Genomic DNA, 56540 nt, shown 5'->3' on the forward strand with positions numbered 1-56540 from the left:
GGAGGAAAGGACATCAACGAGACTCCGTTAGTAGTGGCGAGCGAACGCGGACCAGGCCAGTGCCTCAGTATTTTTAATCAGAATCGGTTGGAAAACCGGGCCTTAGTGGGTGATAGCCCCGTATGGATTTCGAAATACTGAGGACTTGAGTAGGGCGGGACACGTGTAATCCTGTCTGAACATGGGGAGACCACTCTCCAAGCCTAAGTACTCCTTAGCGACCGATAGCGAACAAGTACCGTGAGGGAAAGGTGAAAAGCACCCCGACGAGGGGAGTGAAATAGTTCCTGAAACCGGATACCTACAAACAGTCGGAGCCCAAGGTTCGTCCTGGGTGACGGCGTACCTTTTGTATTATGGGTCAGCGACTTAATCTGACGAGCAAGCTTAAGCCGGTAGGTGTAGGCGCAGCGAAAGCGAGTCTGAACAGGGCGTTCAGTTCGTCGGATTAGACCCGAAACCGGGTGATCTAGTCATGAGCAGGTTGAAGGTAAGGTAACACTTACTGGAGGACCGAACGGGTGCCTGTTGAAAAAGGCTCCGATGACTTGTGATTAGGGGTGAAAGGCCAACCAAACTCGGAAATAGCTGGTTCTCCGCGAAATATATTTAGGTATAGCCTTGCGTGAATACTCCAGGGGGTAGAGCACTGGATGGGCTAGGGGGGTTCACAGCCTTACCAAACCTAACCAAACTCCGAATACCTGGAAGTAATGCGCAGGAGTCACACAGTGGGTGCTAACGTCCATTGTGGAGAGGGAAACAACCCAGACCAACAGCTAAGGCCCCTAATTCGTGGCTAAGTGGGAAAGGATGTGGAAATCCCAAAACAACCAGGAGGTTGGCTTAGAAGCAGCCATCCTTTAAAGAAAGCGTAACAGCTCACTGGTCTAAATAAGGGTTTCCGCGCCGAAGATGTACCGGGGCTCAAGCCACGAGCCGAAGCTTTGGGCGCAGCAATGCGCGGTAGCGGAGCGTTCCATAAGCCGTCGAAGGGACAGCCGTGAGGCATCCTGGAGGTATTGGAAGTGCGAATGCTGACATGAGTAACGACAAACACTGTGAAAGACAGTGTCGCCGAAAGTCCAAGGGTTCCTGCGTAAAGTTAATCTTCGCAGGGTTAGCCGGTCCCTAAGGCGAGGCCGAAAGGCGTAGTCGATGGGAACCACGTTAATATTCGTGGGCCAGTGGGTGGTGACGGATTGCGAAAGTTGTACGGGATTATTGGATTTCTTGTGCAACCTGGCGGTCCCAGGAAATAGCCCCCACATTAGACCGTACCCCAAACCGACACAGGTGGACTGGTAGAGTATACCAAGGCGCTTGAGAGAATGATGTTGAAGGAACTCGGCAATTTACCTCCGTAACTTCGGAAGAAGGAGGCTCTCGGCTTGGGCAACCAGGTCGGGGGGGCACAGACCAGGGGGTGGCAACTGTTTAACAAAAACACAGGGCTCTGCGAAATCGTAAGATGACGTATAGGGTCTGACGCCTGCCCGGTGCCGGAAGGTTAAGAGGAGAGGTTCACGCCTTGAATCGAAGCCCCGGTAAACGGCGGCCGTAACTATAACGGTCCTAAGGTAGCGAAATTCCTTGTCGGGTAAGTTCCGACCTGCACGAATGGCGTAATGACTTCCCCGCTGTCTCCAACATCAGCTCAGTGAAATTGAATTCCCCGTGAAGATGCGGGGTTCCTGCGGTCAGACGGAAAGACCCCGTGCACCTTTACTGCAACTTTGCACTGGTATTCGTGTTAGCATGTGTAGGATAGGTGGTAGACTTTGAAGCGTGGGCGCCAGCTCATGTGGAGTCACCCTTGAAATACCACCCTTATTGACATGGATATCTAACCGCGCTCCGTCATCCGGAGCCGGGACAGCGCATGGTGGGCAGTTTGACTGGGGCGGTCGCCTCCCAAAGAGTAACGGAGGCGCGCGATGGTTGGCTCAGACCGGTCGGAAATCGGTCGTTGAGTGCAATGGCATAAGCCAGCCTGACTGCGAGACAAACAAGTCGAGCAGAGACGAAAGTCGGTCATAGTGATCCGGTGGTCCCGAGTGGGTGGGCCATCGCTCAACGGATAAAAGGTACGCCGGGGATAACAGGCTGATACTGCCCAAGAGTCCATATCGACGGCAGTGTTTGGCACCTCGATGTCGGCTCATCACATCCTGGGGCTGGAGAAGGTCCCAAGGGTTCGGCTGTTCGCCGATTAAAGTGGTACGTGAGCTGGGTTCAAAACGTCGTGAGACAGTTTGGTCCCTATCTGCCGTGGGTGTAGGAGAATTGAGAGGATTTGCCCCTAGTACGAGAGGACCGGGGTGAACGTACCTCTGGTGGAGCTGTTGTGGCGCCAGCCGCAGTGCAGCGTAGCTATGTACGGACGGGATAACCGCTGAATGCATCTAAGCGGGAAACCCACCTCAAAACGAGTTCTCCCTCGAGAGCCGTGGAAGACGACCACGTTGATAGGCCGGGTGTGGAAGTGCAGCAATGCATGTAGCTTACCGGTACTAATAGCTCGATTGGCTTAAACACTCTCATTAGTCGATATCCATCTAGGTCGACTCATGTCCCTTCAGGGATGTGAGTTTGGCCTGCGATAAAAACCCAGTTTTGCTTCTGTCCGCTTTTCGCCGGCCTGGTGACTTTTGCGGAGTGACCAGACCCGATCCCATCCCGAACTCGGCCGTCAAACGCTCCCGCGCCAATGGTACTATGTCTCAAGACCTGGGAGAGTAGGTCGTTGCCAGGCCTGCAAAAAGCGGAATGTCCTCTTTATTATGAAAGTTCGAAAAGCCCGTCAGTTCTTGGTGAAAACCAAGGCTGGCGGGCTTTTTCGCGTTCTGGAACTGCCGCCCGCAGAGGCTGAGTGATGCAGTCTGCAGCAGGCCCAGAGGAAGTGGGGATAGGCCCGCGACGCTTGAGCGGTTCGATTTTCTGGGAGCTGTCAGCGCCGGACCTGTGATCGCCACCGGCCTGACGTTCCCCGGCCGCTTTGCGCTTACCCCCAGCATGCGCGATATAGGGGCAGGCAATCCTGAAGGCGCTGCCAGCTTCGGGTGCCGCCCATGAAACAATCGATTTTGCAGCAATGATGGGTACCGCGTTGGCGTATCGATCTATGAATGGCATGCAGACTTTCGAAGTGCTGAGGAGATCTTTGTTTGAAAGCGTCCACTGACAATGCCGTCATCGAAGGAGTTGCCAGGCTAGAGGCCTTGATTGGCAAGGTCCGAGTCTCGCCATGGCTTCTGATCGATCAACATCGCATCGACGGCTTCGCTGATGTGACCGAGGATCATCAATTTCTGCATGTCGATGTCGAAGCGGCGGCAAAGGGCCCGTTCGGCGGCACCATCGCCCATGGTTTTCTATCGCTTTCGCTGTTGAGCAAGATGGCTAAGATGGCCGTGCCTATGGAGGGCGCTTCAGCGGTTCTCAATTACGGGTTTGACCGTGTCCGCTTTCTGACGCCGGTTCCATCCGGTTCGCGCATTCGCGGACATTTCACGCTTTCGCAAGTGAGCCCGCGCGCCGCCGGACAAATCCTTCTCCAATATAAAGTGGAAGTCGAGATCGAAGGCGTCGTCAAACCGGCTCTCTCGGCTGACTGGCTGATGCTGTTTCTATACGACAGCAACGAAATGGCCTGACGACGCTCTTCTCTTGGCCTAAATATTCGCGCCGCCATCAAGCGTGAACGCCGTGCCGGTGGCGAAGCGGCTTTGTGAACTGGCGATCCAGGCGACGATGCTGGCGATGTCGTGTGCCTCGCCGAAGCGCGGGATCGCCATCAGCCCACGCTGCGCATCGGCCTGGGCGCCATCGGCGGGATTCATGTCGGTGTCGGTCGAACCGGGCTGCACGATATTGGCCGTGATACCTCGGCTTCCAAGGTCGCGCGCCAGACCTTTGGTCAGGCCAATCAGCGCTGCTTTGCTGAGACTGTAGAGGCTCAAGCCAGCACCGGGAACACGGTCAGCGAGATTGCTGCCAATGGTGATGATGCGTCCGCCTTCGGTCATATGTTTGGCTGCTGCCTGCGCGGCAACGAACACCGACTTCACATTGACCGCCAATGTCTGATCGTAGTCATCGAGTGTCAGCGCATCGATCGGCTTCGCAACGAAAATGCCGGCATTGTTGATCAGGATATCGAGCCTGCCAAACGTGGCGAAGGTCTGGTCCACGGCCGCTTGAACGGCTGCTGGATCCGCGCCATCGGCGGCAAGGGCCAGTCCGTGCCGGCCTTCCGCTTCGATCTTGGCGAGCGTGGCGCGGCCTTTGTCAGCGGCGCGGACATAGGTGAAGGCAACATCGGCGCCGTCGCGGGCCAGGCGCTCCGCGATAGCAGCCCCCATACCGCGGCTTCCGCCCGTGACGAGAGCAACCTTATCTTGCAAGGGAAGCATGTTTCATATCCATTTATGTATCGATCAATACATAATAGGTGGCACGCTTGCCAGGAGGCGTCAATAAGATTATTTATCGATCGATACAGAAAGAAGGATCATGGTGGATCGGGGCCGTCGGCGTAGTTTTGATCGCGCTGCTGCATTGCACAGCGCGATGGAGGTGTTTTGGGCCAAGGGTTACGATGGCGCCTCGCTCACGGACCTGACTTCGGCCATGGGCATCAATCCGCCCAGCATGTACGCGGCTTTCGGCAGCAAGGAAGATTTGTTTCGCGAGGCGGTCGAACTCTACAATGCCGCCGAAGGCAAGGACATCTGGTCTGGGATCGAACAAGCAACGACCGCGCGCGGCGCGGTCGAGGCGATGCTGCATGCCAGCGCGGAAAGCTACTTTCAGCCTGGCAAACCGCGGGGCTGCTTGGTGGTGCTTGGCGCGCTTAATGCAGGCGCCAACAACACCGCCATTTGCGACATGCTGCGTGACATGCGTGCGGCAAGCGTCAAGCATGTGCGCCGGCGTATCGAACGTGCCATGGCGCAAGGCGAACTGCCTGACACGACGGACGCGCGCGCGATCGCCAATTTCTACATCAGCGTCCAATATGGCATGTCGATCTTGGCGCGCGATGGCATGTCGCGGAAAATGCTGGCCACGGTCGCCGACAGCGCCATGGCCGCCTGGGACGGTCTTGTCGCCTCGACCTGAACGCGGCCAGCTGTACGGCCGCTGTGGTTTTCCACCTCCGGGCTTTTCTTTTTATGCTGGCGTGCCGTATGGATGATGTCTGGCAAGCGGCTCAACTTGATATGGACATGCGGCGGGCGAACGATGAAACGCGTTGATGTCTACAAGCTTGATCAAGGTCTCGGCTTCCTGCTGCGCCTGGCAAGCGCTCGCCTGAACAATCTGTACACGCTCAAATGCGATGGGTACGACATCACGCCACGGCAATTCGCGGTTCTGATCACTTTATATCAGCAGGGGGATCTGACCCCGACGGAACTGGCCGAGCACATCAAAGTCGATCGCAGCACTTTGAGCGAGATGCTGAGCCGGATGACCGATCGCCGTCTGATCAAGCGGATCCCTGATCCCGCGGATGGTCGCTCCTATCGCTTGACCATCTTGCCTGATGGGGTTGCCCGGGTGTCGTCCCTCGCGCCTCTCGTCGAGGTGAATCATACCGAAATTCTTTCCGTCATTCCGGCCGCGGATCGCAAAAAATTCCTCACCTATCTCGCGGCCATTGGGCAGATGCCGGACGAAGACTGAGGGCGCAGAGCTTCAGCGAAACAGAGCCGCCGCTCTGAGGTCAGCGATCGCGGCCGCTGGTAGCTGTAGGATGTCACTCAGAATTTCTTCCGTGTGTTGGCCTAACGTTGGCGAGGCGTGTCGCAGCTCCGTCGGCGAAACGGAAAAGCGATAGGCCGGGCCGTTGTAATCGAGCGTGCCCATTTCGGTATGCTCGAGCGGCCAGTAATGACTGCGGGCGCGCAACACGGGATCTTCAAGCAGGTCGTTGCCACGAAAAGCGACACCTGCCGGAACGTCCGTTTCGCGCAGGGCTTGCATCAGATCAAAACTGTCCCAATGAGCTGTGGCGGCGCCGACCACTGCGTCAATCGCATCTGCATCGGTTGCTGAGATGAGACACGCAGGGGTATCACCCAACGGCCATAATACGCTGACGAAGCGCTGTAGCGTGTTCTCATCGCGCACTTCGATGGCGATCCAATTCTCGGTTCCGAGGCAAGGATAAACGCCGTGTACCAGCGCGCGCTCATCGCGATTGCCTCGCCGCATCGGTTCGCTGCCGCTCAACTGCATCTGCAACAGCTCGGGGCTCAGTAACATGATGCCGGTCTCGATCTGCGAGAGCGTGATATATTGGCCCTTGCCCGTCCGCTCACGATGGATCAGGGCGGCAAGCAAAGCAGCTGTGCCAAAGCGCGGCGAGACCGAATCCGTATAGGCGCCCTTGGGCGCTGCCGGCGGGCGATCGGGCCAGCCCGTCATTGCGTGAAAGCCGGCAAGTGCTGCGCCCTGCGCGCCAAAGCCTGGATGCTCGGCCCACGGGCCATCGGGTCCGTAGAGCGAAGAACTGAGCATGATGAGGCGCGGATTGATACGGGACGCCCACTCATAGTCAAAGCCCCATCGCGCCATCATGCCGGGACGAAAGCTCTCGGCCAGTACATCGGCCCAGGCAATCAGCGGTTCGATGACTTCGCCAGCGCGGGGATGCGACATGTCCAGCGCCAGGCCGAGTTTGGACGAATTGAAATCGGCAAAGAAGCCGCTTTTGTTGATGCCGGGTGTCCCGCCCGCGAAAGGTCCGCCGAGCCTGATCGAGTCAGGATGTTTCGACGATTCGACTTTGACGACTGTGGCGCCGTTGTCGGCGAGCTGCTTGGTGATGATTGGGCCAGCGGCCGCCCAGGTGAAGTCGAGCACTTTCAGTCCGGCAAAAATCGGGCTGTTCATCGGCTGTGTCCTCGCTCCAACACCGTCTCCAGAATGGTGTGCGTGTCGGCACCGGGCGCTGGCGCTGGCCGCAGCGCCTGCAACGGTGTCAGGCTCATCTGTGCCCAGAGGGCTGGATAATCGACGTCGATCCCACGTATGCCATCATAAAGGCGGGCGAAGAAATTGCGCTCGCGGAAATGCGGGTATTCGAAAATCTGTCGCGGGCTGGAGACGGGCGCGAGAAGAATGCGTTGCTCGACCGCCTTCTGCATCAGTTCGGCGGCGGTCTTCGTCTCGATGAAGCGGCCAATATGATCGGTGACCGCATCATAGGCCGATTGCGGGATGTTGAACTGGCCTGGTCCATTCCAGTCGTGAGCATGGAGAATGGGCGCATCAAATCCACTGGCGATCATCCAGTCGACCAGCGCGGAGAAGGATTTCTCGCGCGCCGTGCCGCCGCCGCCGCCGACTGGGCCAAAGAAAATGAAGCCGTCGGAGCAAGGCCAGACCAGCCGGGTGTAGAATTTATTGGCGCGCTCTTTGCGCACCGCGCCGCCGCGTTCCTCGTTGAGCGCGAGAATCTGCCAGGACATGGTGGTGTTGAGCAGCGTCCAGACGATACATTCCTGGATTGAAATATCGACGCGTTGGCCCGGCCCGCCACGTAGCTTGTGATAATAGGCCATCAACGCGGCATTGGCGGCTTCGGCGCCGCCCTGCATGACGCCGACGGGCATGCCGATGCGAACCGGCGGACGGTCGATATCGCCGTTGAGAAACAGGTGGCCGCCGAGGGCTTGCAGGATCGTGTCGGTCGCTGGATAGCGTTCAAAGGGCAGGCCACGACCGAACGGCCATATCTCCGTCCAGATTAGATCGGGATTGGCTGTACGGGCCAGAGCGGCGAGTTCATCGTTTTCGTTGATGCCGACGCGCTCGAAATCAGTGACGACGATGTCAGCGCTCCTGGCGAGTGCAACAAACCGGTTGCGCCCGTCTTGCGTCGTGAGATCGATCGTGACGCTGCGCTTGCCGGTGTTGAACGCCAGCCAATAGCAACTCTCTTCCGCACCATTCGGCAGCGTAGCGAGCGGCGGCAAGCGCCGCGCCGCCTCGCCGCCTGGTGGTTCGATCTTGATGACATCGGCGCCGAGATCGGCGAGCAGCCGTCCGGTCACGGCGGCGGCGGCGTGCGCGATTTCCAGCACGCGGACACCGGCAAGTGCCGCGCCCTCTGTCGATCTTTCGGTCATGGCGTGTAACCGAAGTCCTCGCCGAGGCGCGCTTGCATGGGGATGGCGCCGGCCTCACTCCAGGGCGTGCCCTCGGGCAAGGTCAGCGAGACAGCGCGCACCATGAAGGTTTCGGGATGGTCGACCCCTTTGGGCTTGATGCCCTTGTCGCGCATGGCCGCCAGGGCATCGAGCATGATCCGGCGCGCCATGGCGATGCCGGTGTCGCTGGTGCCGAGATTTTCCTTGGTGCGATCATAGATTGGCGCGACACCGGACTGACAGGCGGAATCCTGCACCCAGAGGCCTGGCAGGCCGGAGAACCAAGTTGTCTCTTGGACGGTATGGTCGAACTGGAAGCCGTCGTCGGGACCATACTTGGTCCAGAACCTCGCATAAGGCACGTTGGGCGGCTTTGGCTTATAGCTATGCACGCTGGCATGGCCGGTTTCGCGGCCGCGATGTCCTTCCTCGAACACCTTACGTGACTTCTCATACATCGGTTGCGACGGATGATAGGAGAACATGATGCAGAGCGTGTGCTCATCGTCGATGGGCACCCAGGCGTGACCACTGAGTTCCGGGTATTGCTTCATCGGCGGCACCAGCGAATAGAAGGGCAGGAGGAACTGGTTGACGCGCCAGTAGCGGGTGCTTTCATCCAGTGTGCGCCGTGACGCGATGCTCAGGCCGAAGTCGCGTTTGACACATTCGAAGACCGGCGTGAGGTCCTTGGCGGCGATCCATTGACTGACGGTGCCGCCGGAATCGATGCGGCCGTGCAAAATCGCTGCGTGGGCGCTGTCGAGTTCGCCCTCAATGGCCTGCAGCCAATTGCATTCCTGCACGCGCATGGTGAGAACGACATTTTCCTCCGGCACCAGATTCCATTCGAGGCCTGGAAGCTCCGGCAAGTCATCCTGGTTCGGTCCCATATAGGTCCAGACCACGCCGTTGCGTTCGCGGCAGGGATAGGCCTTGAGGCGGACGCGTTCTTTCAGTCGGCTGCGTTCAGGCTCAGCCAGGAGATCCACCGGCTTGCCATCGACGTCGAATTTCCAACCGTGATAGACGCAGCGAATGCCGCAATCCTCGTTGCGCGCGAAGAGCAGCGGCGCGCCTCGGTGTGGGCAGGCGTGATCGACCAGGCCGACACGCCCGGCTGTGTCGCGAAAGGCGATGAGGTTTTCATTGAGCAGGCGCACTTGCTGCGGCGCGCCGTCGGCGGCGAGTTCCTTTGAGAGCATGAAGGGGATCCAGAACAGGCGCATGAAATCGCCCATCGGCGTGCCGGCGCTGACCCTCACCAGCTTCTCGTTGTCCTCGTGCGAGAGCATGTTCTTCTCCCCAATTGGAATTTATGGTTCGCTGCTGATGATCGCGAACGACGACATGTCGTAAGGACCGATATGGACGAGACCGTTGGCGGCACGTGGCAATTGCCGTTTTCCGGCGCGGCCGGTCACTTGCAGGATCGTCTCGCGCAAATGGCCGGCGCCATGCAGCCGGCCTTCGCCGAGGCTGCCGCCGAAGGTGTTGAGGGGAAGCTTGCCGTCTTGCTCGGCATGTCCGTCGCGGATGAATTGCCAGCCGCGATAGGGCTCGCACCAGCCAAAGCCCTCGAGCCATTCGTAGATCATCGAGGAAAAGCCGTCGTAGAGCTGGCCGTGATCGATGTCGTCGCGCTTGCGTGATCCTTCGAAAATCCGGTGCGGATGCTGCCAGCCGGCCCAGCCGGTGAGGTATGCGGCTCTCGGCTTCACGGCAGCGGGCACGAGATCGCCTTTCGTCATGACGAAGGCGACAGCGCCGCAGACCGGCATATCGCAATCTAGCCGACACAGAGGCGCGGCAATCATTGGCGCCGCCATGTAATCGTCCAGGCTGACATCTTTGTTGCGCCAGACAGCAAGCGGATTATCGCGCGCGTGGCGGCGGGCGAGGGCGACGATATCGTAAAGGACTTCGCGGCCAACGCCTGCTTGCTCGAGATAGGTTCGTGCCCGTGTGGCAAAGCGGGCGCCAGCGGCCATGGCGCCGAAGGGCACCGTGAACTGATCGGCGCCATAGGCGCGATCGGCAGCGCCTGTCGCATAGGCTACGTCACGCATGTGATAGAGCGCGCGCACGCCAAGGACATAGCGGCACTCGCTCGAAAGCAGCAGGTGCGCCGCGCTGATCGCCATATCTGTCGGAAAGGATTTGTGTAGATCGGCGGCGTAGGAGAGATTTGAAATTCCCAGCCCCTTGATGATGGTGCGAGCCGATATTTCGTCGGCGCCATCGACATGCAGCGCACCGGGATTGGTCGCGATCGGTGCGCCGACATAGCCATCGATGTCAGCGATATCGATCTCCGCGTCGGCGATGGCAGCAATGGCGGCGTCGAGAGCGAAAGCGGTGATCGATCGCTGCGATTGTCGTTCGATCGTCGAGCCGCCGACGCCGATGAATGCTATGGGGGATCCCGGCGCCGTCATGCGTCACCTTCAGCCGCGACGGGGAAGGACCAATCGCCATCGGTGTCGAAAGTGACTTGGATCGCCATGCCCGCTTGCAATCGATCTTCCAGTGCGGGGCGAACCAGAACCGTCATCACGAGACCTGCTTGTTCGGCGAGTTCGATCTCGGCGATCGTGAAAGGTGGTTTCACGCCTGGGATGGTTGGCAGTTCGACGCGCGTCCATGACAGCAGGCGGGCGCGGCCCGATAAGTGTTTCCAAGACAGAGCATCGCTGCGGCAAGAGCGACAGCGTGGCGCGGGAGGATAGCTCAACTGGCCGCAGGCAGTGCATTGCGGGAGGCGCAAGGAGCCTTGTTTCGCGGTTTGCCAGAAGGGCTCCGTCTCGGCGGTTGTGATGGGTTTAGGGCGTGCCATCAGGGCCTCCGCAACGGCGCATGAAATAGCCAAGCACGACCTTGCTCTCCCTAGATTGTTCGTATACGAAATACATTCAGGGACGGCTGACGTCAACAGCCGAAAGTGCGATTGTGAAATCCGCCGACCGCCTCGTCGAACTGGAGCTGCGAACCGCATGGGACCGCTCGCCGATATTCGTGTTGTCGAACTGGCCGCACTTGGTCCAGCGCCGTTCTGCGCGATGATGCTGTCCGACATGGGCGCTGATGTGCTGCGCATCGCGCGCAAATCTGAAACATCCAAGTCCGAAACATCTCTGGGTTTTTCGCCAGGATCATCCGATTTCATGGCGCGCGGGCGACGCACGTTGGCACTTGATCTCAAGGATGCGGTTGATCTTGAACAGCTCCGTCAGCTTCTGCGGAGTGCCGATGTTGTCATGGAGGGGTTTCGCCCCGGCGTCATGGAACGTCTTGGTATTGGTCCGGATGTTTGCCTGGCTGAAAATCCCCGCCTGATCTATGCGCGCATGACGGGTTGGGGCCAGGAGGGGCCGATGGCGCATCTGCCTGGCCACGACATCAATTATCTCGCCATGTCAGGGACGCTCGACATGATGGGAACGCCGAAGGAGCCGGTTTTTCCGCTCAATCTCCTCGGCGATTTCGGCGGCGGTGGCATGTATCTGGCGTTCGGGATCGTCTGCGCGCTGCACGAGAGAATGCGGTCTGGACGCGGCCAGGTTGTGGATGCGGCCATTGTTGACGGTGTCGCATCGCTCTCGACATTCATCCATGGGCTGGAAGCCTCAGGGCAATGGGGCGCTGGCCGTGGCGGCAATCTTCTCGATGGTGGCGCGCCTTTCTATGCCATCTATCGAACGTCAGACGATCGTCACCTTGCCGTGGGCGCGATCGAACCCAAGTTCTTCGCCAATCTGATCGGCAAGCTGAGCATAATAGATATAGCGCCCGCCGATCAGTGGAAGCGCGAGCAATGGCCCGACATGCACCGCTGCTTCCAAAAGATATTTTCGACGCGCAGCCGCGATGAATGGCAAGCGATCTTTGACGGCAGTGAAGCCTGCGTTTCGCCGGTCCTAACATTGCAAGAGGCGCAGAGCGATCCGCACAATCGGGCGCGACAGGTGTTCGTCGCCACCGGCGGCCAGCTTCAAGCGGCGCCAGCGCCACGCTTCAGTCGCAGCCAGCCTGAAATCGCCGAGGCAAGTGACGAAACAATCGAGGCTGCCATCAAGAAATGGGCTCGATCAGCGAACGTAGAGGGACGGGGAACGTAACCCATCGGTACATTAACGGAGGGAGGACAACATGATGAAAATCGGATTCAAGATCGGATTTATAGCGGGCGCAGCGGCCTTGATGATATGGCCGGCCGCGAGCGCGTCAGCGCAGCAATATCCCAACAAGGTGGTGCGCGTCATCATTCCGTTCGAGGCTGGCGGTGGAACCGATATCGTGATGCGGCCGCTGGCATCGGCGCTGCAGGCGAAATGGCGGCAGACCATCATCATCGAAAACAAGACGGGTGCTGGCGGCGTCATCGGCGCCCATAACGTCGCGGCTTCCGAGCCCGACGGCTATACGATGTTGGCGACGGTGAACCAGACGATCGTCTCCAGTCGGTTCCTCTATAAGAATCTGCCTTACAATCCTGATACGAGCTTCGTGCCGATTTCACTCGTGGCGAAAGTCGTTCAAATGGCCGTGGCGCGTCCGGACGTGCCGGCCAATGATCTGAAAGAATTCGTAGCCCTCGTGCAGAAGTCCAAGGGGCAATATTCCTACGGCTCCTATGGCGATGGCAGCCCGCCGCAACTTATCTTTGAAATGTTGAACAAGAAGGCAGGTCTCGATCTGGTGCACGCGCCGTTCAAGGGATTGTCGTCGACGGTTTCAGCCTTGCTGCGTGGCGAGGTGCAGGTATCGGTGTTCAGCTCCATGGGCGCGGCGCAACCGATCGCGGAGGGCAAGCTCAAAGCGCTCGCTCTGGCCGGCAACGAGCGCGATCCGCGCTATCCCAATGTGCCGACGACGACGGAGTTGGGCTTCCCAGAACTGCAAGCAGCGATGTGGGTGGGTGTCTTCGGGCCGGCCAAAATGCCGCCAGATATTGTCGCGAAAATCGCTGGTGACATCGACGAGATCGTCAACTCACCGACGGACACGCGGGCCAATCTGATCAAGGTCGGTTGGACGCCGGTTGGTGGCAAGCCGCAGGTGTTGGCCGATGCGGTGCGCGACGAGACCAAGACCATTGGCGATATGGTTGCCGCCGCGGGGCTGAAGCCGCAATAGGTGCGTAGTGTGATTAAGGAGACGCCTTTTGTTCCGTCTCTTTGAGTTTCACCATGGTTTGCAGTAGCAGGTTGATCGGCGTCGGAATGCCGAGCTGTCGGCCTTTGCGGACCACATAACCATTGAGGTGATCGATCTCGGTCGGTTTGCCACGAGCGAGATCCTGCGCGGTGGACGAACGCTGGCCGGCCATGTCGGTGGCGATCGCGAATGTCAGGTCGTGGATGTTGGCGGGTAAGGTGATGCCAGCGGCGTTGGCCACCGTCATGCATTCATCGATGGTATTCCGGATGGTGTCGCGCACGCCATCGATTTCGATCAGCCGGCCATAGGGCAGTTGGGAGACGGCCGACAACGCGTTGTAGGAACAATTGGCCACCAGCTTGGTCCAAAGCGCACTGATGACATCGGCGGAAACTGTTGTCGGAATTTTAGCCTCGCTCAGGACGTCAGCGATACGAGGGCTGGGCGCGCTGGCGCCAATGATCAGTTCGCCTCGGCCATAATGGCGGACGTGTCCGGGGCCCGCCATTTCGGTCGCTACGTAAACCGCCGTCGGCAAAACCGTTTGCTTGAGAACAGCGGAGAGCCGCTCGGCATTGTCGACGCCGTTCTGCAGGCAAAGGATGGTCGCATCCGGTTTCAAGTGTGGCGCAATCATCCGGCCAGTCGCTTCCGTATCTGACGACTTGACGCAGAAGAGCACCACATCGGCGTCTTCGACACCGCTGATCTCGGTGGTCGCCTGCATCGGCACGTGACCGTCGAAAAGCTTGCTTTCGAGGCGCAGGCCATGTCGGGCGATCGCTTCAACATGCGTGGGGCGTCCGATCAGACATACGTCATGGCCGGTGCGGGCCAGAAGGGCGCCAAAATAACAGCCGACCGCACCGGCTCCCACGACTGCAAATTTCATTGTTGAAACTCGGATGTTGGATGTCTCCGCACAGAATAAGCGATCCTGTGACTGTAAATCCATGTTGCTACAGCTGTTATCGGCTTGGCGTAAACTGATCCGTTTGGTTCCGGCCGGCTGAATTGACACCAAGGTGAGTCTACGGATAGCCAGCGACTATCGTAAGGAGCTGGGAATGACGGTATTGAACGGTTGGGCGCGTGATCGTTTTGTTTCAGGCGGTATGCCATTACGGGCAGTTGTAGCGACTGCGGCGCTTGCCATTTTGGCCTTGGGCGCTGCGCGGGCTGAGGATTATCCGACCAGGCCGCTCTCGATGGTGGTGCCCTTCGCTGCTGGTGGTCCGAGCGATGTGACCGGGCGGATCCTGGCGCAGCGTATGGGCGAATTGTTGGGTCAGCAGGTCATCATCGACAATGTCGGCGGCGCCGGTGGTTCCATCGCCGCGCAGCGTGTCGCGAAAGCCACTCCCGACGGATACCAGTTCCTGCTTGGAAATATCGGGACTCAGGTGTGGAGCCAATTACTGCCGAAAAAGCCGGGCTATGACTCGACGGTGGATTTTGAGCCCGTCGGCCTCGTCACCAATGGTCCCCGTGTGCTGGTGGTCTCGAAAGAAATGCCGGTTACGTCACTGCAGGAATTCATCGCCTATGTCAGGACCAATCAGGCGAAGTTGAATTACGCCTCGGCTGGTGCGGGGTCGGCCTCGCATATCGGCTGCGTGCTGCTCAACTCGGTGATGGGTGTCAAGGTCACTCATATTGCCTATCGCGGCGCCGGGCTGGCGATGCAGGATGTGGCCGGCGGTCGTGTCGATTATATGTGTGACGCTATATCGACGGGCGCGCCGCAGGTGCAGTCGGGCGCCGTCCGTGGTATCGCGCTGTTGTCGGATGCACGCACCGCTGTTTTGCCTGATCTTCCGACAGCCCAGGAACAGGGCTTGAGCGATTTTGATGTCAGCGTCTGGCAGGGGATTTTCCTGCCGAAGGGCACGCCGCAGCCGATTGTCCAGCGCCTGGCCCAGGCGATCGATGACACCCTGAATACCGCGGCCGTGAGCGAGAGGATCGAGGGGCTTGGCAACGATCACATCAAGGCGGAGCGTCGTGGACCGGCTTTTCTGGCGCGTTTCCTGCGCTCGGAGATCGCCAAGTGGGATGCGCCGATCAAGGCCAGTGGTATAAGCTCGGAATAGGCCGCGAGCCGGAATCGTGGCCGGAGGAGATATGGGCGCAAAACTTTATGACCGCCTCAGCTTGAAAACGCTCAAGTTGGTGCTGGCGATCGAGAAATTTGGCTCGCTGACGCAGGCGGCCGAGGAACTGCACACGGCTGTGTCGGCCGCGAGCCGTCGCATCCAGTTTCTTGAGAGCAGCCTCGGCCACCAGGTTATCATTCGCACCGGGCGAGGGATTTCCTTGACGCCCTTTGGCCGCGTCGTCGCCAATTATGCGCGCCGCATTGCCGCCGACATCGAGCAGCTGGAGGCGAATGTTCGCGATCTGGCGGTCGGAAACACCGAAAAAATCCGCTTCGCCGTGCCGGCGCCGGCGCTTTATCACGATCTGCCCGAACAACTCGATAAATTCCTGCGGAACTATCCGAGTGTCAGCTTGTTGCTGAAGGAGCTGAAGAGCCAGGATGTGGTCGATGGTCTCCTGGGCGGCCAGGCCGATGTTGGAATTATTCTTTCAAGCCATATCACGCCTTCGCTAGAGGTTTTACCTTATCGGCGTGATCGGCTGAGCATCGTCGTCAATCCTTCTCATCCACTTGCGAGCCAGCCGTCCGTTAAGTTGGACGAGCTGTTGGAGGAGACGTGGGTTCTGCCGCATGAAACGGCCATGGGGCAAACGCTGGTGCAAGAAGCCGCGAAGCGCGGCGTTGACCTGCTCACACGCGCCCAGTCTCGCAGTCCGGCGTCAAGCTTGCGAATCGTTCACAGCGGCCTCGGCATTACGATTTTGCCGCATGAAAGCTCGGCGGCGGAAATTGCCATGCGCGGGCTGGTGGCGGTTTCGATCACCGACGACTGGGCGCAGTTCGATCTGTGGCTTGCGACCTTGCGTTCGGCCAAACTGTCGTCTGCCGTCGTCGCGCTGCTCGCCATGCTGTCTTCGGAGCAGTCTGAGGCTTTGCAAGAACAGTGACGGCTTGTTCCCAAAAGAGGGACTAGCCTGGCGCGAGGATTCGTCCCATCTTGCGCGGGCAAGCACGCTTGCGCCTGAGGGAGGATACGTCAAGCCATGGCCTATCAGCACGAAACTCCAGTTTTGTTGCCGACATCTCTCGTCGGTTCCTATTCCGTCCCAGATTGGTTGATCGACCGGGCCAGTCTTGCCAAACGCTTTCCGCCACGCGTCCGGGCGCAGGAGTTGTGGCGTGTCGCGCCTGAATTTCTGCAACAGGCGCAGGATGACGCGACGGTGTTGGCCATTCGTGATCAGGAAGAGGCTGGTCTCGACATCATCACCGACGGCGAAGTGCGGCGCGAGAGCTATTCCAATCGTTTTGCCACCGCGCTTGAGGGGGTGGATGTTGATAATCCAGGTGTGGCGCTCGATCGTTCCGGCCATCCCAATCCGGTGCCGCGTGTTACGGGCCCAATCAGGCGCAAACATCCTGTGGGCGTGCGTGATGTTGAATTTCTGCGCGGCCATACCAAGCGCGTCACCAAGATCACCGTGCCGGGTCCCTACACCATGTCGCAGCAAGCCCAGAACGATTATTATCCAGGTGGCAAGGAGCTGGCTTTCGCCTATGCGGCGGCGGTGAATGCGGAGATCAAGGATCTCTTCGCCGCCGGTGTCGATATCGTGCAGATCGATGAGCCCTATATGCAGGCGCGGCCGCAGGCGGCGCGTGAATATGGTCTTGAGGCGATGAATGCGGCCCTCGATGGCGTCAAGGGCACCACCGCCGTGCATATCTGCTTTGGCTATGCGGCGATCATTCACGAGCGGCCGCCAGGCTATTCCTTCCTGCCGGAGTTCGAGGGTTCGCCGGTCAGTCAGATCTCGATCGAGACGGCGCAATCGAAACTCGATTGTGCGGTTCTGAAAGGGCTGCCGTCGAAGACGGTTGTTCTTGGCGTGATCGATCTGTCGGATATGGCGGTGGAAACGCCGGAGCAGGTGGCGACCCGCATCCGGGCTGCATTGCCTTATATCGCGCCCGAGCGGCTGGTGATCGCGCCAGACTGCGGCATGAAATACATTCCGCGCGATGTCGCCTATGCAAAGCTGCAAGCGATGGTGCGTGGCACGCAGATGGTGCGCGACGAATTGCGGAAATAGCTGCTGTCAATCTTGCCACAGCGCTGTGATGAACAGCGCTGCGGCGAGGAATGAGGCGATGGCGCGAACGTGGTTCCAGCGCGTCCACGGCGCGCTGTACTCCATCCAGGTGGCAGCGGGCGCGGCTTCCGGTTTGGCGATGGCGGCGAGACGATTGTTGAGCGGTACGTTGCAGGCCATCGTCACGCCGATCGAGCCGATGAGATAGGCCAGCGATCCCACAGCGAGGCAGAGTGCGCCAGGCACGCTCCAGTTGGCGAGGGCCGTGACGAGCAGCGCCAGGCAGATCACGGCGGTGCCGAAGAAGATCGTCAGAAACAGCGGGTTGATGATGACGAGATTGATCGTCTGCATGGCGAGGATGGCACTTGCGCCTGGCAGCCGGTCGAAACTTTTCATGATCGTATTGGAGAAAATGAAAAAGAGGCCGGCGATGAGGCCGGCACCGAGTGTGCCCAGGAGCAGGAGCACGAAGCGGATCGTTTCATTCATGGCTGCATTCCCATCTGCTGAACCAACCTAGCAGACGATCTCAGCGGATTCCACGATACATCCCCGGTGAGACCGTTGGGTCTGCTGCCGCAATGCGCTATGCCAAGATCGATGTCGTCGATGCAGGCGAGGAAGCCGGAGGCTGGGTATGCCGGATGTGTTGGTTCTGGGGGCGGGCATGGTCGGGGTTTCGACCGCGCTGGCGCTGCAGGCACAGGGGCAAGAGGTTATTCTGGTCGACCGCACGTCGCCCGGCCGTGAGACCAGCTATGGCAATGCCGGCCTGATCCAGGCCGAGGCGGCGGAGCCGTATGCCTTCCCGCGCGATCTGGCCAGTCTCCTGCGGACCATTTTCAAACGCGGCAATGATGTGAATTATCACCTCGATGCGCTGTCGGATCAGTGGCGGCCGCTCTGGGGCTATTTTCGCGCTTCGGCGCCGGCGCGGCATGAGGCGATCTCGCGCAGCTATGCGAAGCTGACGCGGCGCTCCACGGCCGATCATGCGCCGCTCATCGCCGCCGCTGGCGCCGAGAACCTGATTCGGCGCGATGGTTTCCGCAAGGTGTTCCGCAGCACCAGCGAATTCGAGCATGGAGCGGCGCATGCGGAGCGTGTGTCGCGCCAATACGATCTGGCGCTTCGCGTCATGAACAGCGCGGAACTTGCCGCTGCCGAGCCAGCGCTGAAGATCACCTGTGCAGGCGCCTGTCATTGGCTCGACAGCTGGAGCTGCATCGATCCTGGCGGATTGACGCAAGCCTATGCGGATCTGTTTGTCGCGCGTGGTGGCCGCGTACAAACAGCCGATGCCGGCAGCCTGCAGCAGGATGGGCGCATGTGGAGCGTCGGCGTCTCTTGGGGCCGGCTGGCGGCGCGGCATGCGGTGGTGGCGCTTGGTCCTTGGTCGCCGCTGCTGCTTGAGAAATTGGGCTACCGCATTCCGCTGCTGCGCAAGCGCGGCTACCATCGGCACTACAAAGGCGGCGACGCACTGAACCTGCCGATGCTCGATGTCGAGAATGGCACGGCGCTGTCACCGATGACGGCGGGTTTCAGGGTTTTGACCGGCGCCGAGATTGCCCGTCTCGATGCACCGCCGACGCCGGTGCAAATGGTCCGGGCTGAGAAAGCCGCGCGGGAATTGCTCAATCTTGGTGAGCCGGTCGAGGCCGAGCCCTGGTTGGGAACTCGCCCCTGCATGCCCGATATGCTGCCGCTGGTTGGCGCAGCGCCGCGTCATGAGGGCCTGTGGTTCCATTTCGGCCACGGCCACCAGGGGTTCACCCTCGGTCCCACCACGGCGGCTTTGCTCGCTGAGGAAATGCAGACGGCGCGGGCGCCGATGCCGGAACTTTCGCCGCGCCGCCTGTCTTAGGCAAATCGCGTTTCAACAGAAATGCAATTTGCCTACGGTTTGACTACGTCAAACTGCAAAACGCTATGATCCCCGTTCATGTCATCTCGACGGGCTGCGGCTTCGCTGCGTTTGCCTCCGTCTCGGTGCTGGCGTCATAGGCGTTCCACAGAACGACGACGCCGATGACGGCCGAGAGAATCGAAGCACAGAAGACGGCGATCTTGGCGGCGTCGAAATCGCTGGGGGTGGGGAAAGCCTGTCCGGCGATGAACAGCGACATGGTGAAGCCGATACCAGCCAGTGCCCCGGCGCCCCACAACTGCCGCCAGGAATATTCATCCGGTTTGACCGCGACCTTCAGCCAGACGGCCAGAGCCGCCGCGCCGACCATGCCGATCGGCTTGCCGACGACGAGGCCGAGGACAATCGCCAGCATCAAGCGCGGATGGTCGCTCCACACGCCCATGGAGAGGACGACGCCGGCATTGGCGAGGGCGAAGAGCGGCAGAACGAAATAGCTCGAGCGCGGCGCCACATGGCGCAACATCCGGTCGGCGGGGGATTCAAGCCGGTCATGGATCGCATCGAGCGCGCGCATGGCAGGCGCGGAAGGGCCATGACGGAGGGCTTCGCCGCCGCGCATGGCTTCCGCCGTGACGATGGAATTGGCCTGGGTGATCAGCGTGCGCAGATTGGGCGGCGGCCGCGTTGGGATGAACAGGGCGAGGACGACGCCAGCCAGGGTGGCGTGCAGGCCGCCGGTGTAGACGCAGATCCACAGCGCGATGCCGAGCAGGATATAGGGCGTGGTGGCATAGACGGCGGAACGGTTGAGGAAGGCCAGCGCTGCAACGACGGCGACGGCGGCGCCCAGCGCATAGAGATTGAGCGCGCCGGAATAGAAAGCGGCGACGACAATGATCGAGCCGATATCGTCGACGATGGCGGCGGCGGTGAGGAAAATGCGCAGTTCGATGGGAACGCGGTGGCCCATCATGACGATGAGCGCCACGGCGAAGGCGGTGTCGGTCGCCATCGGCACGCCCCAGCCATGCGCCCAAGGCCCTGAAGGAATGACCAGGAGATAGACCAAGGCGGGCGCGATCATGCCGCCGAGCGCGCCGGCAATCGGCATGGCCGCTGAGCGACGGCTGGCCAGATGGCCGACCGTGAATTCGCGTTTGATTTCGAGACCGACGACAAGGAAGAAGATCGTCAGCAGCGCGTCATTGACCCAATGCAGCAGCGACATGCGGAAAGCCGCATCGCCGAAGGACAGGCCCATGTAGCTGTGCCAGAACTTCTCAAAGCCTGTGGCTAGCGGCGAGTTCATCGCCAGCACGGCGGCAATCGTGCCGACCAGCAACAGGATGCCGGTCGAAGGGGCCCAGCTGGCGAAATCGAGCGCGGCTGAACGGACGCGATGGCCGAGTGAGCCCAGCATGGCGTCGGAGAAGGAGTTCTCGTCCCAGGGACCATCATAGCGGCGGTTGTTGACGAAGAATGTCGGCGTGTACATGACGCCACTGGCGTGCGAACTGGCGATGTCGGCGTCGACCCGCTGGCGGGCGCGATAGGCCGTTTCCTCGAGGTCGTCGTCCTCGAAATAGGACAGGCCGAGATCGGACGCGACGGCGCGCAGATCATCCTCGGTGAGGGTCGTCGAGCGCGTCATCAGTTTGACGTGCGCATCCCAGAAATGCTCGCTGTCACGGGTATATTCGACCAGTTCGGCGGCGCGCCGCGCGAGTTCGTTGTTGATCAGTGGGCGATGGCGAAAGACATAACGCAGCCGGTCGCCGAACTGCTCGCGAACCTCGATAATCCTCTCATTGGCGGCGCGGCAATGGGGGCAGGCGTAGCTGCCATATTCAACCAGAGTGATTTCAGCGGTGGAATCGCCCAGAATGTGATCAAACGCCTCGTCCACGGGACGGTCGAGGCGGTTGGTCGTGCTCATTTCCGACATGCGGCGAAAATCCTACTGATGAAGCCTGATCGAGGCGGAGGCCCGAGGCCCTCACATAAGGATTTTGCACGACGGCTCAAGGTTTGAATAGGGACCTCAGGTGATCGTCGAGCGCAGACGTCGTTTGTGTGCGTTTACTTCCGCCTGTTCGAGCAGCCGTTCGAGATCGGTGCGGGCGATGTCGAAGCTTTCACCCATCTGCTGCAGCGCTTCATCGATGTCGGCAGCGACGAATGTCGGGGCGGTGGGGGCCGGCGCCGGCCTGTGTGGATAGGAGCGGCGCAAGAGGCGATGAAACAGTACGCCAGCAGCAACCATCGCGACTGAGTTGATGGCCACAGGCACCAAAGGAAACAGCAGGCCCCATTTGGCGACGACAGGGCCGCCCAAGGCCGCTGTCATGGCGATCGCGCCGCCTGGTGGGTGCAATGACCTTGTCAGGGACATGATCGCCAGTGCCAGGCTGGCGGCCAGGGCCGCAGCCCATGTCGGATCATGGATCAGCCAGGCGCAGGCGAGACCGACAAACGCTGCGATCATATTGCCGCCGATCACCGGCCAAGGCTGGGCTAGGGGACTCGCTGGAATGGCAAAAACGATGACCGCGGACGCACCCACCGGCGCGATGATCAAGGGAGAGGTCTCGCCCAGGACATAACTGCCCGTAACGCCGGCCCAGGCGATGGCGATGAACATTCCGAGACAGGACAGGGCACGGTCGCGGAGGTTTGCGCCGGTCAGTATGGGGCGGAAGAAATACAAGGGATTGCCTAGATACTATGCAGGCTGCTTGCATATTGTACACGATCGTGGGGGTCAAACTAAAATACGCACGATTTAATTGTGTAAATAGACTGTAGTGCGACTCGCATGATCCGGGGAACGTGGGGACAGGATGGCCGCTGGGCGCCTGTCGGTTCAGATTCATCGCGATCCAGTGGAAATGTCAGAGCAGGGATGCCGACATTGAGTGTCGTAGCGCGCTCGACGTTTTAGCGTTTATCCGCCGTCCACTTCACAGCGCACGATCAATAACATCTCGCCATAAAGCAAATTAGAGTAATTCTAATTGTCTCCGGATGACCTTCCTTGGGCGGCGGGAAGTCCTTTTAAATCAAATATATCTGGAATGCTTCTAAGCTATTTATTTTGACAAGCTTCGGGGCCGTTCGTAAGACGCCGTTGTCGGGAAGTGCAACGTTGTTGCAGGCGCCCGACAAAATTGCGCAGGCCTTGGCGCTGCCGGTTTTTCCGCGCGTCTGTTCGAGTGTGAGACGATGCTGATCTGTGTCCCCGATGTCCTGACCAAGGAGGAAGTCGCAGACTTCCGCCGCATCATGGATGCAACGGATTGGGAAGACGGCCGCTCGACGGCAGGATCAATCTCGGCCCTGGTCAAGGACAACACTCAGCTGCCGCCTGACAGCGAGATCTCACGGGCATTGGGCGAGCGCATCATCACGGCGCTAACGCGCAGCCCGCTCTTCATCTCGGCTTCCATACCCCAGCGAATTTTTCCGCCGCTGTTCAATCGCTATGGCATCGGCAACAAATTCGGCCTGCATGTCGACAACGCGGTGCGCGGCGACAAATTGACGGGTCTGCGTATCCGCACCGATCTGTCTGTCACTTTGTTTCTCTCCGAGCCGGACGAATATGACGGCGGCGAACTGATCGTTGAAGATCAGTATGGCTCACATGAGGTGAAGCTCGCGGCCGGCAGTCTCGTGCTTTATCCAGCCTCAAGCCTGCATATGGTGACGCCGATCACGCGTGGCGTGCGCGTCGCGTCCTTCTTTTGGCTGCAGAGCATGGTGCGAGAAGACCACCAGCGCACTCTCATTTTCGACCTCGACCAGACCATCCAGGCTCTCGCCACGCGGCTTGAGCCGGGGGATGCGGAGGTCGTGCGGTTGACAGGCATTTATCACAACCTCATCCGGCAATGGGCACAAGTATGAACAGGCGGCATCTCAGTTTCGTTGTATTGGCGGCGCAGGTTTTGGCGACGCGGGCTTGGGCGCAGGAAGGGGCTGCACCAAGCATCGTGACGCAGTCGGCAGCAACGCCACACGATCTTTCACCCTGGTCGATGTTCATGGCCGCCGACATCGTCGTGCAGGCGGTGATGGTCGGTCTGGCCTTCGCTTCCGTTGTCACTTGGACGATTTTCATCGCCAAGAGCGTGGAGCTGGGTGTGGCGCAGACGAAGCTGCGTCGGGCGATTGCCCGGATCGCTGGTTCGCGCACTCTGGCGGATGCGCAGCAGACGTTGCGTGGCGAGCACAATATTGTCGCGCGTCTGCTCGATGCCGCGGCCCAGGAAGCACATTTGTCGTCGGATATTGTCGTCGACGGCGGCATCAAGGAGCGCGCTGCATCTCACTTTGGCGAGATCGTCCGCCGCGAAACCGGCAGCATGCGCCGTGGCATGGGTCTGTTGGCGACCATCGGTTCCACCGGTCCGTTCGTCGGCCTGTTCGGCACCGTCTGGGGCATCATGAACAGCTTCATCGGCATTTCGAAATCACAGACGACCAATCTGGCCGTTGTCGCGCCGGGCATCGCCGAAGCGCTTCTGGCGACGGCGCTGGGGCTGGTCGCGGCCATTCCCGCCGTCATTCTCTACAACTACTTTTCGCGTGGTACCCGGTCCTATGGCGAGACGGTGAACGCCGCCTCCGGTCTGGTGCAGCGTTTGCTGTCGCGTGATCTCGACCGTGCTTTTGGGCGCACCGCCGCCAACACATCGGAGTGAGCCATGGCTGTCTCGCTGGGCGAAACTGACGACGAATATGATGAAGTGCATGACATCAATGTCACGCCGTTCATCGACGTCATTCTGGTTCTGCTGATCATTTTCATGGTCGCGGCGCCGCTGTCGACGGTCGATCTGCCGGTCGATCTACCCAGCTCGACCGCCAATCCGCAGAAGAAGCCGGACAAGCCGACCTATGTCACCATCAAGTCCGATCTTGCGGTGGCGATTGGCGAGACCATGGTGAAGCGGGTTGATCTGGCGCATCAGCTCGATCAATTGCCGGAGATGACCAAGGACAAGCGCATTTTCTTGCGCGCAGATAAGACCGTCCCCTATGGCGAGATCATGAGCGTGTTCGAACTGCTGCGCAGCGGTGGCTATCTCAAGGTCGCGCTGGTGGCTTTGGAAGGCGTGCCGGAGGCGAAGCCGGCGGAAGCCGGGAGCGCCACCCCATGATGCCGAAAAGCTCGATGGCCCTTTGGACACTTGCCGCTGCCAGCGCGCTGGCGTTGCATCTCGGTGGTGCAGTGGTCGCCATGTCCTATGCCAATGTCGAGCCATCGGATGAGGAGGATGGTGCGCCAGCGATCGAGATCGGGCTGGAGATGGCATCGTTGAAGAACGAGCCGTCCGATCTGCCGCCGGGACCGGAAGCGGAAGCCTCGGCTGCGTCGCAGGCGATGCAGGAGCAGAAGGTTCAAACCGAAGTGACGGAACTCGCCAAGGGCGATCCGACCGAAACGGAAGATCCTGACCGACTGGTGGCGCCGCAGGCGACCGAGAAGCCGAAGGAAGAAGAACCGCAGACGACCGCGGTGCCGACCACTCAATCAAGCGAGTCCGTTGCTTCCGAGGCCACCGCTGCGCCGACCATCGAGGAAGCGCCGCCGAGCGAAAAGTCCGTTGCGCCGGTGATCGGTACTGGCCGCAGCCTACAGCGCATCCGCGCGACGTGGCAGCGTCAGCTCGTCGCCCATATCGATCGTCACAAGCGCTATCCGACCGGCGGCGCGCGCCGCAGTGTCGAAGTGGTCGTGCAGTTCGAGCTCGATCGTTTGGGCCATGTGAAGACGGTCGCCATCGCCAGAGGGTCAGGCGATGTCATGTTTGACCAAGCGGCGGTGGAGATGATGCGCCGTTCCGATCCCGTACCGCCGCCGCCGCCCCTGGTGGCTGACGAAGGGCTGAACTTCACCATGCCGATCGTGTTCCGTACCAAGGGCTGAATGCGGCTCCGATTGCTCTTGGCCCAATCAGCCCTTGGCTCACCCCTTGGCGCGCGAACGGAACAGGTCGCAGATTTCCGGTGACTGCAACCAGCCGTCGATGCGCGGGTGCTGCATGTTGGATGGATCGGCCTTGGAGAACGTTTCGTAGCTTGAAGCGACGAAATCCTCGAGGGAGTAAAAATAAGCCCGATTTTTCGGGCCTGGGTGGCTGGCGCGCTTGAACACATAGTCGCCCTTCACGCCGAGGCGCTTGGCGATCGGCGGATAGATCGGCAGCACCGCATCGTCCACCAGCCGGTCGACGGCGAAGCGATCGAAGTCGCCTTCGCGCAGCGTGAGGCCCTCCTTGCGCAGCAGCATGCGGGCCACGTCATACATCACATGGGCTTTGGGATGCACGGGCGTGTGCATGAAACTGCCGGCGCGGCTCCAGCGGATCATGTCCGGGCCATAGTCGAGATCGCATTCGCGACCGAGCCGCAGCATCTCGTCCCAGGCCGATTGCCAGACGTCGAAATAGCCGAGCCGGGCGTACATCTCCTCGTTCATCAGGCTGAGCGCCTGTTTCTGCGACAGGCCGAGACGGAAGGCCGTGGAGAGGATCGCCGACTGCGAGAAGTTGAACAGGCCGAGCACGGCGCTCGGCGAACCCGGCTTTTGCAGGAACAGGAAGTCGGGATGATAGGCGGGGAAATGGAACAGCGGGAACCAGCGAATGCTCGGCATCAGCCGTTCCAGCGTCGTGTGGTCGCCGAAGCGCAGATGCGTCGAAATGTATTTCAAGCCGAACACATAATCGTAGTCGCGCAGCACTTTCGCCAATAGTTCCGGCGTCGTGCGGTTGCCGAGCAGGATCTGGATGGGATCGACAGTCGCGCCGGGGAGCAACATGTCCATCGCATAGGCGACGCCGAAAGTCTGGCAATTGGCGATGACGGCGATATGGGGGCCATTCGACTTGCGCCGATTGCGACCTGTGACCTGGCGTACGCGCTTAGACAACACGTTCCGGTCAAATGCGGATAGCATCTGAACTCCGACCTACGACTGATTCAAGATTCTGGCCGTGACATTCGACCAATGCGGACCTATCGTCAATCTCAGCTTAAATTCTGCGCATTTCACGAGGATTGCGATGGCCCGTGGCCCCTATAACAACCTGCCGTCACACCAGTTTTGGCGTTCGGCGGTGGCTTCCATGCCGTCTTTCGCCATTGATCCGATCGTCTCGGTGCCGTTCACGATCGCCCCCTCCGACAAGGTGGCCTCGGCGGGCAGCTGCTTCGCCCAGCGCGTGGCGCGCCAGCTGCAAAGCAGCGGCTATCACTATTATGTGCCCGAAGATACGCCGCCCGGCTTGAACAGCCAGGAGGCGTTTGATCGCAACTATCGCGTGTTCTCCTGCCGCTACGGCAACATCTACACGACCGCCCAATTGCGGCAGACCTTTGATCGCGCCTTCGGCCGGTTGAAGCCGGACATTGAAGTCTGGACGCGGCCGGACGGTCGTTTTGTCGACCCCTATCGGCCGTTGGTCGAGCCGGATGGGTTTGCCACGGCCGAGGCGCTGCATGCGTCTCGGGAAGAACATCTGCGGCTCGTGCGCGAGATGTTTGAAAATCTCGATGTCTTCGTCCTCACCCTGGGCTTGACCGAACATTTCCGCTCCAAGAGCGACAAGGTCGTCCTGCCGGTGGCGCCGGGTGTTTCGGGTGGGACCTGGGATCCGGACATCTACGAATACCACAATGCTCGTGTGTCGGAGATCGTCGCCGACCTGCTGGCGTTCATCGACAATCTGCGGTCGGTCAATCCGAAGAGCCGGATCATCATCTCGGTCTCGCCAGTGTCGATGTTGGCTACCTATGAGCCGCGGCACGTCGTGGTGTCGAATTCCTACACCAAGTCGGCCCTGCGCGTTGCGGCGGACGAGGTCTGCAATGCGCGTCCCAACGTCGCCTATTTCCCGTCCTATGACATCGTTCTGACGCCGTTCAACGCTGGGCGCATCTATACGGACGATCAACGCGAGCTCACGGAGCTCGGCGTCGACCTCGCCATGAAAACCTTCTTCGATCATTTCACTGAAGGCGGGAACCAGGCGACGCACAGCTATGAAGATGTGCGCTTCGACGCGGCGGCGGAAGCTGCCAGCGCGGCCCGGATCGTCTGCGACGAAGTGGCGATTGAAAGCTAGTCGAGCTGGACCCCGACCGCTTTGACGATCGGGCGCCACTTGTCGCGCTCAGAACGCAGAAAAGTGGCTGTGGCACTGGGGTTTTCACCAACCATTGTGGCGCTTAACGCTTGCAGGCGCTCGCGCACCTGCGGGTTGGCGAGCGCCGCTTTCGCAGCCTCATAGAGCGCGGTGACAGCGTGATCTGGCGTTCCCTTCGGCGCCAGAAAGGCCAGCCAGCTATAGCCGATGAACTGTGGCAGGCCGGCTTCGATGGACGAAGGTGTATCCGGCAATTGCGCGATGCGTCCGCTGCTTGAAACCAAGAGCGCATTGACCTTGCCGGCTCTGATCTGCTCAAGCGCGGTCGGTACATTGTCGATCATCAATTGCACTTCGCCGGTCATGACGTCCTGCATAGCGGGCCCGGCGCCGCGATAAGGCACATGGGCCATGGGAATGCCGACGAGGTTGGCGAACCATTGGCTTTGCAAATGGCCGATGCTGCCGACGCCGGGCGAAGCATAGTTCAACCGGCCGGGATTGGCCGCAGCGAACGTCTTGAGCTCAGTGACGGTGCGGGCCGGAACAACTGGCGAGATCAACAGCACATTGGGAATGTCGACGAGGTGAATGATCGGGGTGAAATCGTCGATCACATCGAAGGGCAGGCGGCTGTAGAGCGCCGGATTGATCGCATGGGTGGAAACGGTGGCGGCGAGGATCGCATAACCGTCGGCAGGCGCGCGGGCGATCTCCGCTGAACCTGTGCTGCCGCCGGCGCCGGCCTTGTTCTCGACAATGACCTGCTGGCCAAGCGGTCCGGCCATATCCGCCGCGATGATACGGGCGATGACATCGGTGGAGCCTCCGGCCGCGAAGGGTACGACGAGGCGGATCGACCGGTTTGGCCAAGTTTGAGCCCATGCCGGTGTCACGCCGAGACAGGCCGCGAGCAGGGCACAGGTGACGACGGCCAAGCTGAAGGCGGGACGGATCACGGAAATCTCCGGGCGGGAGTGGCAGATCGGTGGGGCGATGGTCTTCCATCCGAGACTATCGGTCCCGTGGTCTGGCGCAACGTCCGGAAACTGCGGTGAAATAGTTCATGTGTTGACAATAACAGGCCCTTTAGTAAAATGAATGATCGTTCGTTTTTTATTTTCATTCTAAGGCGCCGCGGACTTGCCCAAATTATCCGACGAAAAACAGCAAGAGCGGCGGCAGCACATCCTTGATGCTGCCGGGGCCTGCTTTGCCCGCAAGGGCTTTCATCAAACGACCATGAGCGACATTTGCCGCGAAGCCGGTGTGTCGGCGGGGGCGCTCTATCTCTACTTCAAATCCAAGGAAACTCTGATCGAAGGACTCGTGGCGCGCGATCGCGACGAATTTCTGGAGCTGTTCGCTGAGGTCGATACCTCCGACCTGATGAACAGCCTCGGCGCGCTGATGGATACCTGCGTCGTCCACCAGCCACCTGAAAAGATCGCCATCTTTCTTGAGATCGGTGTCGAGTCGCGGCGCAATCCCGCGGTCGCCGAGACCATGATGCGTTGCGACGCCACGATCCGCGCTTCCATCACCGACCTACTGGAACGGGCCAAGGCCGCCGGCACGATCAATCCGGACCGGCCGATCAGCGAGATCGTCGATGTCATGGAGGTGATCGCCGACGGTCTGTTCTGGAGCTTGGGGTGTCGGCCGAATGTCGACGTGGCGTCGGTGGCGCGTTCGATCCTGCCGGTAATTGCGCAAATGCTGCGTCCCACGGCGCCTGCGCCTTTCGCACCTTCTCTCTTTCAGTCTCACAAGGAAACGTCGTCATGAGACGCAGTATCGTCATTCCGGCGCTTGTCGTGCTGGGCCTGGCTGGCGCTGGCGCGGCCTGGAAGTTCGGCAGCGCGCAAGCGGCGCGCCCCGAGCCCAAGGATAAGGTGTCCGCCAATCTCGCGCATCAGCCGACGCCGCAACCGGTGACGGTGGTCGCGGCGCGCGCCCATGACATTGTCGAAACCGTGCTCGCCACCGGCACCTTGGTGGCGCGCAATGAAGTGTTGATCGGGCCGGAGATAGAAGGCCTGCGCATTGTCGAATTGCTCGCCGAGGAAGGCGACAAGGTGGAGAAGGGCGCGGTGCTGGTGCGCCTGCAACGCGATGCGCTCGACGCACAGCTTGCTCAATCCGATGCGGCTCTGACGCGCGCCGATGCGGCCATAGGCCAGGCCACCAATCAGATTGCTCAGAGCGAAGCCAATGCCGCCTGGACCAAGGTGGATGTTGAACGGGCTCGTTCGCTTCTGGGGCGCGGCGCCTCCACTCAGGCTGCGGTCGATCAAAAGAATGCCGCCGCGCTGACGGGGCAGGCGCAATTGCGTGGCGCCCGTGATGCGCTGGATCTGGCTCGCGCCGACAAGGCTAGCCTGGAAGCGCAGCGTCGCGAACTCCAGGTGCGCATCGCGCGCACGGAGGTGCGTTCGCCGTCAGCCGGCGTGATCTCGCGGCGCTCGGCTAAGCTCGGCGCCGTCGCTGCGGCGGCGGGCGATCCTCTGTTTCGCATTGTCGAGAACGGCACGATCGAACTTGAAGCCGAAGTGCCGGAAGCGCGCATGGGCGTGGTGAAGGCCGGCCAGAAAGCGGTCGTGACATTGGCCAATGGCACGCGGGTCGATGCCCATGTGCGGCTGGCCGCCAGCGAAGTGGACCGTAACACACGCCTCGGCCGGGTGCGGTTGACATTGGTTTCGCCGGAGGGCGCGGCGACGGGTTCCTTCGCGCGCGGGTTGATCGAGATCCGCCAGGCGCGGGCGCTGACGGTGCCGATCAGCGCGCTCAGCTATGACAATGGCGTTGCCCAGGTGCTCATTGCTGTCGACGGTGTGGTGCGGTTGAAGCCGGTGCAACTGGGTCTTGTCGATGGTGGCCGGGCCGAAGTGCTGTCGGGTCTCACCGAGGGCGAAGAGGTGGTGGCGCGCGCCGGGTCCTTCCTGCGGCCGGGCGATCTCGTCGCGCCGGTCCGGCAGCAGACCGGAGCGCTGTGATGAATATTTCCGCCTGGTCGATCCGCCAGCCCATCCCTGCGCTTGTGCTGTTTGCCGTGCTGACGATCCTGGGCCTGTTCTCGTTCTCGCAACTGCCGGTGACGCGTTTTCCGAACGTTGACATCCCAATCATCTCGGTGACGATCAATCAGCCGGGCGCGGCTCCGTCGGAAATCGAGACGCAGATTACCAAGAAGATCGAGGATGCGGTTGCTGGCGTCGTCGGCATCAAACATATCGTCTCATCGATCTCAGACGGCCTGTCGACCACGACCATCGAGTTTCGTATCGAGGTCAATACCGATCGTGCGCTCAACGATGTGAAAGACGCGGTGGCGCGGGTGCGCGCCGATCTGCCGCGTAACATCTTGGAGCCGATCACTCAGCGCGTTGATATCACCGGCCTGCCGATCGTCACCTATGGGGTGTCATCGCCTGGCATGTCGATTGAGCAATTGTCCTGGTTTGTCGATGACGTGGCGGCGCGCGATCTGCAAAGCGTGCGCGGCGTTGGCGGTGTGTCGCGCATCGGTGGTGTCGATCGTGAAATCCTTATCGAACTCGATCCCGACCGGCTGCTTTCGCTTGGCGTCACCGCCGGCGAGGTGAGCCAGCAGTTGCGCGCCATGAATGTCGATATTGGTGGCGGCCGTGGCGAACTGGCGGGGCAGGAGCAAGCGATCCGTACCCTGGCCGGGGCGCGCAAGGTGGAAGACCTGGCGCAAACGACCATCGTCCTCTCGGGCGGGCGCAAGGTGAAACTCGCCGATCTTGGCAGCGTGACCGATACGGCGGCGGAACCGCGCCGTTTCGCAAGGCTCGATGGCCGCTCGGTCGTTGCCTTCGGCGTCAATCGCGCCAAGGGGGCAAGCGACGTGGTGGTGGCTGCCGACGTCGCCAAGCATGTCGAGGCGTTGCAAACCAAATATCCCGACGTGAAGATGGATATGATCGACAGCTATGTCGATTATACCGTCGGCAATTATAAATCGGCGATGCAGACCCTTCTCGAAGGCGCGGCCCTTTCTGTGCTCGTGGTGCTGATCTTCCTGCGCGACCTGCGTGCGACAATCATCACGGCGATTGCTCTGCCACTGTCGGTGATCCCGACATTCTTCGCCCTCGACGCGATGGGCTTTTCACTCAATCTGGTCAGCCTGCTCGCCTTGACACTGGCGACCGGCATTCTCGTCGATGATGCCATCGTCGAGATCGAGAACATCGTCCGCCATATGCATCTGGGCAAATCGCCCTATCGCGCCGCGCTGGAGGCGGCTGATGAAATCGGCCTGGCGGTGATCGCCATCACATTCACCATTGTCGCGGTGTTCGCGCCGGTGAGTTTCATGGGTGGGATTGCGGGGCAGTATTTCAAGCAGTTCGGCCTGACGGTGGCTGTCGCGGTGCTGTTCTCGCTGCTGGTGGCGCGGCTCATCACGCCGATGTTGGCGGCCTATTTCCTGCGCCCGCATCCGCACCGAGAGGTCAAGGACGGCACATTGATGCGCCTTTATACGGCTCTGGTGCGGACCTCCGTGCGTCATCGTTTCATCACTGTCGTCGCGGGCCTGGCGATCTTCGCCGTCTCGATCATGGGGACGAAACTGCTGCCGTCGGGCTTCCTACCGGCCGAGGATGTGGCGCGGTTGCTGCTGTCGGTGGAACTCCCGCCTGGCGCTAAGATCGACGACACGATGCGTGTCACCGATATGATCGCTAAAAAGCTGCGCGAGCGGCCTGAGGTGACAGGCGTGTTTGTCGATGGCGGCAAGATCGGCCTTGGCGCGCCGGAAGTTCGCAACGCGCAGCTGACGGTTCACCTCTCGCACAAGACCCATCGCGAGAAGACGCAGAAGCAGTTGCAGACCGAGATCGGCGCCGATGTTGCCCGCATTCCCGATATTCGCAGCTGGTTCCTCAATGATAATGGCCAGCGCGCAGTGTCGCTGGTGGTCTCGGGCACGAATAATGCGGCCGTCGAGCAGGTGGGCGCTGAGCTTGCCAGCCAAATGAAGCGCATTCCGCTGATCGCCAATGTGTCATCGAGCGCGGCGCTCAACCGACCGGAAATCCTCATCGTGCCGCGAAGCGACCGCGCTGCCGATCTCGGCATTTCCACCGAAGCGCTCGCCGATGCGATCCGCGTAGCCACCATCGGCGATCTCGATGTCAATCTGGCGAAGTATAATGCGGGTGATCGGTTGCTGCCGATCCGCGTGCAGCTGAAGCGCGACACCCGCGCGGCGATGGATATTCTGGCGAACCTGCGCGTCGCCACCAATCGCGGCGGATCTGTGCCGTTATCGGCCGTGGCCGATATTCGCTTGGGGCAGGGGCCGGCGAGCATCAACCGCTATGATCGCGTGCGGCGCATCTCGGTTGAGGCTGATCTTGTCGGCACGGACGCGCTTGGCGAGGCGGTGGATGCGATCATGGCTTTGCCGGCGGCAAAGAACCTGCCGGCGGGTGTGACCTTGAAGGAATCCGGCGACGCTGAGATCATGATCGAAGTGTTCGAAGGCTTCGCCAAGGCGATGGGCGCCGGTATCTTGATGGTTCTGGCGGTGCTGATCCTGTTGTTTGCCAGCGTCTTGCAGCCGATCACCATCTTGTTCTCGCTACCGCTCTCCGTCGGTGGTGTTATTCTGGCGTTGATCATCACCGATCACGCGATCTCGATGCCGGTGGTGATTGGCATGCTGATGCTGATGGGCATCGTCACCAAGAATGCCATCATGCTGGTCGACTTCGCCATCGAGCAGATGGCGATGGGTGTCAACCGGCTGGAAGCCATTGTCGATGCCGGCCGCAAGCGGGCTCGTCCGATCATCATGACGACCATCGCCATGGTGGCCGGCATGGTGCCGTCGGCGCTGGGCTTCGGCGATGGCGGCGAGTTCCGCTCGCCCATGGCCATCGGCGTCATCGGTGGCTTGATCGTCTCGACCTTGCTGTCGCTGATCTTCGTGCCGGCTATGTTCATCCTAATGGACGATCTGTCGAAGCTGGTGAGCAGGCTGTTCTCCGGCATAGTTGGGCCAACCGACGAGCCCGAGACCTCGCCGCCGTCGGTTGCATCCGGTCATGAAGGCCGCGATATTCGCCTCGCCGCCGAATAGGCGGTGGGAGGCGGTGTGGGTATGGATGAGAGATTGAACGAGTTTCAAGGTCGGTTCGTGACGCTGGAGCCGATCAACCAGCACGATGCGGATGATCTATTCGCTGCGCTCGCCGGGGCGGATCTCGATGATCTGTGTTTCTTCATGGCGGACCGGCCGTCTCACGATCGTGAGGCGTTTACCGCCTTTGTCAGCCGGCGGGCGATGTCGAAAGACCGGCGTTATTTTGTCTGCATTCCCACAGGCGGCAAGGCGAGCGGCTTCCTGTCGTTCATGCGCGACGAACCGGCGCATCGTGTGATCGAAATCGGCGATGTGTTTTTCGCGCCGCCGCTGCAACGCTCCGCCGCCGCGACGGAAGCGGTCTTCCTGATGGCCCGTCACGCTTTCGAAACGTTGCATTACCGGCGGCTCGAATGGAAATGCGATAAGCTCAATGCGCCCTCCTATCGCGCCGCCCAGCGCTTCGGCTTCACCTATGAAGGCCTGTTCCGGCAACACATGCTCGTGCATGGCAAGAGTCGCGACACAGCCTGGTTCTCCATGCTCGATAGCGAATGGCCGGCACGCAAGGCGGTGTTCGAGCGTTGGCTGGATCCGGCGAATTTCGATGCGCAGGGCCAGCAACGTGAAGCACTTGGCGTGATGATGGCCAAGGCAATCCCTGCCACATGAGGAGTGCGGATGCCTCCGGCCGCCGACAACATCATCTCTCTTTATCGGCGCTATGCCCATGCCTGGTCGCAGGCGCGTGGCACGCTGCTGATGGAGCGCGTGTGGCTTGATCGGTTTTGTGCACTGCTGCCGGCGCAAGCCGGTGTCCTCGATATCGGATGTGGGCCCGGCGAGCCGATGGCGCGTTATCTCATCGGGCAGGGGTGCCAGATCACGGGCGTCGATTCATCGCCTGAGATGATCGCATTGTTCGCTCATCACTTTCCCACGCAGCGGACGGTCGTGGCTGATATGCGCACGCTGTCTCTCGGGCAGGTGCTCGATGGTTTAACGTTCGATGGTCTTCTGGCCTGGGACAGTTTCTTTCACTTGTCCGCGGATGATCAGCGGCTGATGTTTCCTATCTTCCGCCAACATGCGGGGCCGCGCGCGGCGCTGATGTTCACCAGCGGGCCGTCCCATGGGGAGGCGATTGGCGAGCTTGAGGGCGAACCGCTCTACCACGCCAGCCTCGACGGCGATGAATATCGTCACCTGCTCGACGCCGAGGGGTTCGACGTGGTGGCGCATATGGTCGAGGATCCGGCCTGTGGCGGCCGTACGGTGTGGCTCGCCCAGCTGCGTTAGCGGGTTGTCCCGAGCGCCTGGTAACTCTCTGAAACCGATCGGCTTTCAAAAAACTTTTGCGCGGACCTTGCAGATTTTAAGTTTCGATATATCTTATGTATCGATATATCGAATTGTTCGATGTATCTAAATGGATGTAAGATACTATGAAATTTCACAAATTCCGCCATTCCGAGGAATGGCACCGCGGCCGCCACCAGGGCGGCGAGCGATATCTGAGGGGTCCTGAAGGGCATCATCGTCGCCACGGCGGGCGTTCGCGTCTTGGCCGTTTCTTCGAACATGGCGACCTGAAGCTGGTCGTTCTGCAGTTGATCTCCGAGAAGCCGCGCCACGGTTATGAGATCATCAAAGCGATCGAGGAGAAGACCAACGGCGTCTATACGCCCAGCCCCGGCACGGTCTATCCGACGCTGACGCTCTTGCAGGAGATAGGACAGCTCACGGTGAGCGAAAGTACCGATGGCCGTAAGCTTTATGCGCTGACGGAAGAAGGTGCTGCCGCACTCGCGGCCAATCGCAAAACCGTCGATGCGGCTTTCGCTTATGTTGAGCAGGCGGGTGCGACCCGTGGTCCGGCGCCGACGCTGAGGGAAGCTTTTCACAAGCTTCGGCAGGCTCTGCGCGAGCGTCTCGCCCAAGGCCCGATTGACGAAGCGCAGCTGCAAGCGATTGTCGCGAAACTCAACGAAGCCAGCGATCTGGCGGCCAAGAGCTAGTTCAAGGGCTGAAAATGGCGACGCCGACACCGGCGTCCCATAGGCTGCACATGATCGTTTTTGATGTGCAACACGCATTAATATCTCTCATCTTTGCAATTATCGAAAGAGAATTGATCGCGTATCCGAAGGCCCATGAGCCCTCTGGACGCACCCAAGACCTTCTCCCTGCCGATCGCCGCACCGGAAAAGCCGGTGCGGTCGCGCAAAGTGGCCTGTGTTCTCATGCGCGGCGGGACGTCGCGCGGGCCTTTCCTGCTGGAAGAAGATCTGCCCAGGGAAGAGGCGGCCCGCGACAAATTTCTGCTGACGGTGATGGGGTCTCCCCATCCGTTGCAGGTTGATGGCCTGGGCGGCGCCAATGCGCTGACCAGCAAAGTCGCCATCGTCGGGCGGCCGTCCCACCCCCAGGCAGATGTCGATTATCTGTTCGCGCAGGTGGCCGTCGATCGGGCGGCGGTCGACACCGGCCCCAACTGCGGCAACATGCTTTCGGCGGTTGGCCCCTTCGCCATCGAAGCCGGCCTGGTCGAGGCGCGTGACGGCGAGACGAAGGTCCGTATTTTCAACCGCAACACCAAAAGCCTCGTCGAGGCGGTGATCCAGACGCCCGGTGGTGAAGTCGCCTATGACGGCGATACGGCGATCGATGGCGTGGCTGGTTCTGCGGCACCGATCCGCTTGAGTTTTGGCGACGCCGCTGGCGGCAAGACCGGCGCTTTGTTTCCCACCGGCCAGCGCTGCGAGCAAATCGAAGATGTCGCTGTGACGCTGATCGATTACGCCATGCCAATGATGCTGGTGCGGGCCGATGCGGTTGGCCTCGCTGGCGATGAGACGCCGGCCGAGATCGACGCCAATACCGATCTTTTCGTTCGCCTTGAGCGTCTGCGCCGTGAAGCGGGGCGACGCATGGGGCTGGGCGATGTGACGGGCCGTGTCATTCCGAAGATCGGCATTCTGTCGCCGGCGCGCCGGGGCGGGGCCATCACCTCGCGCTATCTCGTTCCCGATTCCTGCCATCGCGCCCATTCGGCGACCGGCGCGCTTTGCGTTGCCGCGGCCGCGCGGCTTGAGGGCACGATCGCTTTTGAATTCGCCACGCCCGAGGGCGATGCCATCGCCGTGGAACATCCCGGTGGACGGATCACCGTCGCCATGGAGGTCGAGGCAGGCCGTGTCCTGCGGGCGGAACTGGTGCGCACCGCGCGCCGCATCTTCGAGGGCCGCGTGTTCGTGCCGGCCTCGCTTTACGACGACGACTGAAACTTAAAACCGATCCTGAGGAGGGAAACATGCTGACACGACGTTTCGTTCACGCCGGTTTGGCCTTGCTGTTGGCAGGACTGACACCCGCACTTGCCCAAGAATTTCCGGAACGGCCGATCAAGCTGCTGGTGCCTTATGCCGCCGGCGGCGGCACCGATGCCATCGCGCGGCTTGTCGCCCAGGCTGTCAGCGAGAAGCTCGGCCAGGCCATGGTGGTTGAGAACAATGGCACGGCGGGCGGCAATCTGGCCTCGCAGATCGTCGCGGGCGCGCCGGCTGACGGCTATACGGTGCTGATGGCCAACCAAGGACCGATGGTGGTCAATCCGCATCTGTTCAAGAACATCAAGATTGATCCGCTGGAAGCCTTCGCGCCGATCACGCTCTTGACCTCGGCGCCGCTCGTGCTCGTCGTTCCGGCGAAGTCGCAGTTCAACACGGTTGCTGAGTTTCTGGAGTTCGTGAAGAAGAACCCATCCAAGCTCAGCTATGGCAGCGCCGGCAATGGTTCGGCCAGTCATCTTGCCGCGGTGCTGATGGCGCAGCTCGGTGGTCTCGAGATCACCCACGTGCCCTATCGCGGCGCTGGCCCGGCCCTGAACGATCTCGTCAGCGGCCAGACCGATTTCATGATCACGACAATGCCGTCGGTCTCCGGCTTGATTTCGGCTGGCACGGTGAAGGCGCTCGCCGTCACCACTGAGAAGCGGACCAAAGCTCTGCCAAACGTGCCGACCTTGGCCGAAAGCGGCGTCAAGGACTATTCCACCGGCGCCTGGTATGGCTTCGTCGTTCCCAAGGGAACGCCTCAGCCGGTGATCGACAAGCTGCGCTCGGCCAGTGTCGAGGCCATCAACAGCCCCTTGATCCGCGAGCGTTTTGCCAATGAAGGGGCCGAGCCGATCGGCTCAACCGCCGAGGATTTCCTCAAGATGATGGTCGAGGAATCGGCGCGCTGGTCCGATGTGGTGAAAAAATCCAACACCGTCATCAACTAAGCCAATGACACTCTTGTCGGGCGCGTCATTGCGCCCGACAATGTTTCATGCGCATCAATTTTGAACTCCTCGACCTGCGGGCCTTTCTAGCGGTCATCGACTTCGGCGGCTTTCACCGGGCGGCTGACCATTTGGCTATGTCGCAACCGGCGCTGACGCGTCGCATTCAGGGACTTGAAGCGGCCATCGGTGCGCCATTGTTCGAGCGCTCGACGCGTAAGGTGGCGCTGACGGCGATCGGCCGTGGCCTGGAGCCGCTGGTTCGTCGCATGATCGACGAACTGGAATCTTCGCTCCTGTCGATCGGCGATCTTGGCCGCGTGCAGCATGGGCAGGTGAATATCGCCTGTATTCCCACCGCCGCTTTCTATTTCCTACCGCGCGTGGTGCAGGCCTTCAACGCCCTCTATCCACGCATCCGCTTTCGTATTGTCGATGAGGGCGCGAGCGAATGCCTTGCCAGCGTGGCGCGCGGCGAAGTTGAGTTTGGGCTCAATCTGCTCGGCGCGTCCGATCCCGATCTCACTTTCACGCCGCTGTCCGAGGATCCCTTCGTGCTGGCCTGCCGGCGAGATCACCCACTCGCCGAGCGGGACGATCTGACATGGGCGGATTTGCAGGACATGCCGTTGATTGGCGTCAGCAAGTCGAGTGGCAACCGGGTGCTGCTCGATACGGCGCTGTCGAAGAGCGCCATTCGTTTGCAATGGCTATGCGAGGTCAATCATCTGTCGACTTCGCTGGGGCTTGTCGAAGCGGGATTAGGGGCCTCGGTGTTACCGCGTCTGGCGACGCCTCAGGCCGATCATCCGATCATCGTCACCAAGGCGATCCGTGATCCGGTGATCCAGCGCACGATCGGCATTGTCGAGCGCCGCCATGTCAGGCTTTCGCCTGCAGCGCAGCGCTTTCGCGACATGCTGGCCGCGAGCTGGAGCGATTGATCTCAAGCAAATCGCGTTTCGATGGAAACGCGATTTTGCCGAGAGCCTTTTTGGCGTAGAAATTAAAGCCGCTTGAGCCCGAGGGGCTTGGCGCCGTCCTTCATCCACTGCCCCTCGCCGTCGGCATTGAGTTCGAGCTTGTGGCCCTTGCGCGCGTGCAGAACGACATGGCCGCGTTCCACGCTCCAGCCAAGCGGATCGAAGATGACGATGCCCTGATCGCGGCAGGCCGGTGCCAGCTGCGCGCGGTTCATGCCACGGCCACGGCCCTGTTCCGACAGGGTGACCATGCAGCCGGTGTCACGACCGCTCTCACGGATCACCGCATAGCGACCGGCGATATCGGACATGCGCAAAGCCGGCGCAGCCGCCGGACGTTGAGCCTGGGTGCGCTGGGCTTGGGCTTGCTGAGCCTGGCCGGGGGCTGATGATTGCGCCACGTTGTAACGTGGCACGGTGTCGACAACCTTCGCCGCGTTGATGAGCTCGTAGGTCTCGCCTTCAGGGCCGGTCGCCTTCAGTTCACCGTCCTTGACGCTGTCGAAGCTCAGCACGGGCTGGCCCGTGGCCGCATTGAGGACGATCTTGCCCGAGGCCGGCACATTCCAGCCCGTGACGTCCATCAGGACGGGCATGGCGCGGCGACAGCCGGGCGGCAGGCCGATGGAGAGTTGACCGCCGCTAGGCGCTGCGTCCTCACGCAGGGTGAGGCGGCATTTGCGCTCCGTGTCATTGAGCGTGATGTCCCAGCTGCCGACGGCCGCGGCTGAACTCGCTGGCGCGCCGGTGGTTTGGGCCGCCGCTGCGAGGGCGAGCGTTCCCGTGAGGGCCACGGCCCCCGCAATGATTGTTCCGGACAGAATAGACGGGCGTAACATTACCCTGCGCCGCATGAGCTAACTCCCGAATCGCTTCCACCCCTCGCGGTGGAACTTTTCTATTTTGCCTGTTTGCCGGGCTGCCGCCAAGGCGTCTCGGCGACTGGCGTGAGCACATCCTTGCCATCGAACCAGGCGTCGAGGTTGTCCACCTGCAATTGGCTCATCGCATCGCGCGTCACCTGCGAGGCCGATCCGACGTGCGGCAGCAAGACGACATGGTCCATTTGGAGGAATTCCGCCGGGACGCGCGGCTCCTCGGCGAAGACGTCGAGGCCGGCCGTCAGGATGGTGCGATTACGCAAAGCCTCGATCAACGCCGCCTCGTCGACGATGGTTCCGCGCGCGATATTGATGAGAATGCCCTGTGGGCCCAGCGCCTCCAGCACGGCCTTGTCGACCATATGGCGCGTGGCGGGGCCGCCGGGCACGACGATCATCAAGATATCGCTCTGCCGCGCCAGTTCCAGCACACTCGCTGCATAGGGATAGGGCACGCCGGGCGCCTCGTTGCGGCTGTGATAGATCACCTTGACGCCAAAGGCCTCGGCGCGGCGCGCGATGGCTTGGCCGATGCGGCCGAGGCCGAGAATGCCCATGGTGCGCCCGCGCAGCGAGGCGGTGAGCTCGAACGGACGTTGCAGCCATTTGCCGTCGCGCAGATAGCGCTCAGCGCGGGGGAACTGGCGGACCGCGTTCAGCACCAGGCCGAACGCCGTATCGGCGGTTTCCTCGGTCAGCACGTCGGGCGTGTTGGTGACGCAGATGTGATGACCGCCGGCCCAGCGGGCGTCGATATTGTCGTAGCCGACGCCGAGATTGGCGACGATCTCGAGCTTCGGCAGCCGTTGCATCAGCTCCGCCGTGATCGGATAGACCATATCCTCGGCGAGAATCGGTGCGGCCGTCGCCACGGCGCGGATGTCGGAAGCGACCCTTGCAAGGGCCGCGTCCTTGTCGGTTTCAAGCCAGAGTTTGTGCACCCGGTAACGGGCGTCCAGCGCGTCCCTGACCAGTTGCGGCACGGGCACTGGCATAAGGATATCGATCTGGCTCACGCTTTGTTCTCCCTCTGGCACAAGCTTGTTAGCGCGCTTTGCGGTGCGACTTCGTCAACGCCGCATCGACAAAAAAACAGGGCAAATTGCGTTCTGTTGAAACGCAATTTGCCCGGGCGCGTTAGCGCTTTTCGATGTTGGCCTTGTCGATCACCGCCGTCCAGCGGGTGATGTCATCGGTCAGGCGCTTCAGTGTTTCTTCCGGCGTACCGCCACGGGATTCGACACCGATCTGGAGCATACGCTTCTTGGTGTCTTCATCGGCCATCACTTCGCGCATGATTCCGTTGAGCTTGTTGACGATTTCGTCAGACACGCCGGCCGGCACGTAGATGGCATTCCACGACAGGACGTCGAAGTTGGGCACACCTGCTTCCTGCGCCGTCGGCAGATTGGGGAGCCATTGCGAACGGGTGCCGGAGGAGGTGGCAAGCGCGCGCAGCGAGCCGTCTTCGATGTTCGTCTTCAGCGAGGCGTAGGAATCGACGATGAGGTCAACGTCCTTGCGCATCACCGCCAGCATGAGATCGGGCGTGGTGCGGAAGTTGACGACGCGGATGTCGACATCGGCCTGCGACTTGAACAGTTCAGCCGACAGATGCTGGGTGCTGCCAACGGCGATGGTGCCGATGTTGAGCTGACCCGGCTTGGCCCGGGCGGCGGTCAGAACATCGCCGAGGGTCTTGTAAGGCTGGTCGGCGGCGGTGACGAAAATGAAGTCGAAGAAGCTGATGGTCGAAACCGGGCGGAACTGCTTCACCGGGTCGAACGGCAGTTGCTTGAACAGGCCGACGCTGATCGCCGTGCCGTTGGAGAACAGGGTCACGGTATTACCATCGGGGTTCGCGGCGGCGACCGCGCGTCCGGCGGTGATGCCGCCCGCAGCCGGCTGGTTCTCGATGTAGAGACGCTGGCCGAGCTTGTCGCCGATCTTTTCGGCGGCGATGCGCGCGGTGATGTCACCGACGCCGCCGGCGCCGAAGGGCACGACGAACTTGATCGGGTCGTTCGGCCATTTGGTCTGGGCGAAGCTCACGCCCGGCAGAACCGACGACGCAGCGGCGGTGCCGAGCACTTTCAAGGTGGATCGGCGGGTGAAGTCGAGGCGATTTGCCATCAAAACAGTCCTTTATGGGAGGTGGATGTTGAATTTGCGTGCATCCTGCATGGAATCGACGCAGCTTCAAGCGTGGCTATTGGGACGTGATGTCTCATGTTTCGTGCCCGCGTTCGCTGTCGTGCCAGCGGCCGAGCAGTAGCCGGGAGAGTCCTGAAAAGAACAGGAATATGGCGATGCCTGTCACTGAGATCAGGACGAGCGCGGCGAACATGCGCGGAATGTTCAGCCGGTAGCCGGCTTCGGCGATACGGAAAGCCAGGCCCGTGCCTTGACCAGCTGAGCCTGCCGCGATCTCGGCGACGATGGCGCCGATCAGCGCGAGGCCGCCGCCGATTTTCAGGCCGCCGAGGAAATAAGGCAGCGCCGAAGGCAGACGTAGCAAGGTCAATTGCCGCCAGCGTGAGGCGCGATAGAGCTGAAACAATTCGACCAAGCCGCGATCGGCCGATGCCAGTCCGATGACTGTGTTGGAGAGGATCGGGAAGAAGGCGACGATGAAGGCGCAGACCAGCACCGCATTCTGCGCGTCGAGATAGACCAGCAGCAGCGGCGCTATGGCGACGATGGGGGTCACCTGCAAGATGACGGCGAAGGGGAAGAACGAACGCTCTACCCACTTCCATTGCGAGAACAGGATCGCCAGCAACACGCCGCCGGCGATGGCGAGCAGCAGCGCTGAAAAGGTGATCTTCACCGTCACCCACAGAGAGCCCGACAGCAGCGGCCAATCCTTGACGATGGTTTGAGCGATCAGGCTTGGCGCTGGGAGCAGATAGGGCGGGATGTCGTTGAGGCGCACCATTGCTTCCCACAGGCCAATGGCGCCGAGGAAGACCAGGATCGGCAGAACGATATCCATGAGAGAGCGTGTCGTAGCCCGCCGGCGTGGTTCGCTCATGCCGCCTGGTCCTGCATGGCCCGCTGCAACATCTGCGAGGCGACGCGGCAATGCTCGGCATAGGCGGGGCTCAGCCGGAAGCTTTCGTCGCGGGGCAGCGGTTCAGGGATCTCGATCTCGCCGATGATCCTGCCAGGGCGCGCCGAGAAGACGGCGATGCGGCTCGACAGATAGACGCTTTCGAACACCGAATGGGTGACGAAAACAATCGTGGCGCCGAGTTCGGTCTTGAGCCGCAGCAGGTCGTTGTTGAGCTTGAACCGGGTGATCTCGTCGAGCGCTGCGAAGGGTTCGTCGAGCAGGAGGAGCGGCGGATGGGTGACGAGCGCGCGGGCGATCGAGGCGCGCATTTTCATGCCGCCGGAAAGCTCGCGCGGATAGACATGGGCGACATCGGCAAGGCCGACGAGATCGAGCGCTTGCTCGACCTCCTTTGTAGCGGCCTTGCGTGACTGGTTGCGCAGGCGCAGCGGCAGCCAGACATTGTCGAACACGCTGGCCCAGGGCATCAGCGTTGGCTCTTGAAAGACGAAGCCGATTTCTGGCGCGGCGCCAGCTTGCCAGGCGACCACGCCTTCGGAAGGAGGCATAAGACCGGAAAGCAGGCGCAATGCCGTCGATTTGCCGCAGCCGGAAGGGCCGAGCAGGGTCAGGAATTCACCATCGTCAATTTTGAGATCGAGGCCGCGCAGGGCCAAGGTTCCATTGCCGAAGGTTTTGCTGACGCCACTGAGATGGGCGAGCATAGCCATCGTCAGTTCTTCGGCCGTAGGTCGAGCCCGACTTTCTTGTTCACGAATTGCAGCGTGTAAGACTTGCGATAATCGAGATCGGCCTTGATCACTTTCGCCTTGGCCATCTTGTCGAAGAAGCTCTTCATGCGCGCGTCGGTCATGGCGCCGATGCCCAAGGTGAGGGAATCACCGGAGTCGACGATGCCGAATTCTTTCATCTTGGCGATGGAGAAGGCGATCTGCTCGTCCGTCATCTCCGGATTTTCGCGCTTGATGAGTTCGTTCGCCTTGCTGTTATCGCCGTACATATAATTGTACCAGCCGATGATCGAAGCATCGACGAAACGCTGCACTAGATCAGGGTTTTGGGCGATCAGGTCGTTGCGCGTCTCGATCGTGGTCGAGTAGCTGTCGAAGCCGTAGTCAGCCATCAGGAACAGATTGGGCTTGAATTTGCCGACTTGTTCGATGGCGAAAGGCTCGGAGGTGACGTAGCCCTGCTGGACTGACTTCTTATTGGCGATGAAGGGCGCTGGGTTGAAGGCGTAGGGTCTTACATTCTCGTCCTTGAAACCATAGTCCTGCTTCATCCACTGGAAGATGTTCACCAGGACTTCCTTGCCGACGAAAATGGTGGCGCGGTTGAGATCGCTGAATTTGTCGAACCCCTGGCCGGGATGCGACATGAAAACGATCGGGTCCTTCTGGAACATCGAAGCGACGACGCGGATGGGGACATTTTCCTCGACCGCGGTGAACGACGGAATCATGTTGCCGTTCATGTAGAATTCAATCTTGCCGGCGATGAGCTGCAGGCGATTGTTGGTCTGCGGGCCGCCAGGCAGGATTTTCACGTCGAGGCCGTATTTCGCATAGGTGCCGTCGACCAGCGCCTGGTAATGGCCGCCGTGTTCGGCTTCGGCCAGCCAGTTGGTGGCGAAGGTCACCTTGTCGAGGGCTGAGGCCTGACTGGAGGCCAGCGCGGCGGCAGCCGCGAAAATAAGGGTGGTGATTGCATTGCGTGACATGCTGCCTCCTGCGGCCGATGCGGGCCCTCTGAGTGGAAAGTCCGCGCATCTTTCGCCACTCCGGCGGCCAAGTGCAAGGCCGCCGGTGACGCAGGGGGCTGAAAAGTCAGTCTAATCCAGTCCTCAGAAGTTGTAGATCTTCCAGGAATAGGCCCAGGTTTCGGTCAGGCGGCGGCGGCCGGCCTGCAGAAAGCAGGTCATCGTCGTGGTGTCGTCGGCGCTCACTTCCAGGTCGAGCATGACGCGGAAGCCCTTGATCGCCGGGTTTGGCACCAGGAATTTACGGAATACCTTGCCGTTGGTGGCATCGGCGACGATCTCGATGGCGTTCGGCTGATTGAGATAATAGGCGAGGTCGCCTTCGTTGAAATCGATCATGAAGCGACGGGTATTGTGGCCCACGGCCTCGGCCGAACCCAGTGCATAGGCGGGCGCATTGAAGGTGTGGAGCACCTTGCCGAGCGAGTTGAGATTGTTGCCGTCGTGCATGGAACGCATGCGATAGGCAAAGCTGAACTGCTTGCCCGCCTCGATCGGGGTGTTGGGGATGAAAGCGGTGATGATATTGTCGAAGGTTTCGTCCTTGGTGGCGAGTTCGATCAGCTCGATCCGGCCGTCGCCCCAATTACCCTTCGGCTCGATCCAGTAGCTCGGCCGCTCTTCGTAAGCCAGCTCGATGTCCTGGTAGCTGGAGAAATTGCGGTCGCGCTGCATCAGGCCGAAGCCCTTGACGTTGCTGACCGGGAAGTTGTGCACCTCCTGCACCAGCGGATTGCGAAGCGGGCGCCAGATCCATTCACCCTTGTCGGTGTGCATCAGAAGGCCGTCGGAATCGTGCAGCTCGGTGCGGAATTCGTCGTATTTGTTGCGGTCGTTGAGGTGGCGATCGTTCTCGCCGAGGAAGAACATGGAGGTCAGTGGCGCCAGGCCCATGCGGTCGATGGGCTTGCGCGGGAACAGATTGGCCTCGACGTCGACAGGCGTTTCCGGACCGGGCGTGAAGACGAATTTGTAGGCGCCGGCCAGGGACGGGCTGTCGAGCAGCGCGTAGATCGTCAGGTGGTCCGTGTTGGCATCGGGCGTATCGATCCAGAACTCGCGGAAGAACGGGAATTCCTCGTTATTGTCGAGGAGGCCGGTGCCGATACTGAGCCCGCGGGCAGAGAGGCCGTATTTCTGGTCGCGGCCCAGCCAGCGGAAATAGCTGGCGCCGATGAAGGACAGGATCTCGTCGCTGCCGCGCGGGTCGTTGAGCGGGTAATGGACCCGGAAGCCGGCGAAGCCAAGGTTGACCGGCAGCGGCTTATCGAACTTGGCGCGGCCGTAATCGAACAGATTGGCGGTGTAGGGAATCGGCGTGGCGACCCCGTCGCGGATCGTATTGATGGTGACCGGGCGCAGGAACAGGTGGCCGAGGTGGAAAAGTTGCAGGCGGAAGCGTCCGCCGGTGGCGCCGAGCATGGAACGGTCGGAGCGGAAGCGGATCTCGCGCCAAGCGTCGAAGTCGAGCTTGGTCAGCTGTTCGGGCAGGGGCGTCACGGAGGCATCGTAGGGAGCCGCTGAGACCTCCCGGGCACGCTTGATCACATCCTCGAAGCCAAACGTCGGCTGATTGGCCGGCGGAGCAGTTTGTGGCTGCGGCGCAGGCGGTTTTTGCGTGGACTGGGCGTTGGCTGCGGCCGGAATCGCCGCCGCGGCTACTGCCATTCCAGCGACAATGGTACGGCGTGTCACTTCGGTCATGGCGCTCCCTTCAACTGGGCTTGCGGAGGATGTGTCGTTGCGAGATGAGATGCCAGTAAAGCGGTTTTGGCATGGCGGCAAGATGTGGTTCTGGTGCCATGAACGTGGACGCATTGTCTCAGCTAACAAAAAAAATCACAGATTACGAAAATATCACTTGAACCCAGCGCGATGATGCGTATTTTCCGCCTTGCCCAAATCGCACGTGCCTGTGGTCGTGTGTCGGTTGACGGGGTCCGGACAAGAGGCCGGTTAACCGTCAGTAAAAACCGGCAGCCGGAGCGAACCGGCGAACCCCGCCAAACGGGGGACGCGACTTAAAGCAACGACGGACCGGGCTTTTTCGTCTCTGCCAGAATCCAAATCTGGCTTACCGAAGAGGCTAGTCTTTCTTGCCGGGCGTGCGGAACGGGGCTCCCCCATTCCAAACGAAGGCTTCCCAGACCACCAAAGGTCCATGGACATGTCCGTGGCCTGACGTGGCGCAAGAGCCAACGGCGCAGCACCCGACCGGGGTGGTTTCGCAGGTCCTTACTCAAGGTTCTGCAAGCTGCTCGCGGTCACGGTTGATGCTCACACACGCTTGCCGCGTCTCCACAGCGCGGCGGCCCAAGTGCGCGTCTTCCACCCGATGTTGAATGGTATTGCGCGGCTGAGGCCGCGCCATTGGAAGGGATGCCGCGATGACCGATCGCATTCTGGAATTTTTCCGCGCTCGCCGTGCCGAAGGCCGCGATACCGGACCTTGCCTTGTCGTCGACCTCGAGGTCGTGCGCGACAATTACAACGCTTTTGCTCGGGCGTTGCCGGACACGCGCGTGTTCTACGCCGTGAAGGCGAACCCGCAGCCGGCCGTGCTCGATTTGCTCGCCAAGCTGGGCTCCTGCTTCGACACCGCTTCGGTGGTCGAGATTCAGCAGGTGCTCGCCACTGGCTGTTCGCCCGATCGCATCAGCTTCGGCAACACCATCAAGAAGGAGCGTGACGTCGCGCGCGCCTACGAGCTCGGCATTCGTCTGTTCGCCGTGGACAGCGTCGCCGAGGTCGAGAAGGTTGCACGTGCTGCTCCGGGCGCGAAGGTGTTCTGTCGCATCCTGTGTGACGGCGCCGGCGCCGAATGGCCGCTGTCGCGTAAATTCGGCTGCGTGCCGGAAATGGCTGTGGGCGTGCTCGAACATGCACATCGCTTGGGCCTGACCGCCTATGGCATTTCGTTCCACGTTGGATCGCAGCAGCGTAATCCGAAGATGTGGGACGGCGCGCTGAAGTCCTCGGCTGGCATCTTCCGTGAACTGGCCGAACGCGGCATTCACCTGTCGATGGTCAACCTCGGCGGTGGCTTCCCGACGAAATATCTGCGCGACGTGCCGGCGGTGAAGGCCTACGGCCAGTCGATCTTCCGCAGCCTGCGCAAGCATTTCGGCAACCGTATCCCGGAGACGATCATCGAGCCGGGTCGCGGCATGGTCGGCAATGCCGGCGTGATCGAGGCGGAAGTCATTCTGGTCTCGAAGAAGGCGAATGACGATAAGGTGAAATGGGTTTACCTCGACATCGGCAAGTTCAACGGACTGGCCGAGACCATGGACGAGATGATCCGCTATCCGATCCGTACCGCCGTCGATGGTGACGAGATGGAGCCGTGCGTGATCGCCGGGCCGACCTGCGATTCCGTCGACGTGCTCTACGAGAAGGAGCCATACATGCTCCCCGTCTCGCTGGAGATCGGCGCGAAAGTGTTGATCGAAGGCACGGGCGCTTACACGACGACCTATTCGGCCGTCGAGTTCAACGGCTTCCCGCCGCTCGAAACCCACGTGATCTAACAGATCTTTGATCTGAGATCGTTTCCCAGTACCGAACGGCCCCTGTGCAAGAGAGAAACTTGCCGGGGGTGCGAGGCTCGCCTGATCTCCAAGAGGAGGATCGGATGACCCTGTCTGCGCATGTTTCCCAACCGGCCGTTGCCGGACATCAACCGGTCGCCGCGGCCTCGCTGCGGGCGCTGCCGGATCGTCGTCGCATCGTGATCCGTGAGGAGCGCGCGGCTGACCTGAACGCGCGCGAAGCGCTGCTCGACAGCGCCATGGGGCTTGACCGGCGGCTGAAGTCGAGCGAGCGGCTGCGCGAGGACCAGGCGCCGGCGCGCGGGCTGGCGCTCGTCGCCACCGTTGACCGGGAGGTCGTCGGCAGTGTTCGCCTGTGGCACGTGCGGGACGCCGATGGGCGTCCGGCGCTGCTGCTTGGCCCGCTTGCTGTTAAGGTCAAGGATCGGGCGCTTGGGATCGGCGGCATGCTGATGCGCGAGGCGATTGCCCGTGCCGCCGCGCGCGGCCATGGCGCCATCCTGCTGGTGGGCGACGCCGCTTATTACGAGCGTTTCGGCTTTTCAGCCGCGCTGACCGGTGCGCTCGACATGCCGGGGCCGGTCGATCGGGCCCGTTTCCTGGGGCTTGAATTGAAACCGGGCACTCTGGCCGGCGCGCGTGGTTGCCTCCTCGCGCCGGCATCTGCGAGGGATGTTCGTCGCGCGGCCTAGTTTCAGCCGCCTGTAACACCGCCCGCACCGTCCCGGCCAATTTTCATTGACCGTGACGGTGCGGTTTGCTTTTTGGCAGCACATCGACCGGCTCTCCCGTGGGGCCGGCTCCCCGAACGTATGGGCTCAACATTCGAGCCCGCTATTTTCCAAAAAATTCCAGGAGTAAGAAAAATGACGGATTGGCCCGTGCATGGCCGGATTGATGGCGCGATCGTCATGATCGGCTTTGGTTCAATCGGCCGCGGCACCCTGCCGCTGATCGAACGCCATTTTCAGTTCGACAAGTCGAAATTCGTGGTCATCGCGCCCGACGATGCTGATCGCCGCCTGCTCGATGAGCGCGGCATCACCTTCCTGCATGAAGCCGTGACCAAGGAAAACTACCGCACCTTGCTGGAGCCGCTGCTGAAGGCCGGCAAGGGGCAGGGCTTCTGCGTCAATCTTTCGGTTGATACGGGTTCCGTCGACCTCATGGAGTTCTGCCGTGAGATCGGTGTGCTTTATGTCGACACCGTCGTCGAGCCGTGGCCGGGTTTCTATTTCGACAAGAGCAAGGGGCCGGAAGCGCGCACTAACTACGCGCTGCGCGAGACCCTGCTTGCGGCCAAGCGGCGCAATCCAGGTGGGACGACCGCGGTGTCGACCTGCGGTGCCAACCCCGGCATGGTGTCGTGGCTCGTCAAGCAGGCGCTGGTCAATCTCGCCGCCGATCTTGGCGTCAGCATTCCTACGCCGACGGCGCGTGAAGGCTGGGGCAAGATGATGCAGCAGCTTGGCGTCAAGGGCGTGCATATCGCCGAACGCGATACGCAGCGTGCCAAGTCGCCGAAGCCGCAGCGCGTTTTCGTCAACACCTGGTCGGTCGAAGGCTTCGTGTCGGAAGGCTTGCAGCCGGCGGAGCTGGGCTGGGGCACCCACGAGAAGTGGATGCCGGAGAACGCCCGCACCCACGCGGAAGGCTGTGGCGCGGCGATCTTCTTGCTGCAGCCTGGCGCCAACACGCGGGTGCGTTCGTGGACGCCGACGGCGCAGGCGCAATATGCCTTCCTCGTCACGCATAACGAGTCGATCTCGATCGCCGACTATTTCACCGTGCGTGATGCGGCCGGCAAGCCGGCGTTCCGGCCGACCTGTCACTATGCCTATCACCCGTGCAACGACGCGGTGCTGAGCCTGCATGAAATGTTCGGCCAGGGCGGCAAGGTGCAGGACAAGGTGCACATCCTTGAAGAAGACGAGATCGCCGACGGTATCGACGAACTCGGCGTGCTGCTCTACGGCCATGGCAAGAACGCCTATTGGTTTGGCTCGCAGCTTTCGGTCGAGGAGGCGCGCAGCATCGCGCCGTATCAGAACGCGACCGGCATGCAAGTGACCTCGGCCGTGCTCGCGGGCATGGTCTGGGCGCTGGAAAATCCGACGGCGGGTATCGTTGAGGCGGACGAGATGGATTATCGCCGCTGCCTCGAAGTGCAGTTGCCCTATCTTGGCCCGGTCGTCGGCGTTTACACCGACTGGACGCCGCTGGAAGGTCGCCCGGGCTTCTTCCCGGAAGACATCGACAGCAGCGATCCGTGGCAGTTCCGCAACGTCTTGGTGCGTTAATGATCGGCCCTGGCGCGGTTTTCCGCGCCAGGGTTGCTTTGCCGGGCCAGCTCTCTGGGTAGCTCTTGGCCGGGCCAACGGCGCCTGCTATGAAGGCGCACTATGAACAAACCCGCGCAGCTCTTCCTCTGCTGGTGGCGCTCCTTCTAAGGAGCGGCCTGTCGTTCATGCACGACCGTGCCGCCGTTTTGGCGCACACGGATTTTTTCTGACGTTCGACATTGCGGCGGCTCTTTCTAGGAGACACCGATGTCTGTTCAGCCCAAATCCGAAAATCCCAAGTCCGAAAAACCAACTGCCGAAAAACCCATTATTCTCACGGGTGATCGCACCACCGGTGCGTTGCATCTTGGCCATTATGCCGGCTCGCTGCGCAATCGCGTCGCCTTGCAGCATAGCCATCGGCAGTTCCTGTTGCTCGCCGATGCGCAAGCGCTCACCGACAATGCACATGACCCGGCCAAGGTGACGCGTAATGTCCTGGAAGTCGCCACCGATTATCTCGCCTGTGGCATCGATCCGCAGGTGACGACGATCTGCGTGCAATCGGCGCTGCCGGCGTTGGCCGAGCTGACCGTGCTCTATCTCAACTTCGTCACCGTCGCGCGGCTCGAGCGTAACCCGACGGTGAAAGATGAGATCAAAATGCGCGGCTTTGGTCGCGACATTCCGGCGGGTTTCCTCTGCTATCCAGCGGCGCAGGCGGCCGATATCACCGCCTTCAAGGCGACGGTGGTGCCCGTCGGTGAAGATCAATTGCCGATGATCGAGCAGACCAACGAAATCGTGCGGCGCTTGAACCGGCAGATTGGCCGGGATGTCTTGGTCGAGGCCAAAGCGCTGATCCCGCAGGTGGGGCGACTACCCGGCGTCGATGGCAAGGCGAAGATGAGTAAGTCGCTTGGCAACGCCATCGCGCTTTCGGCTTCCGATGGGGAGATCGCCGATGCGGTGAACCGCATGTACACCGATGCCAATCACCTGCGCGTCAGCGATCCCGGTACGGTGGAGGGAAATGTCGTCTTCACCTATCTCGATGCTTTCGATCCAGACATCGAAGCCGTGGCCGAACTGAAGGCGCACTATCGACGTGGCGGCCTTGGCGACGTGGCCTTGAAGCGTCGGCTGGAACGCTTGCTGGTCGAACTTCTCGGTCCGATCCGCGAACGACGTGCGGCTCTGGCGCGCGATCCCGATAGGGTGATGGATATTCTGCGCACAGGCACCGAGCGTGCGCGCGAAGTGACAGTTGCTACGCAGGCGGAAGTGCATGCCGGACTGGGGCTGTTCAGATGGGTGTGACGGCCCGGGCGCACCGGGCCGTCGAGAGTGACTTCGCTACGTTTGCGATGGACGCGGCAGCGCCACGACCGTCGGGCGCCTGCGGCCCCGTGCGATCTTGAGCGCCGCGAGGAAGGCCAAGGCCGGCGCCAGCGCGAAGACAGCGAAGAGCCAGAAGGAGGCGCTCGACGTTCCGGTAACGCCGCCGGGATCGGTGAGGCCCGCGAGATTGGCGACGATGCCGGCGATAGGCGCGCAGAGCGCGGTGGCGACAAGCTGAACGGTGGTGAGCGAGGCTGAGGCCAGATCCTGCTCGTCCGCTGGCGCCACCTGCAGCACGCGCGTCAACAAATGCGGCCAGCCGATCCCGACGCCGATGCCGGCGCTGATCAGGGATAAGCTGATCACGGTCAGCGATTGCCATTGTCCTTGCGAGGGGCCGGGGACGAGCAGCGCCAACAGGATCATGCCGGTCAAAGAGAGGAGCGGCGCGAGAATGATGGCGCGATCAGCACCTCGGCCGCGCGCGCCCGAACTGGCGATAGCGCCCGTGGTCCAACCGGCAGCCATCGCAGCCGCGATATAGCCGGCGGCCAGTGGCGATTGCCCGTGCAGAACCTGAAGGAAGAGCGGCACGAAAATCTCGGTCGTCGTCACGGTGATCGACAGAAGCGCCATCATCGCCAAGACGAGCCCTAAGGGCGCGCTGATATTGAAGGAGCCGCGCGGCAGCAGCCTCTGCCGGGCGTTATGCTCGACGAGGCCAAACAGCACCAGCAACAGCAAAGCGACCGCCACGCCAGCTCCATTCCAGGCAAGCTCCTGCCGGAGACTGCCGAGCGAGATGGCCAGCGCTGCAAGGGTGAGAAGAACCAATTGCGCGAAGGGAAGGCCGGTGCGCTCAATCTGGTCGCGGTTCTTGCGGGGCAGAACGGTGAAAGCCAGGAAAGCGAAGAGCGCGATGATCGGAAGCATGGTCCAGAAGGCGGCGCGCCAGGCGCCGATCTCGGCGAAAATGCCGCCGACGGCTGGTCCGACGAGAGTGGCTATGCCCCACATGCCGGAGACGAGTGCCATGGCGCGCGGCCACTGGGCTTCCTCGAAGACAATACGAATCATCGCGTAGGCGAGCGCGAACAGGAAGCCGCCGCCCAGCCCCTGCACGAAGCGACCGACAAGCATGACCGGCATATTGGGCGCGGCGGCGCAGAGCAGCGTCCCGAGGCCGAAGATCAGGGCCGCGATAGCATAGGCGCCGCGCGGCCCGCTTGCTTGCAACAATTTGGCCGAGAGCGCCGACCCGAGGATCGAAGCGACGACGAAGAGGGTTGTGTTCCAGGCATAATAGTCGAGCCCGCCGATGTCATTGACGACCGATGGCAGGATGGTGGTCGCGACATAGACATTGATGGCGTGCAGTCCGACGCCGCCAGCCAGCGCAATGGAGCGGATGCCGTTCTTGCCAGAGAACAGGACGCCCCAGCCAACATGCTGGTCCTTCATCGAAAACTCCTTATGGCAAATGCCCGGGACAAGCTTGTTCGTCGACCTTCAGCGGACGGTTGCAAAAGCACGTCTCTGACTATATATCAAGTTAATGCTTGGAATATATCCGGCCGGAAAATATGTCAATACTTGACTTGGAAAATGAGCGCGCTTTATCCCGTCCCGTCGCGGATCGGTTGCTTATGCTGCTGAAGACGCGTGGACCGCAAACGGCCTCGGATCTGGGGCAGGCGTTGGGGACGACGGGCGAGAACGCCCGCCAGCAGCTGATGAAGCTCGCCGGCGAAGGACTTGTCGAGACCGAAGCCGTCGCGCGTGGCGTCGGACGTCCATCGCAATTCTGGCGGTTGACCGATCGCGGCCATGCGCGCTTCCCCGACACCCATGCCGAGCTGACGGTGAGCCTGCTGCGCAACATGCGCGAGATTTTGGGCAAGGATGCGCTCGACCGGGTGATCAGCGCGCGTGAAGATGAAACGCGGACGGCCTATCGCGCGGCGTTGGCGGATGTCGATGGTCTTGAGGCGCGCATCGCAGCGTTGGCCGCGATCCGAAGCCAGGAAGGCTATATGGCGGAGTGGCGTCCGGCGGATGATGGCGACGGCTGGTTCCTGATAGAGAATCATTGCCCGATCTGCGCGGCCGCAACGGCCTGTCAGGATTTCTGCCGTGCCGAGCTCGCTATTTTCCATGAGATGCTGGGGCCGCACTGCACGATTGAAAGAGCCGAGCATATTGTGAAAGGCGCGCGACGCTGCGCCTATCGCATCCGTGTCCGCTAGCCGCTGATCCTGTCATCATCTGGCAGCATGATGAGCAAAGTAAGCTGAGGCTTCGCGCGCGAGAGGGACCGGTGAAGGGCGATATCAAAATCGAGCGGAAGGATCTTTACGCTCCGGCAAAAGGCACATTCTCGCTTGTTGACGTGCCGGCGTTGCGTTTTTTGATGATCGACGGCCAGGGAGATCCCAACACTGCCCAGAGTTACAAAGAGGCTCTTGAGGCGCTGTATTCCGTTTCCTACACGCTGAAATTCGCAAGCAAGAAAACCTTGGACAAGGACTATGTGGTGCGTCCGCTCGAAGGCCTGTGGTGGGCGGACGACATGAGAGTGTTTCGCGCGCGAGCGAAAGATGTCTGGCGGTGGACGATGATGATCGGTCAGCCGGATTGGATCGATCCTGCCATGGTGGCGCAAGCGATCGAGACGCAGCGCAAGAAGGGCGCGTCGGCCGCGATCGATTTGCTACGGCTTGAGACCTTCGAGGAGGGACGCTGTGTCCAGATCCTGCATATCGGATCTTACGATGATGAAGGGCCGGTGCTGCAGCGGTTGCACGACGAATTTCTGCCAGCCAACGGCTTTGCCATGAGCGGCAAGCATCACGAGATTTATCTCAGCGATGCGCGCAAAACAGCGCCTGAGAAATTGAAGACGATTTTACGTCAGCCCGTGCGTGCGGCGGGCTGACGTTGTTTCGTTGAGAACGTGAAATGTCTGCAGCCGCTCAGCGCGGCAGCAGGGTCTTACCCATCAGGAACTTGTCGACCGAATGGGCGCATTGGCGGCCTTCGCGGATGGCCCAGACGACGAGCGACTGACCACGGCGCATGTCGCCACACGTGAAGACCTTCTCCACCGTCGACTTGTATTGAAGGGTGTCGGCGGCGACGTTGCCGCGCGGGTCCTTCTTGACGCCGAGCGTGTCGATCATGCCTTCGTGCACGGGCGAGACGAAGCCCATGGCGAGCAGCACGAGATCGGCCTTGAGGTCGAATTCGGTGCCGGGAATCGGCTGGAATTTAGGGTCCACCCGCACGCAGCGCAGCTTCTTGACGACGCCATGGCCGGTGAATTCGACCGTGTTGACGGCGAAGTCACGCTCCGCGCCTTCCTGCTGGGAGGAGGACGTGCGCAGCTTTAGTGGCCAATCCGGCCACACCAGGAGCTTGTTTTCCTTCTCCGGCGGACGCGGCATGATTTCGATCTGCGTCACCGACAGGGCGCCCTGACGAATCGACGTGCCGATGCAGTCGGAACCGGTGTCGCCGCCGCCGATGACGACAACATGCTTGCCGCTGGCCAGGATCGGCTGGTTGCTCGTCGGCGCTTCGTGCGAGACGCGACGGTTCTGCTGCGGCAAGAATTCCATGGCGTAGTGGACGCCGCTGAGATCCCGGCCGGGAATCGGCAGATCGCGCGGCTTCTCGGCACCGCCCGCAAGAACAACGGCATCATACTGTGCCGTCAGGTCCTCGATCGGCAGAGTGACGCCGACGTGAGCGTTGTAATGGAACGTCACGCCCTCGGCCGTCATCTGAGCAACGCGGCGGTCGATGTAGTGCTTTTCCATCTTGAAGTCGGGAATGCCGTAGCGCAGCAGGCCGCCGGCCTTGGCATTCTTCTCGTAGACATGCACGTCATGGCCAGCGCGCGCCAGTTGCTGCGCGGCGGCGAGGCCCGCCGGGCCTGAGCCGACGACGGCGACCTTCTTGCCGGTAAGCTGCTTTGCCGGCTCCGGCTTGATCCAGCCTTCCTTCCAGCCCCGATCGACGATGGCGCATTCGATCGTCTTGATGGTGACCGGCGTGCTCTCCAGATTGAGCGTGCAGGATTCTTCGCACGGCGCCGGGCAGACACGGCCTGTCACTTCGGGGAAGTTGTTGGTCGAATGCAGGTTGCGCAGCGCTTCCTGCCAATCGCCCTTATAGGCCAGATCGTTCCAATCCGGGATCTGGTTGTTCACCGGACAGCCGTTGTGACAATAAGGAATGCCGCAGTTCATGCAGCGCGCCGCCTGATTGCGTGTCGTCTCCTCCGAGAGAGGCAAGACGAACTCGCGATAGTGGCGGATGCGATCGGAGGCAGGCGCGTACTTGCGATCCTGCCGATCGATCTCGAGAAAACCCGTTACCTTACCCATCGGATTACTCCCCCGCCGCGAGCGCGGCCGCCGGCTGTTGCGCCAACATTTCGTTGAGGGCGCGGCGATATTCGACCGGCATGACCTTGCGGAACTTGCCCTTATAGGCGTCCCAGTTATCGAGAATGTCCTGCGCCCGGCTCGAGCCGGTGTAGCGCAGGTGGTTGGAGATGAGCTGATGCAGACGCTCGGCATCGAAGCGCGTCATATCGTTCATCACATCGACGCGGCCATGCACCTGCAAGTCACCGCCTTGATGATGGAGGCGCTGATTGAGCTCTTCTTCCTCGGCGACCGATTCAAGTTCGACCATGGCGAGGTTGCAGCG

The 56540-nt window shown here is 61.1% G+C and carries 51 protein-coding genes and 2 rRNA genes (2 of these 53 running past the window's edge); 31 read left to right on the top strand and 22 right to left on the bottom strand.

What is annotated here, in order from left to right; all coding sequences use genetic code 11:
- From BLW50_RS01005 to BLW50_RS01015, 3 genes are all read left to right on the top strand, one after another.
- A 23S ribosomal RNA gene (locus BLW50_RS01005) occupies positions 1–2538 on the top strand (it extends 275 nt beyond the left edge of the window).
- Between the two features lie 102 nt (positions 2539–2640).
- Positions 2641–2755, top strand: a 5S ribosomal RNA gene (rrf, locus tag BLW50_RS01010).
- Between the two features lie 412 nt (positions 2756–3167).
- Positions 3168–3656 (top strand): MaoC family dehydratase, encoded by a 489-nt coding sequence (locus BLW50_RS01015; RefSeq protein WP_244544093.1) that lies wholly within the window; start codon positions 3168–3170, stop codon positions 3654–3656.
- A gap of 18 nt (positions 3657–3674) precedes the next feature.
- On the opposite strand, the gene BLW50_RS01020 is transcribed toward BLW50_RS01015, so the two are convergent.
- The gene (locus BLW50_RS01020) at positions 3675–4415 is read right to left on the bottom strand and encodes a 3-oxoacyl-ACP reductase family protein (RefSeq protein ID WP_090696294.1); all 741 of its coding nucleotides are present in this window, start codon (positions 4413–4415) and stop codon (positions 3675–3677) included.
- 100 nt (positions 4416–4515) lie between these two features.
- Between BLW50_RS01020 and BLW50_RS01025 the strand changes: the two genes are divergently transcribed.
- Together BLW50_RS01025 and BLW50_RS01030 are read left to right on the top strand one after the other, a co-directional pair.
- The gene (locus BLW50_RS01025) at positions 4516–5124 is read left to right on the top strand and encodes a TetR/AcrR family transcriptional regulator (RefSeq protein ID WP_090696297.1); all 609 of its coding nucleotides are present in this window, start codon (positions 4516–4518) and stop codon (positions 5122–5124) included.
- A gap of 123 nt (positions 5125–5247) precedes the next feature.
- Positions 5248–5691, top strand: coding sequence for a MarR family winged helix-turn-helix transcriptional regulator (locus BLW50_RS01030; protein ID WP_170849916.1), 444 nt, complete (start codon positions 5248–5250; stop codon positions 5689–5691).
- A gap of 12 nt (positions 5692–5703) precedes the next feature.
- Here BLW50_RS01030 and BLW50_RS01035 read toward each other — a convergent pair whose 3' ends face one another.
- Genes BLW50_RS01035 through BLW50_RS30560 form a run of 5 tightly spaced genes read right to left on the bottom strand, consistent with a single transcriptional unit; the run spans position 5704 to position 10998 of the window.
- The gene (locus BLW50_RS01035; protein ID WP_090696302.1) at positions 5704–6903 is read right to left on the bottom strand and encodes a CaiB/BaiF CoA transferase family protein; all 1200 of its coding nucleotides are present in this window, start codon (positions 6901–6903) and stop codon (positions 5704–5706) included.
- On the bottom strand, positions 6900–8141 hold the full coding sequence (locus BLW50_RS01040; protein ID WP_090696305.1) for a CoA transferase: 1242 nt from the start codon (positions 8139–8141) through the stop codon (positions 6900–6902). The genes BLW50_RS01035 and BLW50_RS01040 overlap by 4 nt, the downstream gene beginning before the upstream one ends.
- Positions 8138–9457, bottom strand: a complete 1320-nt coding sequence (locus BLW50_RS01045) for a Rieske 2Fe-2S domain-containing protein (protein ID WP_090696307.1) — start codon at positions 9455–9457, stop codon at positions 8138–8140. Before BLW50_RS01045 ends, BLW50_RS01040 begins: the two co-directional genes overlap by 4 nt.
- 21 nt (positions 9458–9478) lie before the next feature.
- Positions 9479–10600 carry a thiolase family protein gene (locus BLW50_RS01050; RefSeq protein WP_090696310.1) on the bottom strand — a complete coding sequence of 374 codons (1122 nt, stop codon included), beginning with the start codon at positions 10598–10600 and terminating at the stop codon, positions 9479–9481.
- Complete coding sequence (locus BLW50_RS30560; protein WP_170849917.1) at positions 10597–10998, bottom strand: Zn-ribbon domain-containing OB-fold protein; 402 nt, start codon at positions 10996–10998, stop codon at positions 10597–10599. Before BLW50_RS30560 ends, BLW50_RS01050 begins: the two co-directional genes overlap by 4 nt.
- Positions 10999–11155: 157 nt before the next feature.
- On the opposite strand from BLW50_RS30560, the gene BLW50_RS01060 reads away from it, so the two are divergent.
- Both BLW50_RS01060 and BLW50_RS01065 read left to right on the top strand, forming a co-directional pair.
- Positions 11156–12280: a CaiB/BaiF CoA transferase family protein gene (locus tag BLW50_RS01060; protein ID WP_090696313.1), complete on the top strand. Its 1125-nt coding sequence runs from the start codon at positions 11156–11158 to the stop codon at positions 12278–12280.
- A gap of 31 nt (positions 12281–12311) precedes the next feature.
- Positions 12312–13298 carry a Bug family tripartite tricarboxylate transporter substrate binding protein gene (locus BLW50_RS01065; protein ID WP_090696315.1) on the top strand — a complete coding sequence of 329 codons (987 nt, stop codon included), beginning with the start codon at positions 12312–12314 and terminating at the stop codon, positions 13296–13298.
- Positions 13299–13311: 13 nt separating this feature from the next.
- Here BLW50_RS01065 and BLW50_RS01070 read toward each other — a convergent pair whose 3' ends face one another.
- Positions 13312–14214, bottom strand: a complete 903-nt coding sequence (locus BLW50_RS01070; protein WP_090696318.1) for a ketopantoate reductase family protein — start codon at positions 14212–14214, stop codon at positions 13312–13314.
- A gap of 175 nt (positions 14215–14389) precedes the next feature.
- Here BLW50_RS01070 and BLW50_RS01075 point away from each other — a divergent pair, with 175 nt between their 5' ends.
- From BLW50_RS01075 to BLW50_RS01085, 3 genes are all read left to right on the top strand, one after another.
- On the top strand, positions 14390–15415 hold the full coding sequence (locus BLW50_RS01075; protein WP_090696321.1) for a Bug family tripartite tricarboxylate transporter substrate binding protein: 1026 nt from the start codon (positions 14390–14392) through the stop codon (positions 15413–15415).
- Positions 15416–15446: 31 nt separating this feature from the next.
- Positions 15447–16370 (top strand): LysR family transcriptional regulator, encoded by a 924-nt coding sequence (locus tag BLW50_RS01080; protein WP_090696324.1) that lies wholly within the window; start codon positions 15447–15449, stop codon positions 16368–16370.
- A gap of 96 nt (positions 16371–16466) precedes the next feature.
- On the top strand, positions 16467–17516 hold the full coding sequence (locus BLW50_RS01085; protein ID WP_090696327.1) for a 5-methyltetrahydropteroyltriglutamate--homocysteine methyltransferase: 1050 nt from the start codon (positions 16467–16469) through the stop codon (positions 17514–17516).
- A gap of 6 nt (positions 17517–17522) precedes the next feature.
- Here BLW50_RS01085 and BLW50_RS01090 read toward each other — a convergent pair whose 3' ends face one another.
- On the bottom strand, positions 17523–18008 hold the full coding sequence (locus tag BLW50_RS01090; RefSeq protein WP_090696329.1) for an anthrone oxygenase family protein: 486 nt from the start codon (positions 18006–18008) through the stop codon (positions 17523–17525).
- Between the two features lie 148 nt (positions 18009–18156).
- Between BLW50_RS01090 and BLW50_RS01095 the strand changes: the two genes are divergently transcribed.
- On the top strand, positions 18157–19386 hold the full coding sequence (locus BLW50_RS01095; RefSeq protein ID WP_090696330.1) for an NAD(P)/FAD-dependent oxidoreductase: 1230 nt from the start codon (positions 18157–18159) through the stop codon (positions 19384–19386).
- 76 nt (positions 19387–19462) lie between these two features.
- On the opposite strand, the gene nhaA is transcribed toward BLW50_RS01095, so the two are convergent.
- Together nhaA and BLW50_RS01105 are read right to left on the bottom strand one after the other, a co-directional pair.
- Entirely contained in the window at positions 19463–21328 is a 1866-nt protein-coding gene (nhaA, locus tag BLW50_RS01100) for a Na+/H+ antiporter NhaA (protein WP_244544094.1), read from the bottom strand.
- A 105-nt stretch (positions 21329–21433) separates the two neighbouring features.
- Positions 21434–22099 (bottom strand): HPP family protein, encoded by a 666-nt coding sequence (locus BLW50_RS01105; RefSeq protein WP_139267411.1) that lies wholly within the window; start codon positions 22097–22099, stop codon positions 21434–21436.
- A 515-nt stretch (positions 22100–22614) separates the two neighbouring features.
- Between BLW50_RS01105 and BLW50_RS01110 the strand changes: the two genes are divergently transcribed.
- From BLW50_RS01110 to BLW50_RS01125, 4 genes are read left to right on the top strand one after another with little or no spacing between them, the layout of a single operon-like run.
- The gene (locus BLW50_RS01110) at positions 22615–23298 is read left to right on the top strand and encodes a Fe2+-dependent dioxygenase (RefSeq protein WP_090696337.1); all 684 of its coding nucleotides are present in this window, start codon (positions 22615–22617) and stop codon (positions 23296–23298) included.
- Positions 23295–24095: a tonB-system energizer ExbB gene (gene exbB / locus BLW50_RS01115; RefSeq protein ID WP_244544095.1), complete on the top strand. Its 801-nt coding sequence runs from the start codon at positions 23295–23297 to the stop codon at positions 24093–24095. Before BLW50_RS01110 ends, exbB begins: the two co-directional genes overlap by 4 nt.
- A 3-nt stretch (positions 24096–24098) precedes the next feature.
- Positions 24099–24554 (top strand): TonB system transport protein ExbD, encoded by a 456-nt coding sequence (exbD, locus tag BLW50_RS01120; RefSeq protein WP_090696343.1) that lies wholly within the window; start codon positions 24099–24101, stop codon positions 24552–24554.
- Complete coding sequence (locus BLW50_RS01125) at positions 24551–25324, top strand: TonB family protein (protein ID WP_090696346.1); 774 nt, start codon at positions 24551–24553, stop codon at positions 25322–25324. The genes exbD and BLW50_RS01125 overlap by 4 nt, the downstream gene beginning before the upstream one ends.
- Positions 25325–25363: 39 nt before the next feature.
- Here the strand turns inward: BLW50_RS01125 and BLW50_RS01130 are convergent, their stop codons facing one another.
- Positions 25364–26356, bottom strand: a complete 993-nt coding sequence (locus BLW50_RS01130; RefSeq protein WP_139267412.1) for a WcbI family polysaccharide biosynthesis putative acetyltransferase — start codon at positions 26354–26356, stop codon at positions 25364–25366.
- 106 nt (positions 26357–26462) lie between these two features.
- Between BLW50_RS01130 and BLW50_RS01135 the strand changes: the two genes are divergently transcribed.
- A complete protein-coding gene (locus BLW50_RS01135) occupies positions 26463–27524 on the top strand; it encodes a GSCFA domain-containing protein (RefSeq protein ID WP_090696352.1) in 1062 nt (353 codons plus the stop codon).
- Here the strand turns inward: BLW50_RS01135 and BLW50_RS01140 are convergent.
- On the bottom strand, positions 27521–28504 hold the full coding sequence (locus BLW50_RS01140) for a Bug family tripartite tricarboxylate transporter substrate binding protein (protein WP_090696354.1): 984 nt from the start codon (positions 28502–28504) through the stop codon (positions 27521–27523). The genes BLW50_RS01135 and BLW50_RS01140 overlap by 4 nt on opposite strands.
- 184 nt (positions 28505–28688) lie before the next feature.
- Here BLW50_RS01140 and BLW50_RS01145 point away from each other — a divergent pair, with 184 nt between their 5' ends.
- From BLW50_RS01145 to BLW50_RS01185, 9 genes are all read left to right on the top strand, one after another.
- Positions 28689–29333: a TetR/AcrR family transcriptional regulator gene (locus tag BLW50_RS01145; protein ID WP_090696356.1), complete on the top strand. Its 645-nt coding sequence runs from the start codon at positions 28689–28691 to the stop codon at positions 29331–29333.
- Positions 29330–30544: an efflux RND transporter periplasmic adaptor subunit gene (locus BLW50_RS01150; RefSeq protein WP_090696359.1), complete on the top strand. Its 1215-nt coding sequence runs from the start codon at positions 29330–29332 to the stop codon at positions 30542–30544. Before BLW50_RS01145 ends, BLW50_RS01150 begins: the two co-directional genes overlap by 4 nt.
- Positions 30544–33663 carry an efflux RND transporter permease subunit gene (locus BLW50_RS01155; protein ID WP_090708527.1) on the top strand — a complete coding sequence of 1040 codons (3120 nt, stop codon included), beginning with the start codon at positions 30544–30546 and terminating at the stop codon, positions 33661–33663. The genes BLW50_RS01150 and BLW50_RS01155 overlap by 1 nt, the downstream gene beginning before the upstream one ends.
- A 21-nt stretch (positions 33664–33684) precedes the next feature.
- Positions 33685–34338 (top strand): GNAT family N-acetyltransferase, encoded by a 654-nt coding sequence (locus tag BLW50_RS01160; RefSeq protein WP_090696361.1) that lies wholly within the window; start codon positions 33685–33687, stop codon positions 34336–34338.
- A gap of 9 nt (positions 34339–34347) precedes the next feature.
- Positions 34348–34965: a class I SAM-dependent methyltransferase gene (locus BLW50_RS01165; RefSeq protein WP_090696364.1), complete on the top strand. Its 618-nt coding sequence runs from the start codon at positions 34348–34350 to the stop codon at positions 34963–34965.
- A 146-nt stretch (positions 34966–35111) separates the two neighbouring features.
- A complete protein-coding gene (locus tag BLW50_RS01170; protein ID WP_090696366.1) occupies positions 35112–35684 on the top strand; it encodes a PadR family transcriptional regulator in 573 nt (190 codons plus the stop codon).
- Positions 35685–35819: 135 nt separating this feature from the next.
- Positions 35820–36950, top strand: coding sequence for a 4-oxalomesaconate tautomerase (locus tag BLW50_RS01175; protein WP_090696368.1), 1131 nt, complete (start codon positions 35820–35822; stop codon positions 36948–36950).
- A gap of 29 nt (positions 36951–36979) precedes the next feature.
- Complete coding sequence (locus tag BLW50_RS01180; protein WP_244544097.1) at positions 36980–37951, top strand: Bug family tripartite tricarboxylate transporter substrate binding protein; 972 nt, start codon at positions 36980–36982, stop codon at positions 37949–37951.
- Positions 37952–37998: 47 nt separating this feature from the next.
- Positions 37999–38895 (top strand): LysR family transcriptional regulator, encoded by an 897-nt coding sequence (locus tag BLW50_RS01185; RefSeq protein ID WP_090696370.1) that lies wholly within the window; start codon positions 37999–38001, stop codon positions 38893–38895.
- 62 nt (positions 38896–38957) lie between these two features.
- On the opposite strand, the gene BLW50_RS01190 is transcribed toward BLW50_RS01185, so the two are convergent.
- The 7 genes from BLW50_RS01190 to BLW50_RS01220 all read right to left on the bottom strand — a co-directional run bounded on the left by BLW50_RS01190 (position 38958) and on the right by BLW50_RS01220 (position 46354).
- Positions 38958–39728 (bottom strand): AprI/Inh family metalloprotease inhibitor, encoded by a 771-nt coding sequence (locus tag BLW50_RS01190; RefSeq protein WP_170849918.1) that lies wholly within the window; start codon positions 39726–39728, stop codon positions 38958–38960.
- Positions 39729–39832: 104 nt separating this feature from the next.
- A complete protein-coding gene (locus tag BLW50_RS01195; protein WP_244544098.1) occupies positions 39833–40831 on the bottom strand; it encodes a 2-hydroxyacid dehydrogenase in 999 nt (332 codons plus the stop codon).
- Between the two features lie 121 nt (positions 40832–40952).
- On the bottom strand, positions 40953–41948 hold the full coding sequence (locus tag BLW50_RS01200) for a Bug family tripartite tricarboxylate transporter substrate binding protein (protein WP_090696375.1): 996 nt from the start codon (positions 41946–41948) through the stop codon (positions 40953–40955).
- A gap of 94 nt (positions 41949–42042) precedes the next feature.
- The gene (locus BLW50_RS01205) at positions 42043–42849 is read right to left on the bottom strand and encodes an ABC transporter permease (RefSeq protein ID WP_090696377.1); all 807 of its coding nucleotides are present in this window, start codon (positions 42847–42849) and stop codon (positions 42043–42045) included.
- Positions 42846–43601 (bottom strand): ABC transporter ATP-binding protein, encoded by a 756-nt coding sequence (locus BLW50_RS01210; protein WP_090696379.1) that lies wholly within the window; start codon positions 43599–43601, stop codon positions 42846–42848. Before BLW50_RS01210 ends, BLW50_RS01205 begins: the two co-directional genes overlap by 4 nt.
- A gap of 2 nt (positions 43602–43603) precedes the next feature.
- A complete protein-coding gene (locus BLW50_RS01215) occupies positions 43604–44611 on the bottom strand; it encodes an ABC transporter substrate-binding protein (RefSeq protein WP_090696381.1) in 1008 nt (335 codons plus the stop codon).
- A 123-nt stretch (positions 44612–44734) separates the two neighbouring features.
- On the bottom strand, positions 44735–46354 hold the full coding sequence (locus tag BLW50_RS01220; protein ID WP_090696383.1) for an OpgD/OpgG family glucan biosynthesis protein: 1620 nt from the start codon (positions 46352–46354) through the stop codon (positions 44735–44737).
- 683 nt (positions 46355–47037) lie between these two features.
- On the opposite strand from BLW50_RS01220, the gene BLW50_RS01225 reads away from it, so the two are divergent.
- The 4 genes from BLW50_RS01225 (at position 47038) to trpS (ending at position 51803) form a co-directional block, all read left to right on the top strand.
- Positions 47038–48180: a type III PLP-dependent enzyme gene (locus tag BLW50_RS01225; RefSeq protein WP_090696385.1), complete on the top strand. Its 1143-nt coding sequence runs from the start codon at positions 47038–47040 to the stop codon at positions 48178–48180.
- A gap of 104 nt (positions 48181–48284) precedes the next feature.
- Positions 48285–48893: a GNAT family N-acetyltransferase gene (locus tag BLW50_RS01230; RefSeq protein WP_090696388.1), complete on the top strand. Its 609-nt coding sequence runs from the start codon at positions 48285–48287 to the stop codon at positions 48891–48893.
- A 174-nt stretch (positions 48894–49067) separates the two neighbouring features.
- Positions 49068–50501, top strand: a complete 1434-nt coding sequence (locus BLW50_RS01235; RefSeq protein ID WP_090696390.1) for a homospermidine synthase — start codon at positions 49068–49070, stop codon at positions 50499–50501.
- A 249-nt stretch (positions 50502–50750) separates the two neighbouring features.
- Complete coding sequence (trpS, locus tag BLW50_RS01240; protein WP_090696392.1) at positions 50751–51803, top strand: tryptophan--tRNA ligase; 1053 nt, start codon at positions 50751–50753, stop codon at positions 51801–51803.
- Between the two features lie 36 nt (positions 51804–51839).
- On the opposite strand, the gene BLW50_RS01245 is transcribed toward trpS, so the two are convergent.
- Positions 51840–53285 carry an MFS transporter gene (locus BLW50_RS01245; protein WP_090696393.1) on the bottom strand — a complete coding sequence of 482 codons (1446 nt, stop codon included), beginning with the start codon at positions 53283–53285 and terminating at the stop codon, positions 51840–51842.
- A gap of 185 nt (positions 53286–53470) precedes the next feature.
- Here BLW50_RS01245 and BLW50_RS01250 point away from each other — a divergent pair, with 185 nt between their 5' ends.
- Both BLW50_RS01250 and BLW50_RS01255 read left to right on the top strand, forming a co-directional pair.
- Positions 53471–54070, top strand: a complete 600-nt coding sequence (locus tag BLW50_RS01250) for a helix-turn-helix transcriptional regulator (protein ID WP_244544099.1) — start codon at positions 53471–53473, stop codon at positions 54068–54070.
- A gap of 71 nt (positions 54071–54141) precedes the next feature.
- A complete protein-coding gene (locus BLW50_RS01255) occupies positions 54142–54759 on the top strand; it encodes a GyrI-like domain-containing protein (protein WP_244544100.1) in 618 nt (205 codons plus the stop codon).
- Positions 54760–54796: 37 nt separating this feature from the next.
- Here BLW50_RS01255 and BLW50_RS01260 read toward each other — a convergent pair whose 3' ends face one another.
- Positions 54797–56212 (bottom strand): glutamate synthase subunit beta, encoded by a 1416-nt coding sequence (locus BLW50_RS01260; RefSeq protein WP_090696399.1) that lies wholly within the window; start codon positions 56210–56212, stop codon positions 54797–54799.
- Between the two features lie 4 nt (positions 56213–56216).
- On the bottom strand, positions 56217–56540 hold the 3' portion of the coding sequence (gltB, locus tag BLW50_RS01265) for a glutamate synthase large subunit (RefSeq protein ID WP_090696401.1). The gene runs 4335 nt beyond the window's last position; only the last 324 of its 4659 coding nucleotides appear in the window; the start codon falls outside the window, past its right edge — the gene reads right to left on this strand; it ends in the stop codon at positions 56217–56219.

This window comes from Beijerinckia sp. 28-YEA-48 (assembly GCF_900104955.1).
Taxonomy (GTDB): Bacteria; Pseudomonadota; Alphaproteobacteria; order Rhizobiales; family Beijerinckiaceae; genus Terripilifer.

What these genes read in the sequence shown, in the direction of transcription:
- BLW50_RS01020 (WP_090696294.1), bottom strand. Translation starts at nt 4,415, where the DNA reads ATGCTTCCCTTGCAAGATAAGGTTGCTCTCGTCACGGGCGGAAGCCGC.
- BLW50_RS01025 (WP_090696297.1), top strand. Translation starts at nt 4,516, where the DNA reads ATGGTGGATCGGGGCCGTCGGCGTAGTTTTGATCGCGCTGCTGCATTG.
- BLW50_RS01030 (WP_170849916.1), top strand. Translation starts at nt 5,248, where the DNA reads ATGAAACGCGTTGATGTCTACAAGCTTGATCAAGGTCTCGGCTTCCTG.
- BLW50_RS01035 (WP_090696302.1), bottom strand. Translation starts at nt 6,903, where the DNA reads ATGAACAGCCCGATTTTTGCCGGACTGAAAGTGCTCGACTTCACCTGG.
- BLW50_RS01040 (WP_090696305.1), bottom strand. Translation starts at nt 8,141, where the DNA reads ATGACCGAAAGATCGACAGAGGGCGCGGCACTTGCCGGTGTCCGCGTG.
- BLW50_RS01045 (WP_090696307.1), bottom strand. Translation starts at nt 9,457, where the DNA reads ATGCTCTCGCACGAGGACAACGAGAAGCTGGTGAGGGTCAGCGCCGGC.
- BLW50_RS01050 (WP_090696310.1), bottom strand. Translation starts at nt 10,600, where the DNA reads ATGACGGCGCCGGGATCCCCCATAGCATTCATCGGCGTCGGCGGCTCG.
- BLW50_RS30560 (WP_170849917.1), bottom strand. Translation starts at nt 10,998, where the DNA reads ATGGCACGCCCTAAACCCATCACAACCGCCGAGACGGAGCCCTTCTGG.
- BLW50_RS01060 (WP_090696313.1), top strand. Translation starts at nt 11,156, where the DNA reads ATGGGACCGCTCGCCGATATTCGTGTTGTCGAACTGGCCGCACTTGGT.
- BLW50_RS01065 (WP_090696315.1), top strand. Translation starts at nt 12,312, where the DNA reads ATGATGAAAATCGGATTCAAGATCGGATTTATAGCGGGCGCAGCGGCC.
- BLW50_RS01070 (WP_090696318.1), bottom strand. Translation starts at nt 14,214, where the DNA reads ATGAAATTTGCAGTCGTGGGAGCCGGTGCGGTCGGCTGTTATTTTGGC.
- BLW50_RS01075 (WP_090696321.1), top strand. Translation starts at nt 14,390, where the DNA reads ATGACGGTATTGAACGGTTGGGCGCGTGATCGTTTTGTTTCAGGCGGT.
- BLW50_RS01080 (WP_090696324.1), top strand. Translation starts at nt 15,447, where the DNA reads ATGGGCGCAAAACTTTATGACCGCCTCAGCTTGAAAACGCTCAAGTTG.
- BLW50_RS01085 (WP_090696327.1), top strand. Translation starts at nt 16,467, where the DNA reads ATGGCCTATCAGCACGAAACTCCAGTTTTGTTGCCGACATCTCTCGTC.
- BLW50_RS01090 (WP_090696329.1), bottom strand. Translation starts at nt 18,008, where the DNA reads ATGAATGAAACGATCCGCTTCGTGCTCCTGCTCCTGGGCACACTCGGT.
- BLW50_RS01095 (WP_090696330.1), top strand. Translation starts at nt 18,157, where the DNA reads ATGCCGGATGTGTTGGTTCTGGGGGCGGGCATGGTCGGGGTTTCGACC.
- nhaA (WP_244544094.1), bottom strand. Translation starts at nt 21,328, where the DNA reads ATGAGCACGACCAACCGCCTCGACCGTCCCGTGGACGAGGCGTTTGAT.
- BLW50_RS01110 (WP_090696337.1), top strand. Translation starts at nt 22,615, where the DNA reads ATGCTGATCTGTGTCCCCGATGTCCTGACCAAGGAGGAAGTCGCAGAC.
- exbB (WP_244544095.1), top strand. Translation starts at nt 23,295, where the DNA reads ATGAACAGGCGGCATCTCAGTTTCGTTGTATTGGCGGCGCAGGTTTTG.
- exbD (WP_090696343.1), top strand. Translation starts at nt 24,099, where the DNA reads ATGGCTGTCTCGCTGGGCGAAACTGACGACGAATATGATGAAGTGCAT.
- BLW50_RS01125 (WP_090696346.1), top strand. Translation starts at nt 24,551, where the DNA reads ATGATGCCGAAAAGCTCGATGGCCCTTTGGACACTTGCCGCTGCCAGC.
- BLW50_RS01130 (WP_139267412.1), bottom strand. Translation starts at nt 26,356, where the DNA reads ATGCTATCCGCATTTGACCGGAACGTGTTGTCTAAGCGCGTACGCCAG.
- BLW50_RS01135 (WP_090696352.1), top strand. Translation starts at nt 26,463, where the DNA reads ATGGCCCGTGGCCCCTATAACAACCTGCCGTCACACCAGTTTTGGCGT.
- BLW50_RS01150 (WP_090696359.1), top strand. Translation starts at nt 29,330, where the DNA reads ATGAGACGCAGTATCGTCATTCCGGCGCTTGTCGTGCTGGGCCTGGCT.
- BLW50_RS01155 (WP_090708527.1), top strand. Translation starts at nt 30,544, where the DNA reads ATGAATATTTCCGCCTGGTCGATCCGCCAGCCCATCCCTGCGCTTGTG.
- BLW50_RS01160 (WP_090696361.1), top strand. Translation starts at nt 33,685, where the DNA reads ATGGATGAGAGATTGAACGAGTTTCAAGGTCGGTTCGTGACGCTGGAG.
- BLW50_RS01165 (WP_090696364.1), top strand. Translation starts at nt 34,348, where the DNA reads ATGCCTCCGGCCGCCGACAACATCATCTCTCTTTATCGGCGCTATGCC.
- BLW50_RS01170 (WP_090696366.1), top strand. Translation starts at nt 35,112, where the DNA reads ATGAAATTTCACAAATTCCGCCATTCCGAGGAATGGCACCGCGGCCGC.
- BLW50_RS01175 (WP_090696368.1), top strand. Translation starts at nt 35,820, where the DNA reads ATGAGCCCTCTGGACGCACCCAAGACCTTCTCCCTGCCGATCGCCGCA.
- BLW50_RS01180 (WP_244544097.1), top strand. Translation starts at nt 36,980, where the DNA reads ATGCTGACACGACGTTTCGTTCACGCCGGTTTGGCCTTGCTGTTGGCA.
- BLW50_RS01185 (WP_090696370.1), top strand. Translation starts at nt 37,999, where the DNA reads ATGCGCATCAATTTTGAACTCCTCGACCTGCGGGCCTTTCTAGCGGTC.
- BLW50_RS01200 (WP_090696375.1), bottom strand. Translation starts at nt 41,948, where the DNA reads ATGGCAAATCGCCTCGACTTCACCCGCCGATCCACCTTGAAAGTGCTC.
- BLW50_RS01205 (WP_090696377.1), bottom strand. Translation starts at nt 42,849, where the DNA reads ATGAGCGAACCACGCCGGCGGGCTACGACACGCTCTCTCATGGATATC.
- BLW50_RS01210 (WP_090696379.1), bottom strand. Translation starts at nt 43,601, where the DNA reads ATGGCTATGCTCGCCCATCTCAGTGGCGTCAGCAAAACCTTCGGCAAT.
- BLW50_RS01215 (WP_090696381.1), bottom strand. Translation starts at nt 44,611, where the DNA reads ATGTCACGCAATGCAATCACCACCCTTATTTTCGCGGCTGCCGCCGCG.
- BLW50_RS01220 (WP_090696383.1), bottom strand. Translation starts at nt 46,354, where the DNA reads ATGACCGAAGTGACACGCCGTACCATTGTCGCTGGAATGGCAGTAGCC.
- BLW50_RS01225 (WP_090696385.1), top strand. Translation starts at nt 47,038, where the DNA reads ATGACCGATCGCATTCTGGAATTTTTCCGCGCTCGCCGTGCCGAAGGC.
- BLW50_RS01230 (WP_090696388.1), top strand. Translation starts at nt 48,285, where the DNA reads ATGACCCTGTCTGCGCATGTTTCCCAACCGGCCGTTGCCGGACATCAA.
- BLW50_RS01235 (WP_090696390.1), top strand. Translation starts at nt 49,068, where the DNA reads ATGACGGATTGGCCCGTGCATGGCCGGATTGATGGCGCGATCGTCATG.
- trpS (WP_090696392.1), top strand. Translation starts at nt 50,751, where the DNA reads ATGTCTGTTCAGCCCAAATCCGAAAATCCCAAGTCCGAAAAACCAACT.
- BLW50_RS01245 (WP_090696393.1), bottom strand. Translation starts at nt 53,285, where the DNA reads ATGAAGGACCAGCATGTTGGCTGGGGCGTCCTGTTCTCTGGCAAGAAC.
- BLW50_RS01250 (WP_244544099.1), top strand. Translation starts at nt 53,471, where the DNA reads ATGCTGCTGAAGACGCGTGGACCGCAAACGGCCTCGGATCTGGGGCAG.
- BLW50_RS01260 (WP_090696399.1), bottom strand. Translation starts at nt 56,212, where the DNA reads ATGGGTAAGGTAACGGGTTTTCTCGAGATCGATCGGCAGGATCGCAAG.